Source organism: Gordonia sputi NBRC 100414 (genome assembly GCF_000248055.1).
Taxonomy (GTDB): domain Bacteria; phylum Actinomycetota; class Actinomycetes; order Mycobacteriales; family Mycobacteriaceae; genus Gordonia; species Gordonia sputi.
The window spans coordinates 57,672-115,106 of the sequence record NZ_BAFC01000052.1; the positions used below are offsets into that span (position 1 = coordinate 57,672).

The following is a 57,435-nucleotide window of genomic DNA, read 5'->3' on the forward strand; positions in this document are numbered from 1 at the left end:
ACAGCGTCGAGATCGCGGCGTCGAGGACCGGCCCGGCGTCGACGCCGAGGTTTTTCGCTGCCGACTTCTCGTCGATCGCGAACTCGTCATCGCTGACGTAGAGGAAGGAGATGAGCGGCCACGCCTCACCGAGAACCTGGATGCGGGTCTGCACCAGTTCGGCGATCGTGGTGAACTGCTCGTCGTCGATCGGGTCGGTGAGGAATCCCTGGGTGACCAGGTACGCCTTGAGCCTCGCCGCGAAGTCGTCGAGGTCGAGCATGCGGATGTGCTCCGCGTTGATCGCGTCGGCCTTCTTCTGATCGAAGCGTGCCGAGTTGGAGTTCACGTCGCGGACGTCGAACTTGTCGATCATCTGCTCGAGCGTGAACACGTCGGTCTCGTGGGAGTAGCCCCAACCGAGCAGCGCGAGGTAATTGAGCAGACCCTCCGGGAGGAATCCACGATCGCGATGGTGGAACAGATTCGACTGCGGGTCGCGCTTGGAGAGTTTCTTGTTGCCCTCCCCCATCACGAACGGCAGGTGCCCGAATTCCGGGACACGCTCGGCGACGCCGATCCGGATGAGCGCCTCGTACAGCGCGATCTGACGGGGCGTCGACGAGAAGAGGTCTTCACCGCGCAGCACGTGGGTGATTTTCATCATCGCGTCGTCGACGGGATTGACGAGTGTGTAGAGAGGGTCACCGTTGGCACGGGTGAGCGCGAAGTCGGGAACGGTGCCGGCCTTGATGGTCGTCGGCCCGCGTACGAGATCGTTCCAGGTGATGTCGTGGTCGGGCATCGGAAGGCGGACAACGGCTTTGCGGCCCTCGGCGCGATAGGCCTCGCGCTGTTCGTCGGTCAGGTCGCGGTCGAAGTTGTCGTAACCGAGTTTGGGGTCACGCCCTGCCGCGCGGTGGCGGGCCTCGACCTCCTCGGGCGTCGAGAACGCCTCGTAGGCCTCACCCGCGTCGAGGAGTTGCTTCACGACGTCCTGGTGGATGCCGCGACGTTCCGACTGCCGATAGGGCGCATACGGGCCGCCGACCTCGGGGCCCTCGTCCCAGTCGAGCCCGAGCCAGCGCAGCGACTCGAGGATCGCGTCGTAGGATTCCTGGCTGTCGCGCGCGGCGTCGGTGTCTTCGATCCGGAAGACGAAGGTGCCCTTGTCATGACGGGCCTGGGCGAAGTTGAACAATGCGGTCCGCACCATTCCCACATGCGGTGTGCCCGTGGGCGACGGACAGAAACGGACACGGACTCCCTGCGCGCTGCTCATGGAGGTCAGCGTATCGAATGGGCACCGACCTCCGAGCGCGTGCTCAGTCGCGGTGGCGACCGAGGAAGTCGATCAGCAGTCGATTCACCTCGGCAGGCTGCTCGAGATATCCGAAGTGCCCGGCCTTGTCGACCTGCGCATACTCCGCGGTGGGGATCGCATCGGCCACTTCACGGGCGAGCTCGACAGGAAGTCGTCGATCGTCGCTGAATCCGACGACGAGCGACGGAACGGCGATGCGGCGGTACGCATCGAGTCGGTTGGGCTCGTTCGTGTGGATTCCGAGTTGCGCACGCATACCCGGCGTCATCTTCTGCTGCGAGAACATCATGACGTCGAGCCAGTCGCGGGTCGCGCGGTCGTCGGCGAGTGTGTGCGCGGAGAGGTTCTGCTCGGCAGTGATCGCCGCCTCATACTCCGGCGGCAACTCGACTCCGTTGTCGTACAGCGCGCGCTCGCCCACCGAGAAGGTCTCCTGCAGAACGGTGGTACGCCCATAGGTCGCCATCATCACCGCGCCGCGGACGAGATCCGGTCGCGCGAGCGCCAACTCCTGCGTGATCCGTGCGCCGAGGGAGGTTCCGACGACGAATGCCGGTGCAATGCCGAGTGATTCGATCAGGCTCGCGGTGTCGGCGACCATGTCGTCGAGGGTGAACCCGTCGGCGCACTCCGACGACGGCGCGATCCCGCGGTTGTCGAATGTGACGACCTCGTACCCGGCTTTCACAAGCGCGGGAACCTGATTGGCCTTCCACACGCGCCCCGGGCTGCCGCTGCCCATCACCATCGCGACCGCGGGGCCCGCGCCCGTGCGCTCGTAGGCGAGCTCTATTCCGTTGACGCGTGCCACGCCCGATCCGCTCACGGTTTGTCGACCACCGGATTGCTCAAGGTGCCGATGCCCTCGACCGTAACCGAAACACGTTGCCCGGCAACCATCGGACCGATCCCCTCGGGCGTTCCGGTCAGGATCACGTCGCCCGGGAGCAGGGTCATCACGCGTGAAATCCATTCCACCAGCGCTCCGACGTCGTGGAGCATGAGCGACGTGCGACTGCGTTGACGCACCTCGCCGTCGAGTTCCGTCGTGATCGCGGCGTCGGACGGGTCGAATGTGGTCTCGATCCAGGGTCCGAGCGGGCAGAAGGTGTCGTAGCCCTTGGCGCGCGTCCACTGACCGTCGATCTTCTGCTGATCGCGAGCGGTCACGTCATTGGCGACCGTGTAGCCGAGGATCGCACCGGCGGCGTCGGCGGCCTTCACGTCCTTGCACGGACGTCCGATCACGATGGCGAGCTCGCCCTCGAAGTCGACACGTTCCGACGACGGCGGGCGCACGATGGGCACCTCGGGTCCGACGATGGAGGTGTTGGGTTTGAGGAAGATCACAGGACTCTCCGGCGCTTCCGAACCCATTTCGGCGGCGTGTGCCGCGTAGTTCTTCCCGACGCAGATCACCTTGGACGCGAGGATCGGCGCCAGCAATCGAACGTCGGCCAGCGGCCACGATCTACCCGTGAACGTCGGTGTACCAAAGGGATGTTCGGCGATTTCCTTGGCGATCGAAGAGCCGTCCGACTCTTCGATCGAGACGAAAGCCACACCATCAGGACTCGCAATTCGGCCAAGACGCATACCAAGAACACTAGCGCACCCACCGCGTCCACTCTGTGGGACGCGAAATTGAGCCCGCGTCGCGTCGGTCTTAGAATGTGAACATCCAATCTCATTATTTGAGAGTGGCCCGAGAGCGCGACGACGCCACCTGGTCCCCGCTGCCAGGACACACCCGAAGGAGGTCCGCGATGACGACAACGTCCACCATCAGCAACGCCAGGCGCTGGACCATGCTCGCGTGCTCGTTGGTCGCCGCGATGACGACTGCGGTTGTCGTCGGAGGGGTTGCGTACCTCATTCCCGCGCTACACACCCAGCAAGGCATGTCACTCGCCCAGGCCTCTGTACTGGCCACGATCCCGACGATCGGCCTCATGATCGCGATCGTCGGCTGGGGCACGCTTCTTGATCGCTACGGCGAGCGGACGATCCTGCTGATCTCGGTCTCCATCACCCTTGTCGGCACGTCCGCAGCCGCGATCACCGCTGCCGCCCATGCGTCGTACGTCGCGATCGCGGTCTGCCTATTTATCGCGGGAGTGGGTTCCGGCGCGGCCAACGGCGCCAGCGGCCGCATCGTCGTCGGATGGTTTCCGCCCGAATTGCGCGGCACCGCAATGGGAATCCGGCAGATGGCGCAGCCGCTGGGCATCGGCGTCTGCGCACTGACCATGCCCGTCATCGCCGCGCGCCACTCCGTCGCCGCCGCGCTGGCGGTGCCCGCCGTGGTGACCGCGATCGGCTTGGCTGCCGTGGTGTTCGGCGTGATCGATCCGCCCGCACCGTCGGCAACCGGCGCCACCGCCCCAGCGCAACGTCGAAACCCGTACCGCGAGAGCTGGTTTCTCGCACGAGTCCATGCAGTCAGCGTCTTGCTGGTGATCCCACAGCAGATGCTATGGACATTTGTACCGACCTGGCTGATCGTCGCGCGGCACTGGTCTCCGGCCGCAGCGGGCATTCTGGTGACGATCACCCAGGTGATCGGCGCGTTGGGCAGGATCGCGGCCGGTCGCTGGTCGGATGCCTGGTTGTCACGCATGCGTCCGATTCGGCTGATCGCCATCGGCGCCGCGGCGGCGATGGCGATGCTGGCCGTCACCGACTGGCTGCACACGCCGTTGGCGCCGGCGTTGATGATGATCGCCTCGATCATCACCGTTGCCGACAATGGTCTCGCATTCACCGCGATCGCCGAATACGCAGGGCCACAATGGAGTGGCCGCGGCCTCGCGATTCAGAACACCGCCCAGTACCTGGCAACGGCGGCAACCACGCCATTGTTCGGACTTCTGATCGGCGCTGCGGGATTTCCACTCGCCTTTCTCGTCAGCGCCGCCGCACCGGTCATAGCGACGCCACTCATTCCGAAAGACGCAGTCCCACAGGAGGAATTGGTCTCCTGAGGTGGCGCCCACCCGTCATCGCCGATTCGGCGGGTCCCGTCGAAGGCACCATGTCGACGCGGCTATCGCCGTCGCCACCGCGACGACAAGCCCGAGGATCATGCCGAAGACGAACCACAGTGCAGGCAATGCGGCCGACGGCGCTCCGTGATGGCCGAGCTGAGCGCCTGTGACCCCGAGCATGAAGGCGACGAGGAAGACGACCAACCCGTTGATGATGGCGAGTGTCGCGGCCAACATCGGGACCGCTCGCGCGGTGCAGCTTGTTACGGCACCGACAGCCAGGGCAACAGCGACAACGACTCCGACCGTGGCACAGACTCGCGAGAAACTGTTGGTGCCGTCGACACCGTGATGACCCCAATGCGTCGCAATGGCATCCGGCAGACCGGGTCGCCAAGCGGCCAGCAGGATTACCGCGACGACGCTCATCCCGACGGCGGGCCCGACGCCGAGCGCTGCCGTCCGCGACCGGATAACGGACACGGAGCCGTTGCCTGTCATCGGCACCTCCGTAGTCTTCTCAACCGCACAGTCTCGTAACCCGCACACCCGTAACGCCGACGTGCAGAACCAGATAGCTCGATTGTCACGCTGATCGGCCCGCGCGCCAATCCGTCGAACGCAATACGCGGGCCGTCGAGCAAGTCACCGACGCGAGTGTGCTTGCGCGACGCACGCATTGACCAAACCCGCGGCCTGCTGCGCGTCGGGGACGACGACGAGTTCACGGCCGCCGTCCAGTCGAGTGAGCATCAGTGCGGACCCGGATCGTAGGACGATGCCGCGCACTCCGCGCAACCGCCCGTGCACACAGAGCCGCTGACCGTACCCACCGAAGTCGCGCAATGCGTTGACCTGAGTGACTTCGGCGCGGACGACGTCACTCATGGGGACGGTGACCCGAGGCCATCCGAGTACGCCTCGCACGGCGATTCGCTCCCGATCAACAGTCACGCGGGCAGACCACAGGATCGCACTGGCCAACGCGGCGACGACACCCGGCAGCACCAACCATGGCTCCCGCAGCAGAACCGCGAGCACGACGATTACGAACAGCACAAGTCCTACGATGATCAGTGACGTCGCCGATGTCGATACTCGCCGCTGCCACAGAAAGCGTTCTCCCACAGCGAGTTCGGCGACAGGCACATCGCCGACCGGCTCCGGTGCCGGCTGCTCCCTGCGGCGCACCAGCGCCGCGGTGATCAGCCCCACGACCAGTCCGATCACACCCGCGACGACGAGTTCGATTGCCGGAATGCGATGTCGTAGACACTGGTGATACCGCGTTGGGCGCCAACGGTACTCACGATCCCGGCGACCACGAACACCGTCAGTCCGTTGACAAGGCCGAGCGTGACTCGCAGCGGCTCCGATTCACGGATGTACCACCCCGCCACACCTCCCAGGACTGCGCCGAGTACCGCGATCACCACCACGGTGACGACGACACCGAGCAAACTCATCGTGCCGTCGACTCCGTGCGAGTTCCAATGCGTAGCAATCTCTTTCGGCAGATCCGCACGCCAGATACGCAAGAGCACCAACGCGACGACGAGCACGGCGATGGACGGCACAGTGCCCAGCAGGACAGCTGCCACTCTCCCCGAACGGTGTTGAGACGACGGATGGTTCATGACATCCTCCTGGTGATTTCGACGGTCAGTTCGACTGGCCCGATTCCGAAGCGGCGGGCCGTGTCGACGAGTCGGTCGAGCGCATCAGCGAGCTCGGCGGCGCGCGACGCGTCGCCGGAGACCACGGCACCCCGACCCCGGCGCAGCTCGACCAGTCCCTCGTCGCGCAATTCTTGGTACGCGCGCAACACGGTATGGATATTCACGTCGAGCGACGCCGCCAGATCGCGAGCAGACGGAAGCCGCTCGCCCTCGGTCAACTCCCCGCGCGCGATGCCGCCACGTACCGACGCGGCGATCTGAGTGAAGATCGGCGCGCGATCTGCGGCGTCGATGCGGATGAGCATGCCCTGATCATATATTTCTAGTTCAAATAGAACAACTCGCGTCGCGCGGCCGGTCTGTCACGCGCCGCACTCGCAGAAAGTTGCGCCCCGTGGGTCGCTCGCATGTACCGGTACGTTCCGACGCCCCGAGGGACGCGGCTTTCTGCGGGCACGGCCCTGCGGCTCACGTGCAGTGCGTCAGTGCCCTCACAAACGACTCGGGCCGGAACCCGAAGGTTCCGGCCCGAGAAGAGGACAACTGATCAGAGACGATCCAGGATGCGCTTGCCGATCTCGCCGGTCGACAGCGTCGCGCCGTCGCGGTCGAGAAGATCGTCGGCGACGGCCTTTTCGACGCGGCGCGCTTCGTCGGCGTATCCGAGGTGATCGAGCAGGAGCGCCACCGACAGGATGGCCGCGGTCGGGTCGGCCTTCTGCTGCCCGGCGATGTCGGGGGCGCTGCCGTGCACCGGCTCGAACATCGAGGGGTTGGTGCCCGTGGCGTCGATGTTGCCCGAGGCCGCCAGGCCGATGCCGCCGCTGACCGCTGCCGCGATGTCGGTGATGATGTCGCCGAACAGGTTGTCGGTGACGATCACGTCGAACCGACCCGGATCGGTCACCAGGTAGATCGTCGCGGCGTCGACGTGGCAGTAGTCGACGCTCACGTCGGGATACTCCGCGGCAACGGCGTTGACGGTGCGGCTCCACAACGATCCAGCGAAGGTCAGCACGTTGGTCTTGTGGACCAACGTCAGATGCTTACGACGGTTGGTCGCACGCTCGAAGGCGTTGCGCACCACTCGCTCCACCCCGTAGCGGGTGTTGACGCTGACCTCGGTCGCGACCTCGTGCGGGGTGTCGACGCGGACCGCTCCCCCGTTGCCGGTGTACGGACCCTCCGTGCCCTCACGGACCACGACGAAGTCGATGTCGGGATCGCCCGCCAGCGGCGACGTCACGCCCGGGAAGCGATGCGACGGCCGCAGATTGACGTGATGGTCGAGCGCGAACCGCATCTTGAGCAGCAGTCCGCGTTCGAGCACACCCGAGGGCACCGACGGATCGCCGATGGCGCCGAGCAGGATTGCGTCGTGCTCACGAAGCGACGCCAGATCATCGTCGGTGAGCAGTTCTCCGTTGCGGTGGTAGCGACGAGCACCGAGGTCATACTCGGTGACGTCCACCTCGGGCACGAGCGTCGTCAAGACGCCAAGCGCCTCGGAGATGACCTCGGGGCCGATGCCGTCTCCGGCGATGACAGCGAGTTTCATGACAGATCCACCTGCTCGATCAGGGTCGCGTCAACAGCCTCGGAGATCTCGGTGACCACGGCGTCGTCGACGTTCTTGCTCACGCGCAGCATCATGGTCGCGCCGCCACCGTCGGTGTCCTGCGAGAGCGCCGCGGCGAGAATGTCGATGCCCGCGTTGCCGAGCAACGTACCGATCTTGCCCAGCGAACCCGGCTGGTCGACGTAGCTGACGAGCAGGTTGAGTCCCTCGGCCCGCAGGTCGAAGTTGCGGCCGTTGATGTTGACGATCTTCTCGACCTGACGAGGCTCGGTGATCGCACCCGACACGTTGTGCACCGAACCATCGGCGTAGACGGCCTTGACGTCGACGACGCTGCGATGGCTGGGGCTCTCGGTGTTGGTCACGACTTCGCTGGTCACACCGCGCTCGGCGGCGACCGTCGGCGCGTTGACGAACGTCACCGGTTCGTCGAGCGCGGCCGAGAAGAGTCCGCGGAGCGCAGACAGTGCGAGAACGTCGACGTTGCTCGACGCGAGCTCACCACGAACGTCGACGACGATCGACGACGGCAATTCGCTGCTCAGCGCACCGATCAGCACGCCGAGCTTGCGCGACATCTCCAGCCACGGCGCGACCTCTTCGTCGACGGCTCCACCGGTGATGTTGACGGCATCGGGAACGAAGTGGCCCGCAAGCGCGAGACGCACGCTCTTGGCGACGTCGGTGCCCGCGCGGTCCTGCGCCTCACTGGTCGACGCACCGAGGTGCGGCGTGACGACGACCTGCGGCAGCTCGAACAGCGGCGAGTCGGTGCACGGTTCGGTGGCGAAGACGTCGAGGCCTGCAGCGCGCACCTGGCCCGAGGTGATCGCGTCGGCGAGAGCCTGCTCGTCGACGAGTCCACCGCGAGCGGCGTTGACGATGATGACGCCCTTCTTGGTGCGTGCGAGCTGGTCGGCGCCGATCAACCCGAGGGTCTCCGGGGTCTTCGGCAGGTGCACGGTCACGAAGTCGGCACGCTCGAGCAGTTCGTCGAGGCTGACCAATTCGATACCCAGCTGCGCCGCGCGGGCGGGCGAGACGTAGGGGTCGTAGGCGATGACGTGTGTCTCGAACGCGGCGAGACGCGCGGCAACGAGCTGTCCGATACGACCGAGCCCGACGACGCCGACCGTCTTGTCGAAGATCTCGACACCATTGAAGGACGACCGCTTCCAGGTGTGCTCGCGCAGCGTGGCGTCGGCGGCGGGGATCTGACGTGCGGCCGAGAGCAGCAGCGAGACGGCGTGCTCGGCGGCGGTGTGGATGTTGGAGGTGGGAGCGTTGACCACCATCACGCCGCGTGCGGTCGCGGCAGGTACGTCGACGTTGTCGAGACCCACGCCTGCGCGGGCGATGATCTTGAGGTTCTTGCCCGCCTCGAGCACTTCCTCGTCGACGGTGGTGGCGGACCGCACGAGGATTGCGTCCGCATCGACCACTGCCTCGAGGAGCTTGGGACGGTCAGGGCCATCGACCCACCGCACCTCGACGCCATCGCCGAGCGCTTCCACGGTCGAGGGGGCCAGTTTGTCGGCGATCAGGACGACCGGACTGCCAGCTGAGGTCACAGTGAATTCTCCGTAGATCGGTTACACAGGAATCGGGACGCCGAAGACGTGTCGAAATATCGAAGGACGTAATCGAAGCGCCAGGGACGTACGGCACTCAGCTTAGAGGGACGTCCGACGCGCCTGAACAGCCGGTCTGCGTCGTCGGAGCTCTTACTCAGGAAACACCTGTACATTGTGATCGTCATTACGCGGCCGACGATTCCAATATCGGACACGTCATCACAGACAGGTTGCAAAGCAACCGCATCTGGATTCCAGGTGCAGCTCGTCTTGGCCGTCGACCGTTACGGTGTGCAAGACCCGCCGCTTGGGCGGGACCGGTGTTAACAAGAGTGGAGCATGTGAATGATGAGGAAGCTGACAGCAATGCTGGCTGTTCTCGCCGCAGTATTGCTGGCCGGCTGGGGGGCCGGTAGCGCCACTGCTGCCCCGGCAAAGATTTATCTCGGCGGAGGGTCGGGAATCCTGGTCCTCAAGGGCGGTAACAGCGCAGCCGCCTGCACCCTCACCACAATCGGGAAAGCCAGGACCGGTGAGCTGATCGGTATCACCGCCGGCCACTGCGGCAAGCCCGGCCAGAAGGTGCTCTCCGAGACATTCCAGAGTCGCGGCCAGGCAGGCACCATCACCTACTCGGACCCCAAAGAAGACGTCGCGATCATCGAGTTCGACAAGAGCCGCGTCGTTCCACTGCGGACCGTGAACGGTGTGACGATCAACCACATCGACACCAAGCCCCTCGGCTTCCCCACCGTCGCATGCAAGCAGGGTCGTACCACCGGCAACACCTGCGGCATCTCGTGGTTCTCCGACGGTGACGTGCACTTCTCCCAGATCTGCGTCATCGAAGGCGATTCGGGTAGCCCCGTGGTCGTCGGCGACCGGCTCGTCGGCATGGTCAACGCGTACTACTTCGTCGGCTGCATCGGACCGGAGACCGGAACCAACATCGGCCCCGTGCTCGACTACGTGAAATCGACCAGGTACAAGGGTTTCTCGCTGATCTGATCGACTGACAAGACAACCGACGCAACACCCCGAGGCAACCACTTCGCCTCGGGGTGTTGCGTTTTCGCGTGTCCGGGTTCAGTCGACGCCGAGTGCGACCGCCGAGCGCGACCCGCCGTGGCGCGCCGGTAAAACGACACCGGCCCGACTCCCTGACGGGAACCGGGCCGGTGCTGAGTCCTTTGAGTATCAGGCGGTTTCGGTGATCGGACGATCCACCCAGCTCATCAGGTCGCGCAGCTTCTTGCCGGTGACCTCGATCGGGTGCTCGGCGTTCTTCTTACGCAGATCCTCGAGCTCCTTGTTGCCGCCCTCGACGTTGGCGACGAGGCGCTTGACGAAGGTGCCGTCCTGGATGTCGGAGAGGATGGCGCGCATGCGGTCCTTGGTATCGGCGTCGATGACACGCGGGCCCGACAGGTAGCCACCGAACTCCGCGGTGTCGGACACCGAGTAGTTCATGCGGGCGATGCCACCCTCGTAGATCAGGTCGACGATGAGCTTGAGCTCGTGCAGCACCTCGAAGTAGGCCATCTCGGGTGCGTAGCCCGCCTCGACCATGACCTCGAAGCCGGTCTTGATCAGTTCCTCGGTGCCACCGCAGAGCACGGCCTGCTCACCGAAGAGGTCGGTCTCGGTCTCTTCCTTGAAGGTCGTCTTGATGACGCCGGCGCGGCCACCACCGATAGCCGATGCATACGACAGTGCAAGCGCCTGTCCCTCACCCTTGGGGTCCTGGTCGACGGCGATCAGGGCGGGAACGCCCTTGCCGTCGACGAACTGACGACGCACGAGGTGACCGGGACCCTTCGGGGCGACCATCGCGACGGTGACGTTCTCCGGAGCCTTGATCAGGCCGAAGTGGATGTTGAGGCCGTGGCCGAAGAACAGCGCGTCGCCGTCCTTGAGGTTCGGCTCGATGTCCTCGGTGAAGATCTTGGCCTGCGAGGTGTCGGGAGCGAGCAGCATGATGACGTCGGCCCACTTGGCGGCCTCGGCGTTCGACATGACCTTGAGGCCCTGCTCTTCCGCCTTCTCACGCGACTTGGAGCCCTCACGCAGGCCGATCGCGACGTCGACGCCGGAGTCGCGCAGCGACAGCGAGTGCGCGTGGCCCTGGCTGCCGTAGCCGATCACAGCAACCTTGCGGCCCTGGATGATCGACAGATCGGCATCGTCGTCATAGAACAATTCGATCGCCACAGTTGGATTCCCTTCGATATCTACTTGTGCCCCAGTCGAAGTGGTCTTGCGGCCGGGGCTCGTATGTTGTCTTACGACAGGTTGTTTTCTTCAGAACGTCAGCGGTTGGCCGACATGCTCTTGGGTCCTCGACCCAGTGTGACCGCACCGGACTGGGCGATCTCGCGGATGCCGTACGGATCGAGCATCCGCAGCAGGGCCTCCAGTTTTTCCGACGTTCCGGTCGCCTCGATGGTCAACGACTCGGGCGAGACGTCGATCACCTTGGCGCGGAACAGATTCACGACCTCGATGACCTCACTGCGCACCGAAGCGTCGGAGCGCACCTTGACCATCATCAGTTCGCGGGACACCGACGACGCCGGGTCCTGCTCGACGATCTTGATCACATTGATCAGCTTGTTGAGCTGCTTGGTGACCTGCTCGAGTGGGAAGTCCTCGACGGAGACCATGATGGTCATTCGCGAGACACCCTTCATCTCGGTCGGGCCGACAGCGAGCGACTCGATGTTAAATCCGCGGCGCGAGAAGAGCGACGACACGCGCGCGAGAACACCGGGCAGGTCCTCGACCAGAACGCTCAGGGTATGAGTACTCACTTCCGACCCTCCTGGCCGAGATTGGTCTGCTGGTTGACGATTTCGTGGATCTCGGCGACGTCTTCGGCGGCCGACTCGTTGTCGTCGAAGAGCGGCCGGATGTCGCGGGCGGCCATGATCTCGTCGTTGCCGGTACCCGCTGCGACCATCGGCCAGACCTGGGCGTCGGCGCCGACGATGAAGTCGATGACGACCGGGCGGTCGTTGATCTCACGCGCCTGGGCGATCACGTCGTCGACGTCGGCTTCGTTCTCGACACGGAATGCCGCGCAGCCCAACGCTTCCGCGAGCTTGACGAAGTCGGGGATGCGCCGCGAGTGGGTCGAGAGGTCGGTGTTGGAGTAGCGCTCCTCGTAGAAGAGCGTCTGCCACTGACGGACCATGCCGAGGTTGCCGTTGTTGATCAGCGCCACCTTGATCGGGATGCCCTCGATCGCGCAGGTGGCCAGCTCCTGGTTGGTCATCTGGAAACAACCGTCACCGTCGATGGCCCACACCTCGGCGTCGGGATCGGCCATCTTGGCGCCCATCGCCGCGGGAACGGCGTAGCCCATCGTGCCGAGACCACCCGAGTTCAGCCACGTACGCGGCTTCTCGTAGGAGATGAACTGTGCGGCCCACATCTGGTGCTGGCCGACGCCCGCGCAGTACACGGCGTCGGGGCCCGCGAGCTGCCCGACGCGCGAGATGACGAACTCCGGCGACATCGAACCGTCGGCGGGACGGTCGTAGCTCACCGGGTAGGTGCGGCGGATGCGGTCGAGGTAGGCCCACCACTCGGTGAGATCCTGCGACGTGTCGCTGGTGGCACGCTCGTTGCGCAGCGTCTCGATCAGATCGGAGATGACAGCCTTGCAGTCGCCGACGATCGGGACATCGGCGACGCGGTTCTTGCCGATCTCAGCGGGATCGATGTCGGCGTGGATCACCTTCGCGTCGGGCGCGAACGACGCCAACTGTCCGGTGACACGGTCGTCGAAGCGCGCGCCGAGAGTGATCAACAGATCCGAACGCTGCAGTGCCGCAACGGCTCCCACGGTGCCGTGCATGCCGGGCATGCCGAGGTGCTGCTGGTGCGAATCCGGGAACGCTCCGCGAGCCATCAGGGTGGTGACGACGGGGATGCCGGTCAGCTCGGCAAGTTCGAGCAACTCCGGCGATGCGTTGGCCTTGATGACACCGCCACCGACGTAGAGCACGGGGTGCTTCGCGGCGTTGATCAGTCGAGCTGCCTCACGAACCTGCTTGCCGTGCGGCTTGGTCACCGGACGGTAGCCGGGCAGATCGATCTGCGGCGGCCACGAGAAGGTGGTCTGCGCCTGCAGGATGTCCTTGGGGATGTCGACGAGAACCGCACCGGGACGGCCGCTTTCGGCGATGTGGAACGCCTCGGCGATGATCCGGGGGATGTCGATGGCGTTGCTCACCAGGAAGTTGTGCTTGGTGACCGGCATCGTGATGCCGGAGATATCGGCCTCCTGGAACGCATCGGTGCCGATAAGTGCCCGGCCGACCTGGCCGGTGATCGCCACGACGGGGACCGAGTCCATCTGCGCGTCGGCCAGCGGCGTGACGAGGTTGGTCGCACCGGGACCCGACGTCGCCATCATGACTCCGGCGCGACCGGTGACCTGTGCATAGCCGGTGGCAGCGTGACCAGCACCCTGCTCATGACGAACGAGAACGTGCCGCACCTTCTGCGAGTCGAGAAGCGGGTCGTAGACCGGCAGAACAGCGCCGCCGGGAATACCGAAAACCACCTCGACGCCGAGCTCCTCGAGCGATCGAACCACCGACTGCGCACCGCTGACCCGCTCGGGTGCGACGGTGTTCTGCGGCACGGCGCGGAGCGTGCCCGCCGCCGGTGATTGTTCGCGCAGCACGTTGGCTGCGGTGCCATTACTCTTGGCTGCGGGCTCGGTTGTGGCATCGGCCCCGCTGGCGGCGCGTGCTGTTGGTGCGCTCACTGCACGGTCCTCACATCTTCTGTTCGGCGTCCTGCGACGGACTGGGATTCGATTGACTTGTGATTGCGCATGGAGATCGGTTCACCATGTCGTTGACAACAAAAAACCCCCGACAGCAAGGCTGTTCGAGGGTGGCGCGTCGATGCTGGTTGGGTCTACGAAGTGACCGATCAGGCGACGACGCGCCGGCCGATTACTACGAGAAGATCCTTGTGCATCACGTTGTTCACGGTAGGGCTGTGCACATCACTGAGTCAAACTACGGACACCTGAGTCCCACATCGTGGGAAAGCACTGCGTGGACGGGCCGTCTGGCGAGGATGACACAATGGGGTCGTGCCTTCGTCTGACCAGCCGACTTCCAGCGACCTCCCCGACGACGTCCCCCCGAGCGAGGACCTGTCTCGCGAGGATCACCTGTCACACGAGGACTCCTCGGCAGAGGATGCGGTCGAGTTGCCACAGGCTTTCCGGGTACAGAAGCTGGCCTATTTCGCGGTGCCAGCGGCGTTCATCGTCGCGATCATCCTGGCGGGCACGTCACTGGTGTGGCTCGGCTGGACACTGATCATCCCGATCCTGCTCGCCCTGTGGATCGCTCGAATCCGGACTGTCGTCACCGAGGACGGGATCACCGCGGTCGGCACGTTCCGCACCAGGCGCATCGCGTGGTCGGACATTGCGGGTCTGCAGTTCTCCAAGTGGGGACCCGTCCGGGCAGTGCTGTCCGACGGCTCGAAGGTCCGATTGCCTGCGTTGATGTTCCGCGACCTGCCACTGCTGTCCGCCGCGAGTCGCGGCCGAATCCCCGATCCATACGCCGCCGCGGCCGCAGCAGAATCCTGACGCCCGAGATCCTGATGCGCAGAATCGTGCCCAGCAGTCATCGTCAACCCGCCCGAACCCGGCCGTCGCGTTAAGGTTCTTCAGGTGGCAAGCCCCACCGTTTCCGCCCACGACATCGACGACCTCATCGACGCGGGCGAGCTGGCCCAGACGTCGGCATACCTTTCGACCCTTCCCCACCACGACGTCGCCGCCATTCTGGACAGACTCCCCCGCAAGCACAGCGGTATCGCGTTTCGGCTGCTACCCAAGGACGTAGCCGTCGACGTCTTCGACGACCTCAGCCCGCGGTCGCAGCGCCACCTGATCGACGACCTCGGCACCACTGCGGTCGCCGAGGCGTTCGACAATCTCGATCCCGACGACCGCGCCGAACTGCTCGACGAATTGCCCGCGGCCGTCGCCAACACGTTGATCGCAGACCTGACACCCGAAGAACGTGATGCCACCGGCGTCGTCCTCGGCTATCCGCGCGGTTCGGTCGGCAGGCGGATGAGCCCCGAAATCGTCCATGCCTACGTCGACGAACCGGTCGCCGCGGCTCTCGCGCGTGTGAAAGAGCGCGGCGCCGAGGTCGAGACGATCTACACCATCCCGGTGATCAACCACCATCGCGTCCTCGAGGGTGTGGTGAGCTTGCGCGATCTCCTGCTCGCCGAGCCCGAGACCCCGGTCGGCGATCTCATGCGCAAACCCGTCGCTGCTGCCGCCGACGACGACGCGGAGTCGACTGCGCAACGCTGCGTCGACCGCGGCATCCTCGCCATGCCCGTCGTCGACAGCGAGAACAGGGTCGTCGGGGTGCTGACTCTCGACGACGCCGTCGAAGTCATCGAGCAGGCCCGAGACGTCGACGAGGCGCGTGCCGGCGCAAGCGAGCCGCTCGACGAGCCGTATCTGCTCGCCTCGGTCTTCTCCATCACCCGATCACGGATCGTGTGGCTCTTCGTCCTTGCCATCTCGGCGATCCTCACCGTCAACGTCCTCGAGATCTTCGAGGCGACGCTCGACGAGATGGTGGCGCTTGCGCTGTTCATCCCCCTTCTGACCGGCATCGGCGGCAATACCGGTTCGCAAGCCGCGGTGACGGTCACCCGAGCACTCGCCGTCAACGACGTCGCACCTCGGGATGTGGCCCGGGTGGTCGGCAAGGAGTTCCGAGTGGGACTGACACTCGGCGTCAGCCTCGGGCTCGTCGGATTCGTCGTCGCGGGCCTGGTCTACGACTTCCGCATCGGCACGGTCATCGGCGTGACCATCGTGTCGATCTGCACCATGGCCGCGACGGTCGGCGGGCTCATGCCGCTGATCGCCAAGTCGATCAAAGTCGACCCCGCAGTGTTCTCCACTCCGTTCATCTCGACCTTCTGCGACGCAACCGGCCTCCTGCTCTACTTCATGATCGCCAAATCGGTGTTGGGTATCTGAGTCGCGGTACATGCACCGCCGGGCGGCCGACGCGCGCGGGCCGTCGGCCGAGATCTGTTTTGTTCCCGCACGTCAGCGGGGAGTACCGTTGATGAGCGAACCCGCTTCGCCACGCCCATCGGAGTGACGACGCGAGTTGGCTCAGCCCAGTCGAACCCGGTGCGGACCCGCCGAGGTGTCAGGCCAGACGAACGTTTCCGACGCACACGAAAACGGTGAGCGAATATTCGCGTCTGGTGTGGCGTTGAGACATCCACAGCGCCGTAGTCGGCGCATCGCGAGTCCACACGGTCCGCCTCGCGCGGACACCGAACGATCGAGGAATCCCATGCCAGCCCTGAGGTCGCGAACCACCACCGTCGGACGAGAAGCAGCCGGAGCCCGCTCACTGTGGCGTGCCACCGGCATGACCGATGACGATTTCGGCAAGCCGATTGTCGCCATCGCGAACTCGTACACACAGTTCGTGCCGGGCCATGTGCACCTCAAGAACGTCGGCGAGATCGTGGCCGACGCTGTTCGCGCCGCGGGCGGCGTTCCCCGCGAGTTCCACACGATCGCCGTCGACGACGGCATCGCGATGGGTCACGGCGGCATGCTCTACTCGCTGCCGAGCCGCGAGATCATCTCCGACTCCGTCGAATACATGGTCAACGCCCACACCGCCGACGCGCTGGTGTGTATCTCGAACTGCGACAAGATCACTCCCGGCATGCTCAACGCCGCGATGCGCCTGAACATCCCGACCGTCTTCGTCTCGGGTGGCCCGATGGAGGCTGGCAAGGCCGTGATCGTCGACGGTGTCGCGCAGGCGCCCACCGACCTCATCACCGCGATCTCGGCGTCGGCGAACAACGACGTCGACGACGCGGGCCTCACCGAGGTCGAGCGGTCGGCCTGCCCGACATGCGGCTCGTGCTCCGGCATGTTCACCGCCAACTCCATGAACTGCCTGACCGAGGCACTGGGTCTGTCGCTGCCGGGCAACGGCTCGACGCTGGCCACACACGCCGCGCGCTACGACCTGTTCAGTCGCGCGGGCACCACCGTCGTCGAGGCTGCTCTTCGCTACTACCGCGACGACGACGACTCGGTGCTCCCGCGCAGCATCGCGACCACGACGGCCTTCCGCAACGCGATGGCACTCGACGTCGCGATGGGCGGCTCGACCAACACCGTGTTGCACATCCTCGCCGCCGCGCAGGAGGGCGAGGTCGCCGACTTCGATCTCGACGTCATCGACGAGATCAGCCGCAACGTGCCGTGTCTGTCGAAGGTCGCACCCAACTCCGACTACCACATGGAAGACGTCCACCGCGCCGGTGGCATCCCCGCCATCCTCGGTGAATTGCGTCGTGGCGGACTGATCGACGACACCGTCTCCACGGTGCACTCGAAGACCATGGCCGACGCCCTCGACGACTGGGACATCCGCGGCGGCAAGGCCACCGACGCCGCGATCGAACTGTTCCACGCCGCGCCAGGTGGCGTGCGGACCGTCGAACCGTTCTCGACGAAGAACCGGTGGAGTTCACTCGACACCGACGAAGAGGGCGGCTGCATCCGCGACGTCGAGCATGCGTACACCGCAGAGGGCGGATTGTGTGTGCTGCAGGGCAACCTGGCCGAAGACGGAGCCGTGCTCAAGACCGCGGGCATCAGCGAAGACCTCTGGCATTTCCAGGGTCCCGCGCGCGTCGTCGAAAGCCAGGAGGAGGCCGTGCAGGTCATCCTGTCCAAGACGATCCAGGCAGGCGAGGTGCTCGTCGTGCGCTATGAGGGCCCGTCCGGCGGCCCGGGCATGCAGGAGATGCTGCACCCGACCGCCTTCATGAAGGGCACCGGCATGGGCAAGAAGTGCGGGCTCATCACCGACGGCCGGTTCTCCGGTGGCTCGTCGGGTCTGTCGGTCGGCCACATCTCCCCCGAGGCCGCCGCGGGTGGTGTCATCGGTCTGATCGAAGACGGCGACCCGATCCTCATCGACGTCAAGACTCGCGCGTTGAAGGTGCTCGTCGACGACGACGTGCTCGCCGAGCGTCGCGCCAAGATGGAGGCCTCCGAGCGTCCGTGGCAGCCCAAGGACCGCCAGCGCACGGTGACGACTGCGCTGCGCGCCTACGCCAAGCTGGCCACCTCCGCTGACAAGGGCGCTGTTCGCCGAGTCGACTGAGAGTCTGGGCGTCTGAGCGTCCGGCGTACAACTCCAACAAGAAGGGCCCGACCAACTGGTCGGGCCCTTCTTCATTGCGTTGGTGTCTTTACAGCGGGGCTGTCAGCCCGGGTTGCCCGGAGAGGTGAACGGGTCGGTGCCGTTGCAGAAGATCCAGATCACGCACGCGACGGCGATCCCGACGACCAGCCACAACACCGAGCCGATGAACGGTCTGCGGGCCCAGCCACGCGGATAGTCCAGTGAGTAGAGCCCCGGCCCGGTGAGGATGATGGCGGCGGCCGCCGCGGCCATCATGAGCTCGAACTCGACGCCGCTTGCGCTCGCGAAGAACTCGAACCCACCGGCGAGCGTTGTCTTGAATGCGGCTGCCAGCAGCATCACCGCGAGAATCGCCGACGCCCCGATCGGCGTGAGCAGCCCGACGATCACCATCAGACCGCCGATCGTCTCGGCGAGCGCGATACCCGCTGCCAGCGGCTTGGCGGCGTCCGCTGCGAATCCGATCGCGGGGTTCGCGGGATTGAGGAGTTCATTCTGGAACCCGTCGAGACCTGTGCCGGTCCACCAACCGAACAGGTGTGACAAACCGTGCGCCATCACGACGACTCCGACGGCCACGCGTAACAGCAGCAGCCCGAGGTCGAGGGTGCCGCGTCGCACGCGCGGCTCGGCGACCGCGAGCGACTCGTCATGGTCGGCGTGTACCGGCGCAGGCACTGCGTCGACGTCGGCCCGCGCACTGCTGAATCTCGCTGTATCGACGGGCTCAGGAGTGGCGGGGTCGACGGGTTCGGCCGTCGCGGAGTCGGCGGCGTCGTGTTCGGGTTGAGGGGTGGCCGTATCGATGATCGCGGTGTCGTGACGCTCGGTCGAGGCGGCGGTGACCGGGTGGGCAACGTCCCCGTGCTCGCGCGCAGGTTCGGGCGTTGCGGGCTCGGAGCTCGCGAAACGTTCGGTCGCGGCGTCGTCGATACGTTGCGGCGCGGGCCTGCGGCGCCGTCGATGCCCCGTCGCCCCCGCGGCCGACTCTGAGGACACTGCTGCCGGCGGCGTCGGCTTCCCAGCGGGTGGGGTCGTGGCGGAGAACGGGCGCGTCTGCACCTCGTCCGGATCGAGATCGTCGAGTTCGTCGACGCGAGTCATCCGTCCACGAGAGTGCCTGTCGTAGAAGGCATCACGGTCGTCGGCAGGACGTTGTTGGATGGGGATCTGCCCGGTCGTCTCGTCGTACGGACTCGCGGAGTCGCCGTCGGAACCAACGTAGGGTTTGTTGCTGCCCGTCTCCGCGTTGCCTGCCGCCACGCGCCCGGTGCCGCTGCCTGAACTTCCCCTCAGACCGCGATCGTCGGAGTTCGACGCCGCTCCGGAGACGTCGTCGGTAGAGGCCCGGTCGTCTCGTTCAGTCACACAGTCGACTGTAGAGCGTCGCCGACGGGCCACCGCCCAACAGCGCGCGGTGAGTCGTCGACCATCGCCTACTGTGGTGTGCATGCGAGAGGGGCGGAACAAGCGGCATCGAACCGCCGGATCCCGGCGGGTGCGCCTGTGGGCACTGCTGACGGGGGCGATCATGCTGGCGGCGGTCGTACTCACCGGGTGCGCAGACTTCTCCGCTCAGGACCGCGACCGCGCGGCAGGCGACTTCTCGGCCAACAACGATGCGCCCCAGAATCAGCAGCAGACGCCGACCCCCGAGCCCAGCACCCCGGAGAATCAGGGTCCGCCGCCGACAGGCCCGTGCGTCGACCCCGACCCCCAGGTCATCGCCACATGTCTCGCGTCGACCGGAGGACTCATGCCCGGCGACGATCAGGCGACCACAACGGTCGTCGCCGAACGCACGACGGGCAAACTGATCACCGCCAAGCGCTATGGACCGCAACGAGCGATCGCCTCGTTCGACGTCGACGGCTCGGGCGACGGCGGACTCGTCGACTTCGCGTTGTCTCCGACGTACAGCCAGGACCGGCTCATCTACGCCCTCATCACCACCCCGTCGGACAATCGCGTGGTCCGGATCGCGCCGGGCGACGTCGCCAAGCCGATTCTCACCGGGATTCCGAAGGGTGCCACCGGAAACATGGGGGCTTTGTACTTCCGCTCCCCCACCGAGCTCCTCGTCGCGACGGGCGATGCGGGTGATCCGTCGGCGGCGGCAAACCCTGCGTCGCTCGCGGGCAAACTGCTGTCCGTCACCTCGTTCGGGTCGGGCGCCAATCCGCCACCGAAAGTCGTCGCCTCCGGATTCGGATCGAACGTGGCACTGTGCCACAACGACACCGGAGCGCTCTACGTCGCCGATCGCACCTCGACCGAGGATCGCTTGCAGATCGTCGAGTCGGCCGGGCCCAAGGTGCTGTGGACGTGGCCGGACAAACCCGATGTCGCGGGTTGCGCGGTCTCATCGGGCCAGATCTTCGTAACCACCACGCGCACCCAGCAGATCCTCGCGCTCACCGAACCGACACGAGAGAAGCCGACGATCACTCCGCCTGCCGTCGTTCTCGAGAAGCGTTACGGCGCTTTGGGTCGGATCGTCAGCTCCGCAAGTGGCGCAATGCTTTTCGCGACCGTGAACAAGGCGTCGGGCAAGCCTGTCGCCACCGACGACCGCGTCGTGCGCTTCATTCCGCCCGCGTCGTCGGAGAATCGGACCTGAGGTACGAGCCTCGTTTTCCGTCACCCGTTCGTCGTACGGATTTCGCGATACTGCCGATCGGTGACATGGGCGCGCTCTACGCTGCCTTCACCACTGATCATTCAGCGAAAGGCACGGCCCATGCGTCGTCGCGTTCTGGTTCTCGTACTCTCGTTCTTCCTCGCCCTCGCATTCGGGTCTGCCGGTGTGGCCACCGCGGCACCGGGTTTGGGCTCCTCCGATTTCGGCAGTCTCGGCGGCATCCCCGGCCTGCCGGGCACCTCGGCCGGCTGTTCGGCGGAACTCTACAGCCCGGGCGATTGGCGCCTCGGCCCGAAGGAATTCGCCACGGAGGCGCCGGTCGGACCTCAGTTGGCCGGCTATAAGCGCCTCGGCAACTTCACCGACGGCAAGGACTTCCTGACCAAGTGGTGGGACCCGGACGCGAAGCCCAAAGCAAACTGGCGCTATCCGGAACAACAGGGGTACGTTATCAGGAACGGCAAGCCCATCAAGCACCGCGCCGCGCTGGACGTCGGCAAGAGCATCGACCGGTACGGCGGTGAGGGTGGCAACTTCTTCGCACCCACCGGCACGAGTTACATCAAACGGTCACTGCCGCCGTCGAATCTCGTCAACAGCTCCAGCCCCCGGTATTGCAACTACCACGTGTACCGCGTGGTCAAGCAACTCCCGATCTACACCGGCCCGATCGCACCGGCCTTCGAACAACCCGGTCTCGGCACTCAGTACGAGGTGGTCCCACAGCTTCTGCCGAGCCGCCCGGAGTGTGGAACCGACGTCAACGTCGGCTGGCTGCTGTGCGCCGGATACCTGCTGCAGACGTTCCCGCCGGTGACCAGCGGATGACCGGTATCGACAGCGGGCTCGGCGAGTCGATGACGACGCGCATCGTCGAGCTCGGCCGTCGTATGGGGGCGACCACCGACGACCTCCCCGAGCTGTCACGTCTGCGCGACGACGGTGTTCCATCATGCTGGCAGCAGGACGGCGTGTGGCATCTGACGGTCAGAGAACGTGCACGCATTCTCTCCGACCGACAGACCACCTCTGCCGACGAGTTTCTCTTCTTCGTCGCCGAACAGATATCGGATGCGAAGTCGCGACGACTGCACCCGCCCGGCACCCCGGATTTCCGCAGGGTGTCGTGGCAGGCGCAGTACGACATCCTGCACGGCGTCGACCCGGAGTGGGCAGACACGTGGCTCGGTCAGACGCGGTCACGACTGGTCGACGCCGGCGTCGACGACGATGTGCTCGCGCTTCTTCCAAACGCGAGCTGATCGGCTCGGGCGTCGTCAGGAGCAGGCGGCGATGACCAGTTCTTTCACACGAGCCGGGTCGGCCTGACCGCGCGTCGCCTTCATGACGTCGCCCACGATCTTGCCTGCGGCCGCAACCTTGCCGCCCCGGATCTTGTCGGCGATGTCGGGGTTGGCGGCCAGTGCCTCGTCGACGGCCTTCTGCAGTGCGGAGTCGTCGCGCACCACCTCGAGGCCACGGTCGGCCACGATCTGCTCGGGTTCGCCCTCGCCGTCGAGCACCGCGACCGCGACCTGCTGCGCGAGCTTGGTGGTCAGCTTGCCCTCGTCGACGAGTCCGATGACCGAGGCGACCTGCGCCGGAGTGATGGCCAGATCGGCGAGTTCGACCTCGCGCGTATTGGCCTGTTGCGCGAGGAATGACACCCACCAGCCGCGCGCGGCTTCGGGAGCGGCACCCGCATCGACGGTCGCGATGATGAGGTCGACGGCGCCGACGTTGACCAGGTCACGCATGACCTCGTCGGACACGCCCCACTCGGTCTGGATCCGCGCGCGTCGCACCCACGGCAACTCAGGCAATGCGCCTTGGATCTCGGCCACCCATGCCGAATCCGGTTGCACGGGAGGCAGATCGGGCTCCGGGAAGTAGCGGTAGTCCTCCGCGGTCTCTTTACGACGCCCCGCCGAGGTGGTGCCGTCGGATTCGTGAAAGTGACGAGTCTCCTGCACGACCTCGCCGCCCGATTCGAGAACCGCTGCCTGCCTTCGCATTTCGTAAGTGACGGCGACCTCGACACTCTTGAGCGAGTTGACGTTCTTGGTCTCGGTGCGGGTGCCGAACTCGGAGGCATCCTTGCGCATCAACGACACATTGGCGTCGCAGCGCAGCGATCCCTGATCCATGCGGACGTCCGAGACGTCGAGTGACTTGAGGAGATCTCGCAACGCCGTGACGTAGGCGCGCGCGACCTCGGGTGCGCGCGCTCCGGCACCGGTGATCGGCTTGGTGACGATCTCGACGAGCGGCACACCCGCGCGGTTGTAGTCGAGGAGGGAGTGGTCGGCGCCGTGGATGCGGCCGTCGCCACCCACATGCAGCGACTTGCCCGTGTCCTCCTCCATGTGAGCGCGTTCGATCTCGACACGCCAGGTCGTTCCGTCGGAGAGCGCGACGTCGAGGTATCCCTCGTAGGCGATCGGGTCGTCGTACTGGGAGATCTGGTAGTTCTTCGGCTGGTCGGGATAAAAGTAGTTCTTCCGCGCAAAGGTGCTCGACGGCCGGATCGAACAGTTCAGCGCCAGTCCGATGCGTATCGCGTACTCGATGGCCTTGGCGTTGGCCACGGGGAGTGATCCGGGCAGGCCGATGCACACCGAGCACACCTGCGTGTTGGGATCGGCTCCGAAGGCGGTCGGGCACGCACAGAACATCTTGGTGTCGGTACCGAGCTCGACGTGCACCTCGAGTCCCATCACGGGATCGAACTTCTCGATGACCTCGTCGTAGTCCATCAGTTCGGCGGTCGCGGCAGTCATGGCGTCCAGTTTATGCGTGCGCGCATCGCCCGGTCGGTCGGGTCGTGTGCATCGACGGCGCGCATCACCGAGCCGCGCCGAGCGGGGCCCGTCAGCCGAAGATGACCCGCATTTCCTGATACTGGGCCGCGGGGACCTGCTTGTGGTTGGCCAGCGCCTCGTCGAAGGTGGTGCGCTCGATCTCGGTGCCACGCAGCACCACCATCTGCCCCCAGCCCTTGTCGGCGACGAGATCGGTCGTCGCCATGCCGAGTCTGGTGGCCAGGACGCGGTCGAACGCCGTCGGCACTCCACCGCGCTGTACGTGGCCGAGCACGGTTGCGCGGGTCTCGATTCCGGTGCGCTCCTCGATCATCGGGGCGAGGACCTCGGCGATGCCGCCCAGTCGGGGCCGGTTGAAGCCGTCGAGCCCCTTCGTCGAATGTGCGGTCTCCATCTCGGGCAGTTTGAAGCCCTCGGCGACGACGACCATCGGTGAGCGACCGCGGTTCTTCACGCTCGTCACCCAGGCGCAGATCTGATTGAGACTCTCGGGATGCTCCGGGATCAAGATGGCATGCGCGCCGCCCGCGATTCCGGAGTGCAATGCGATCCACCCCGCGTGACGGCCCATCACCTCGAGCACCATGCAGCGTTTGTGCGAGTTACCGGTGGTACGCAACCGGTCGATGGACTCAGTCGCGATCTCGACCGCGGTGTTGAAACCGAACGTGTAGTCGGTCGCGGCGATATCGTTGTCGATGGTCTTCGGCACGCCGACGATGTTGATGCCGTCTTCGAACAGGCGCTGCGACGCTGCGGCCGTGCCATCGCCGCCGATGGCGATCACACCGTCGATCTCGAGGTTCTTGAGGACCTTCTTGATGTTCTCCGCGCCACCGTCCGGCTCGGAGTACGGACCGAATCGACTGGTACCGAGGATGGTTCCGCCCTCGTGGCTCAGACCACGCACACGGGCGCGGTCGAGCTCGATGATGTCGCCGTAGACGAGTCCGTACCAGCCGTCACGAAAGCCGACGAACTCCTGCCCATAGACGGTTTCTCCCTTGAGAACCGCACCGCGGATGACCGCATTCAGACCCGGGCAGTCGCCTCCGGAGGTGAGAATGCCGTATCTCTTCGCCATGTCTCTTCGTGCCTTCCGCCGTCCGAGTTGCCGCTATCCGAGTTAGCCGCCGGGGTGAACGCTCACTGGTGAACGCTTACTTGGGTGAACGCTGTCCAATCTAGTTGGCCGTCGTGCCGTGCGCCGTGCGACAGCGAATGCCGTACAGCCGGTGTTCATCACTTCACACCGTGCTCGTAGGCGTAGACGACGGCTTGGGCGCGATCGCGCAGGCCGAGTTTTCCCAACAATCCACTCACATGTGTCTTGACGGTCTGCTCGGTGACGTACAGTTCGCCCGCGATCTCGGCGTTCGACTTGCCCTCGGCGACCAGTTCGAGCACCTCACGCTCGCGCGGGGTGAGGGATGCGAGTTCCGGCGATGAGGTGCGGCGCTCACGCCGCGAGGTCACCTCGGCGATGAGTCGGCGGGTGATCGACGGCGCCAGCAGCGCATCGCCCGCCGCGACCACCCGCACAGCCCGGACGAGCTCGTCGGCGGGCGCATCCTTGAGCAGAAATCCCGACGCCCCGATCCGCAGCGCTTCGTACACGTAGTCGTCGATGTCGAAGGTCGTCAACATCAGCACGCGCGTCTTGCCCGCGGCGCCGTTCGCCGGAACGCCTGCGCCCGTACCGGATTCGACGCCCGCCTGACTCGCCAGGATGCGCTGCGCCGCCCACAACCCATCGCGCCTGGGCATCCGCACATCCATGAGCACTACGTCGGGGCTCACCCTGGCGCACAGTTCGACGGCCTCGACGCCGTCGGCGGCATCACCGAGCACCGAGAAGTCGGGTTGGGCGGCGAGCAACGCCGAGAATCCCTGTCGGACCATCGCCTGGTCGTCGACGATGACAAGCGTGATCGGCACCGGATGCACGCTACCTTTCTGCATCCGAAGAATCTGTATTTGATGAATCTGTATTTGATGAAGCAGTGGGGTCCGATGATGCGGTTGGGTCCGATGAAGTGATCGCGCGCTGGTTTCCGGTGGGAACCCACGCGCGGACGGCGAATCCGCCGTCAGGGGTGAGCGCGGTGACGAGTGATCCGCCGACGCTGCGCGCCCGATCGGTCATACCGGGGATACCGGCTCCGTTGCCCGCAAGATCCAGCGGCGGTTCGGTGCCCGGCCCGTTGACGACTGCGAGTTCGAGCTGACCTTGTGCACCGTCGCGCAGCCAGATGTCTGTCCGCGCTCCCGGCGCATGGCGGGTGGCGTTGGCCAGGGACTCCTGCACGATCCGATACACGGCCAGACCCGACGCCTCGCCGACGTCCGTTCCGGGCGTCGCCAGATGCAACTGCACGTCGGCTCCTGCCCGACGTGTCGCCTCAACCAACGACTCGATGTGTTCGAGCCCGGGGTTGGGCGCTGTCCGCGCACTCGACGCATTTGAGGTGTCGTCGGGTTCACGCAGCACGCCGAGGAGCTGGCGCACCTCGTCGAGCGAGGTGCGCGCCGCCACGGCGATCGCGTCGAATTCGGCCGCAGCGGCGTCGCTGACGTCGGGCAGTCGATACCGAGCGGTCTGCGCCATCACCACCACCATCGACATCCGGTGGGCAACGACGTCGTGGAGGTCACGCGCGATGCGTGCACGCTCCTGCAGGACGGCCGCCTCGGATTCCGCCGCCTTGGTCTCCTGGGTGCGCTCGGCCAGCTGCCTACGAGATGCCAGCAGCCCGCGCACAAGGGCGATGACGATGGCACCGAACGTCAGACCGAAGATCCATCCCGGCCGCTGGTCGTCGGGGGCCGAATTCGTCATCACCAACGTCGACGCCAACCAGATCACCGGCAGCCACCGGAGCGGGCATCGGAGTGCGGCCATGAACGACAGCACAAGGATTGCGATGATGTGCGTCACCTGGATCGACCACGGCCACCCGCCCACCGTGGGAACCACCGACCCGATGATCATCGCCGCGAGCAACGAGATCGCCCATCCCACAACGGGAGCCGACCACCCCAGCGCAACCGGCCATGCGATCGCCGCGGCCACGGCGGGCATCGCGTACGCCGGAACGTCGTGCGTCAGGCTCGATGTCGGCCATGCCACAGCGAACAGCACTGCGGCACACAGGAAGAAGAACACATTCGCGCGCGACGAAAAATAGCGTCGCACATCGGGATCCGACAGCGCGGGAATAGCGCGCACCTCGTCGACGAGGGCGGAGCCGGCCTTACGGAGCCCGGTCCGCACGTGCTTCATCATCAGATCACCTCGTCGTCCACCGTAGGCGAGTCGGCTCACGATGTCCTCATACCCAAGAGGGAGATCGGGGTCGCTCTGCGGTAGTGGGTCGACGACAGCGGTCACCGCGAATGGACTGTGCGACAACCCCACTCGCGGCCGATGTGGGTTGGTGCTCCGCATTTCTAGCGTCGATGACATGACTTCGAGCCACCGACTCCCCCATCGCACCCACCGACGTCGACGCTGGTCAGCCGCACTTCTGCTCGTCAGCGTCGCCGCGTTCGCCACCCTCCCCATGACGCCTGCCGGCCACGCGGCCGCGCAGTCGGCGGTCGCTTCGACGTCGAACACCGACACCTCCGACCACACCGCAACCACCGAAGACCCCGCGGCGGCCGCGGTCGTCAGGCGCCTTCTCGACGGCAACGGCGCCGGGGCACTAGCTGCCCTCCCACCCGACTTCGCTCCGACGATGGGGTACCGACCGGTGCTCGACGACGGCAAGGCGAGCAATCCTCATGGCGGCTGCTCGTCACCGGTCCCCATGCCCGCGTCGTTCGAACCACTCTGTCGCACTCATGATTTCGGCTATGACCTGCTGCGCTACTCGGCGCGGGTCGGCCATCCGTTGGGCGCCTGGGCGCGACTTGGCCTCGACACGTCGCTCGTGACGCGGATGCGTGAGACCTGTCACGACCCGCTGTGCGGGGGTGCGGCCGAGCTGGCACGCGTAGGACTCGGACTCAACACCTGGCACGAAGGCGAGGGCCCGCCACAAGACCGCAACAACCTCCTCACCGCGACGTTCTCGGCGATCGGACACCTCGTCCACGGCGATATCCACGGCGATCCCGACCGGAACAGCGACGCCGAGCGCGATGGCGCACAGGCACCGTCGGGGGCGACACGATGACGATCCCGGGGACCGATCGAGCACTCACCGCGCCTTCACCACCCCATCCGGCGATCGCCTGGGCGATCGTGCTCGCCGCCGGGGTAGGTCTCTGGCCGTCTCCTCTTCCGCGGACGCCGTGGCTCGCGGGCGTCGTGGTCGCCGTATGCGCCGCCGTTGCCGTGAGCGCCACGATGGTCGGGCTCAGACTGTGCCATCGTTCGCGGCGTGCGACTCGATGGTCACCAACCATCGCGGCGGGTGCGTTCCTGACGGTCGCGGCCGCGGCAAACATGTGGTGGCAGAACGGGATTCGCAGCGAGCTGGGCTACGCCCCGGTCGGCATCGAGTGGTTGGCGTTCCTGATCGGGCCGACACTAGCGGTGGTCGCCGCGATCGTCTGGCTGCCACGGCTGAGCGCGCTGGCCGTGGCAGGCGCCGTTTCAGTTGTCGCCGGACTGCTCACGCCCGCCTCGGGCACAGCGTCGGCGTCGACGTTGAGCGCCCAGGTGACCAGCGCGCGCGACGCGAATGCCCTTGTGCAGCAATGGGTCGACGCGGGCGGCCGCGGCGACGACGCCGTGCTGATCGCGGTCCCGACGGGCTCGGGTTGGATCGACGCCGGTGCGGTCACCGCGATCGGTGAACGCGTCGGCCGGATGCACACCATCACGCCCCGCTACGCGTCGACGCAGTCGTGGCGGGCGTTCGTCACCGACCGGGACGCCGCCGGACGCGCGTCTGTCGCTGTCGTTGCGGCAGTGACCTCCGCACTCGATTCCGTTCCCGCACAGCAACGTCCGCGCATCATCCTGTACGGCCAGAGCCTCGGCGCGATCGGAGCGGAGACGGCGCGGGTCTGGGCCGACGACCATCGACCCGGCACTGTCAGTGCCACCGTTCTCTCCGGGGTTCCCGCGGACACCGTCGCGACGCACACGCACGGATCGCCGCGCATCGTGATGGCGAACGCGACCGATCCGGTGACCACCTGGTCGGCGGCGGAGATCTGGCGCACTCCGTCACGCCCCTCCGAGACGGTCACTGTCGGCAAACCCACCCGCCGCGTCCCGTGGCTGCCCGTGGTGACGTTCGTGCAGAACTCCGCCGACCTCGCGGGATCGCTCGACGGTCCCGCAGGCGTCGGCCACCGGTACTCGGGGCTGGATCAGGCCCGAGGCCTGCCCGGAACCGATCAGACGATCGGACCGCGGGCGGCCTCGTATGCAGCGCCCACCCGGTAGAGCCGGTCGTCGGCGAGTGCGGGAGCCATGATCTGCAGTCCGACGGGCAGCCCGTCGTCTGCCGACAGACCCGACGGCACCGACATCGCCCCGACACCCGCAAGATTCACCGGGAGTGTGCACAGGTCGAAGAGGTACATGCTCAGCGGATCGTCGACCTTGTCGCCGATGGGGAACGCGGTGGTCGGCGTCGTCGGCGAAACGAGGACGTCGACGCTCTCGAACGCCGTCGAGAAGTCGCGCGCGATCAGTGTGCGGACCTTCTGTGCCTGGCCGTAGTACGCGTCGTAGTAGCCCGACGACAAGGCATAGGTACCGATCATGATGCGGCGCTTGACTTCCGGACCGAATCCGGCCTCGCGTGTCAGTGCCATGACCTCTTCGGCGCTGTGCTTACCGTCGTCGCCGACGCGCAGCCCGTACCGCATGCCGTCGAAGCGAGCGAGGTTCGACGACACCTCACTGGGGAGGATGAGGTAGTAGGCGCCGAGAGCGTAGGTGAAGTGCGGGCAGGAGACCTCGACGACCTCGGCGCCACGCTCGGTGAGCGTGGCGACCGCCTGCTCGAACGAGGCGAGCACGCCGGGCTGGTAGCCCTCGCCCTGCAGCTCGGTCACGACGCCGACCCGTACACCCGTCAGATCACCGGACGCTCCGGCACGTGCGGCGCCGACGACGTCGGGTACGGCAACGTCGATCGAGGTGGAATCGCGCGGGTCGTGTCCCGCGATGACCTCGTGCAGCAGCGCGGTGTCGAGGACGGTGCGGCCACACGGGCCACCCTGATCCAACGACGACGCGCAGGCGACGAGTCCGTAGCGGGACACCGTGCCGTAGGTCGGTTTGACGCCGACCGTCGCGGTGACGGCGGCGGGCTGACGGATCGAGCCACCGGTGTCGGTGCCGATCGCCAGCGGCGCCTGGTACGACGCGAGCGCCGCGGCGCTGCCACCGCCGGAACCGCCCGGAATGCGCGAGGTGTCCCAGGGATTGCGCGTCACCTGATAGGCGGAGTTCTCGGTGGAACTGCCCATCGCGAACTCGTCCATGTTGGTCTTGCCGAGGATCGGGATGCCCGCCGCACGCAGCCGCGCGGTCACGGTCGCGTCATACGGAGGAACCCAGCCCTCGAGGATCTTCGAGCCGCACGTGGTGGGCGCGTCGGTCGTGGTGAACACGTCCTTGAGCGCGAGCGGCACGCCGGTGAGCGGCGACGACGCCTCACCGGCCGCGACAGCGTCGTCGGCGGCCTTGGCGGCGACGAGCGCCTCGGAGCCACTCACATGCAGAAACGCACCGAGCTGGTCGTCGATCTCGGCGATGCGGTCGAGGTGCGCCTGGGTGACCTCGACCGACGAGAGCTCTCGGGACGCGATCTTCTCGCCGAGTTCTGCGGCCGAGAGTCCGGTGATGTCTGTGGCGGCGCGGGTGGCCGGTGTCCGAGAACTCACTGTTCCTCCCCCAGGATCTGCGGAACGGCGAACCGGTCCTGCTCGACGGCGGGCGCACCGGAGAGCGCCTGTTCGGTGGTCAGGCCGGGCTTGACGACGTCTTCACGCAACACGTTGGCCAGCGCCGCCGGGTGGGCGGTCGGGGGAACGTCGTCGGCAGCGACCTCGGAGACCTGCGCGACATGCGTCAAGATCGAATCGAGCTGTTGCGCATAGAGATCGAGCTCGTCGTCGCTCAGCGCGAGCCGCGACAGCCGCGCCAGGTGCGCGACCTGCTCACGCGAGATCGTCGAGCCTGCGTCCTTTGACCCAGATCCGTCAGACATTTGAAGAGATCACGTCCTTCCTCACCAGCAAACCCACCGGCATCGGTGACAGCGCACCGACAACCCCATCAAGCCTAGGCGACGACGCTCTCGGCCGATTCGACGCGGTCCTCGACGATGAACTTCCCGACAAGGCTGCACCCCGACAGCGAATACACGTGTTTCTGACACACGCGCGCGAAGCTTCGCTCGCACCTGTCAGAAACACGTGTTTTCTCCGGGCCGGAACTCTCTGAGTTCCCGAGCCAATTCGACGCTCCTCAATGGAGCCACGGCTTGAGTCGGCGGGTGATCCACGGCAGCACCAGGTAGACCATGATCGGCGTGTTGATCAGCGTCGCGATCAACGTCTTGAGCACCAGGGGCATCCCACCGAGATGGGGAATCACCAGAAAGTTGATCAGCAGCGACATCGGGAAGAAGCCCAGCCAGATGGTGACCGCCTGCTTCCACCGCGGCGGCGGTGCGCCCATCACCCGGACCGCGTTGGTCAGCGTCGACTGTGGTTCGAACCACCCCTCGATACCCGAGAGGCGATGCGTCGCATACTCGACGGCCACACCCTCACCGCGCGACAACCACGCCCTGCGCACCGGCGAGGAGTTCCAATCCTCGAGCGCGTCGTCGTCGGCGAAGCGGTAGACGACGTAGTACTCGTCGGGCTTGCTGCTCGACCGCAACCATCCACCGCCGAGGAAGCCGGGGAACGTGCGGGCGAGCGCGATCCCGGCGTCTGTCCAGGTGACGAAGTCGTGTTCACGCCCTGACTCGATGCGTCGCGCGACGGACGTCGTGACGTGCTGCGTGGCGGGCGCGTCGTCGTGATCGGGAATCGAAACCATGTCCTCCATCGTGGCAACAGCGCGCGGCCTATGCCATCCGAGCACGCCCGCGGCCACGGTGCGACAATGTCGCACGTGTCATATCTGCTGCGCGTGTACCTCGAGGACCGCCCCGGCAGCCTCGGACTGCTCGCCGTGCAGCTCGGGTCCGTCGGCGCCGACATCCTGTCTCTCGAGGTCGTCGAACGGGGCGACGGTTACGCCGTCGACGACCTCGTCGTCGATGTCACACCCGGCTCGCTTCCCGATGCGTTGATCACGGCGGCCGAACGGGTCAGCGGCGTGCGCGTCGACTCCATTCGTCCCTACAGCGGGCTACTCGACACTCACCGTGAACTCGAACTGGTCGACCAGGTGGCCACCGCAGACCATGACCGCCTGCAGGTCCTTGTCGACAACGCACCCCGCGTCCTGCGCGTCTCGTGGGCGATGGTCGTCACCAGGGCCGCAGGTGGCGTGCTCTCGCTCTACGGCAGCTCCGGCGCGCCCGAAACTCCGCTGACCAGCGCCGACTGGCTTCCGCTCAGTGAGGCCGCGCAGCTCGATCCCGACGCCGACTGGGTGCCCGGCGCCTGGCAGGAGATGGACACCCGCATGGCCGCAGCCCCACTTGGGGATGGCAGGAAGGCCCTGCTGCTCGGAAGGATCGGCGGGCCCGACTTCCGGCCGTCGGAGATCGCGCGTCTCGGTTACCTCTCGGGCATCGTCAGCACTGTGCTGCGCACCGAGTCGTAGCCGGATGGCGCGCGGCGGGGATGCCGCCGACGAAGCAACGACGGGTTATTCGCGAATTGTCATGCGCGACAGCTTGTCTCCGCTCACGGTGTAGGTGAAGGTCGACGGACCGTTGAATCCGTCTCCGCCGACAGTCGCGATGACGACCGTGTCGGCACCGATCGTCGTCACCTTCGTGACGTCGAGAGTGACGTTCTTACCGATGAATTCGTTGTCGCTCCAACCGGTGATCGCGTCGGGTCCGGTGAAGACCCGACCCCAATCGTCGACGGAGCCGTCCGGCGTAAAGGCGTCGAGGAACGCCTGCAGATCGCCCGCGTTCGTCGCGACGATCGACGCGGCAACGGGAGCGGGTAGCGAGGTGGTCATGTGATCTCCCTTGATGAATCGCGTCGGGCAGGCACTCGGATCCGCAAGCAATCCATCGGTGCCAGGTGAGCAACTACGGCCAGATCCAGTCTGACCGGGTCAGCGCGTGGTGTACCCCCCGTTCGCGAAGATTGTTTGTCCGGTGATCCAATGCCCTTCTGTCGCAAGGAAGGTCACGATCGGCGCGATGTCTTCGATTCGGGTGAGCCGGTTTCCCATCGCCTGTGACTTGTGGAATTCCACACGCTCCGGCGTCTCTTGCGGATAGAAGAACGGCGTGTCCATCGGTCCGGGTCCGATGTTGTTGACCGAGATGCCGCGATCGGCGAACTCCTTGGAAGCCGCGCGGGTGAAGTGCTCGACAGGCGCCTTACCACCGGCGTACGTCGAGTAGCCGTCGGTGTAGGCCGCGAGCAGAGAGGTGACAATGGTGATGATCGCACCGTCGTCGTTGAGTCGCTTTCCTGCTTCCTGAAGAAAGAAGTACGCGGCCTTCGCATTGATGTCGAACATCGAATCGTATTCGGCCTCAGTCGTTTCGACGATGGGCTTGCGCAGCACTTTGCCAACGGTGTTGACCGCGATGTCGACGCCACCGAATGCGCCGACAGCCTCGTCGAAGAGCGCGGCGACCGCGGCAGGAGCGGTGAGGTCTCCCTGAACAATGATCGCCTTGCCGCCCAGCTCTTCGACCGCGGCCGCGGTCTTCTCCGCCTCCGGCCTGCTGGCATCGCTGTTGTAGTGGACGGCGACGTTGGCGCCGTGTCCCGCGAGATCGCGCGACACGAGTCCACCGAGATTCTTCGCACCTGCCGCCACGACGGCACTCTTGCCGTCGAGAGGGCGAGTGAGAACGGATGAGCTCTGATTTTGCGTCATGCCTTCGACGGTAGGAATCCCGATACTCCAATTCAATCGGATCTTGCTGGACCTTACTCAAGTAACATTTGCGCTATGTCCGAATTGGGAGACGCTGCCGCACTGGACACCCGACGGCGCGAACAGTTCGTCGCCGTCGCGCAGGCCGGAACTCTGGCTGCGGCGGCAGAACAGATGTTCCTGACCCAGCAGGCGCTGTCGACGGCGCTGCGCCAACTCGAGCGCGAGGTCGGTGTGACGTTGTTCGACCGGTCGGGTCGACGTCTCGTGCTGACCGCCGCAGGCGAGGATCTCCTCGAGGGGGCGCTGCCACTGCTCGCCGGCGCGCGCGAACTCGCGCGATCGGTCCGACGTCGGGCGGCCGGGGTTCCCGACGCATTCACCATCGGACACTCACCTGCCCTGTCGGGCGATGAGGTCTTCGCGCTCGTCGAACCCGCCCTGGAGCTGCATCCCGACGTATCGGTGACGCTGATCAAGACTTTTCCCGACCGATTCACCGACCAATTGCTGTCGGGCGAGATCGATCTGGTGATGCGCCGCGGTGTCGAGACACCACCGCAACTGACCTCATCGATCGTCACCTATCACCCGTTGCGGCTGGCGATGGCGGCCGACCATCGCCTGGCCGACGCAGACACCATCTCGGTGCGAGATCTCCTGGACGTGCCCATCGTCGTGTGGGCTCCGGAACGGCAGTCCTTCTACACCGACTTCTTGGTCGCGCATCTGCGCCGCGGCGGCGTGGAGCCGACGTTGTGCGTCTGCCGTGTCCAGGGTGCACCACCCGCGACAGCAGTACTCGTCGATAACAGCGCTGTCGCGTTCGTGACCGATCCCGCGGGCACCAGTCACGAAAGTCGAGTCATCGTCAAGGATTTCGACTATCCGCCGCTGACCCCGGTGCAGGCGCTGTGGCTGCCGCACACGGTTTCGGCGTTCAGATCATCACTGCTCAACTCGGCTCCGGGTCAGACTCCGGAATAGCACGCGCAGGCCCCTCCCCTGTCTCCAGCAGACGCTTGAAATCGTCTTCGTCGAGCACGGGCACGCCGAGTTGTTCGGCCTTGGCCGCTTTGCTGCCGGGCGCGTCGCCGACGACCACGTAGTCGGTCTTCTTCGATACCGACCCCGACGCCTTACCGCCGCGCGCCAAGATTGCCTCCTTGGCACCGTCGCGGGAGAAGTCCTGTAGCGAGCCGGTGACGACGATGGTCTTGCCCTCGAGCGTGCGCACGATGGACTCGTCGCGCTCGTCCTCCATGGAAACCCCTGCGGCACGCCACTTCTCGACGATCTCGCGGTGCCAGTCGACGGCAAACCAGTCGTGAATGCTCTGCGCGAGGGTTCCGCCGAGTCCCTCGACGTCGGCGAGTTGTTCGGGCGTCGCGTCTTCGATCGCCTGTAGCGAGCCGAATTCGGTTGCGAGCGAACGCGCCGCAGTGGGGCCGACGTGACGGATCGACAGCGCGACGAGCACCCTCCAGAGCGGAACATCCTTGGCGCGTTGCAGATTGACGAGCAGCCGCTTGCCGTTAGCCGAGAGCTTGCCGTCCTTGGTGGTGAACAGGTCGACCTTGGCGAGATCGTCGGCGGTCAGTGAGAAGAGGTCGCCCTCGTTGACGATGACCCCCGAGCTCAGCAGTGCGGTCGCTGCCTCGTACCCGAGCGCCTCGATGTCGAAGGCGCCGCGGCCCGCGAGGTGGAACAGTCGCTCGCGCAGCTGCGCGGGACAGGATTTCGCGTTGGGACAACGGATGTCGGCGTCACTGTCTTTCTCGGGCCGCAGCGTGGAACCGCACTCCGGACAGCGCTCCGGCATCACGAATGCGCGCTCACTACCGTCGCGCAACTCCACGACCGGACCGAGCACCTCGGGAATCACGTCGCCCGCCTTGCGGATGGTGACCGTGTCGCCGATCAGCACACCCTTCCGGCGGACCTCCGACTCGTTGTGCAGCGTGGCGCGCGAGACCGTCGAGCCTGCGACGAGCACCGGTTCCATGAAGGCGAACGGCGTGACGCGGCCCGTTCGGCCGACACCGACCTTGATGTCGAGCAGCTTGGTGGTGGCCTCCTCGGGCGGGTACTTGTACGCGATCGCCCAGCGGGGTGCGCGCGAGGTGGAGCCGAGCCGACGCTGCTTCGCGAAGTCGTCGACCTTGACGACGATGCCGTCGATCTCGTGCTCGACGTCGTGTCGGTGCTCGCCCCAGTAGGCGATACGGTCGAGGATCGCGTCGGCTCCCGACACCTTGGTCGTGTGCGTCGACACCGGTAGCCCCCACGCCCCGATGGCAAGGTAGGCGTCGTGCAGAGACTTGGGTTTCCAGCCCTCGGTGTGGCCGAGCCCATGGCAGATCATCCTGAGCCGACGTCTGGCTGTGATCTGCGGGTTCTTCTGCCGCAACGAACCCGCCGCGGAGTTGCGGGGGTTGGCGAAGGGCGCCTTGCCGTCGTCGACGAGCGATGCGTTGAGCGCCTCGAAATCCTCGACGCGGAAGAACACCTCACCGCGGACTTCGAGAACATGCGGGATCGGGTACTCGTCGGTTGCGGTCAGCCGCGCCGGGACGTCTTCGATGGTGCGGGCGTTGAGCGTGACGTCCTCGCCGGTGCGTCCATCGCCGCGGGTGACGGCATGGTCGAGTACGCCGTCGATGTAGACCAGCGCGAGCGCGACTCCGTCGATCTTGAGTTCGCACAGGTACTCGGTGCCGACACCGACCTCCTCCTCGACCCGCGAGACCCACGTGCGCATCTCGTCGCCGTCGAAGACGTTGTCGAGTGACAGCATCCGTTCGAGATGGTCGACGGGGGTGAACGCCGTGGAGAATCCCCCACCGACCAGCTTGGTCGGTGAATCGGGCGTTGCGAGCTCGGGATGCGTGTCCTCGAGTTCCTGCAGTCGACGCAGGAGATGGTCGAACTCGCCGTCGGAGATGATCGGCGCGTCCTTGACGTAATAGCGGAACTGGTGGTCGCGAATCTCTTCAGCGAGCTTCGACCACTGCTCACGCAGATCCGCGCTGGGATCCCTCGTCGTGGGATCCGTGGTTCCGACGTCTTGTGCCACCCTCAAAGACTATCGAAGGGCACCGACACGCCCTCCCGCTCGGCTACCGTCCCCTATCGTCGACCTATGCCGCATCCCATCGCGTTCGACGATGACGATCCGCTGCTCGGCCGAGTGCGCACGATCGCACTCGCGCTACCCGACGCCACCGAGGTCGTCGCACACGGCCGACCGACGTTCCGCTGCGGGAAGATGTTCGGCACCTACGGCGGAAGCGTCAAGGGCGGCGAGCGCCACGACCAGTCGGTGCTGTTCATTCCCGACGACGCCGAACGCGACGCCCTCGTCGACGATCCGCGCTTCTTCCTCCCTGCTTACGTCGGCGTGTACGGCTGGCTCGGACTGCTTCTCGACAAGAAGACCGACTGGGACGAGGTCGCCGAGCTTCTCGACGCGAGCTACCGCCATGTGGCGCCCAAGAAGTCATTGGCCAAGCTTCCGCCGCTCTGAGGCGTCGACGGGGCCGGACTGAGCGACCGACCACCGGGACGCATGAATGTGTGTCGAATCCGAGGATGTGGGTGCTGCAGCACCCACATCTTTCGAAACGACACACATTGAAGAGTTCCTGGCCCCCGCCAGCCCTTTACGCAGCAGTCACAGCGCCTGCGGGTCCTCCGAAAGCAGCTCGCCTGCGCGTGCGCAGATGCCCAGGGCGGTGCGGGTCCACGCAGGCGGAGCCCCGGCCAGACCGCACGTCGGAGTCACGATCACGTTGTTGGACAGCACTTTTCGATTCAAACCGATGCGGTCGGTGATCGCGGCCAGCCCGCTGGCGACCGTTTCGGCTCGGGCGCGCCGATCGGCCCGCTGCGCCGAGACCACGCCCGCGACGAGGACATCCCCACGTTCGATCAAGGCACCGATTCCGTCGAGGGTCTCGGTGTCGAGCACGTCTGGCCCCGAGGAGATCGCGGCGTCGAGCACCACCGAATGTCCGACGCCGTGCAACCGCCCGATCACATCCCAGCGTGGCGCTCCGCAGTTGTGCACGATCGCCGGTCTCCCCACCTGTTCGACGATGCCCGAGAGCGCGTCCACCACCTCGGGGAGCGGGATCGCGCGGATCGGATCGAGGCGGGTCAGCGGAGTCACCGTGCCATCGAGGACGGCGCCGATCAGAGGTTCGTCGAGCTGCACGGTCACCTGCGCGCCCAGGCGTCGGGCAACCTCCGCGGCGTGCTCACGCAGCCCCTCGGCCGTCGACTCGACGACGTCATGCCACGCGCCGACGTCACGGAGCACCTTGTGGCCGTTGGGCAGCTCGACCGAGGCGGAGAAGGTGAACGGCCCGCACACCGCCACCTTGACCTGACGTCCGGTACCGATGAATCCCGCTGTGTCCCACAGTTCTTCGAGTGCGTCGAGGTCGAATCGCAGATAGTCCGACGCCGCGCGGGTGACGGCGGAGGGTCGTGCCGCGAGCCGGTAGCCCCACGGTCCGGCGTCGATCGGCATGTCGACGAGCAGGGTGCCCATTCGGCCGACCATGTCGGCTCCGATCCCGCGCGCGGGCAACTCGGCGAGGTAGGTGAAGTCGAGTTCGCCGCCCACAATCGCCGCGGCCTCTGTCGGATCGGTGCCCGGCATGGAGCCGACACCCGTACCGACACCGGTCGGCAGCGAGGTCATCACATCACCGGTCAGTGCGCACTCGACGACGCACCCGCGACGGCCGCGTCGCTGCGACGCACGTGCGAGGTGCCCGCGATACGACCCGAGCCGACGACGAGATCGCCTCGCTCGGCGTCGGGCAGGTACAGCACGGCCGCCTGGCCACGTGCGACGCCGGTCAGCGGCTCGCGCAACTCGATGTCGATTCCGGGGCGTCCGTCGTCGCCGGTGATCGGCGTCGCGACCGCCTGCGCGAGCCCACCGTGCGCGCGAACCTGCACGATGCACTCGATCGGGCCGCTCGGAACCTGTCCGGACGTCCACACGGCCTTGGTGGCGCTGATCGACCAGACCTGCAGGTTCTCTGCGGCTCCGACGGTCACGGTGCCCGATTCGGGGTCGATGTCGGTGACGTAGCGCGGACGCCCGTCGGCGGCGGGTGCGTCGATCCCGAGTCCCTTGCGCTGGCCGATGGTGAAGCCGTGTACGCCCTCGTGGTCGGCGAGACGTTCGCCCGAGTCGGCGTCGACAACGGCGCCGGGACGCACACCGATACGTGCGCCGAGGAACGCTCGGGTGTCGCCGGTCGGGATGAAGCAGATGTCGTGTGAGTCCGGCTTCGACGCAACGGACAGGCCGCGTCGGGCCGCCTCGTCGCGGATCTGCGGCTTGGAGGTGTCGCCGACCGGGAACATCGCCCGCGACAACTGCTGCTGGGTCAGGACGGCCAGCACGTACGACTGGTCTTTGTCATCGTCGACGGCGCGACGCAGCTCACCGTCGGCGAGTCGTGCGTAGTGGCCGGTCGCGAGGGCGTCGAAACCGAGCGCGACCGCCTTCTCGGCGAGGGCGGAGAACTTGATCTTCTCGTTGCAGGTCAGGCACGGATTGGGCGTCTGCCCTGCCGCGTAGGCCTCGACGAACTCGTCGATCACGTCGTCTTTGAACTTCTCCGCGAAGTCCCAGACGTAGAACGGGATGCCGAGGACGTCCGCGGCGCGGCGCGCATCGTCGGCGTCCTCACGTGAACAACATCCGCGAGAGCCGGTCCGCAGGGCCCCCGGCGCCGTCGACAGCGCGAGGTGCACGCCGACGACCTCGTGACCGGCGTCGACGGCACGTGCCGCGGCGACGGCCGAATCGACTCCTCCGCTCATGGCTGCCAGTACGCGCATCAGTTCCCCTTCCCCGCGGGAGTGGACACCAGACCGGCGACGCGGGCGCGGTCGACGACCTCGCCGATGATCTCGGCGACCGACTCGATGTCGGCGTCGGTGGTGGAATGAGAGAGCGAGAAGCGCAGCGACCCGCGCGCGTCGGCCATGCTGACCCCCATCGCCAGCAACACGTGGCTGGCCTGTGCGACGCCTGCGGTACACGCCGAACCCGTCGAGCACTCGACACCGTTGGCGTCGAGCAGCATCAGCAACGAATCCCCTTCGCAACCCGCGAACGACACGTGCACGTTGCCGGGCAGTCGGCGATCGTCGCGAGGCCCGTTGGCGGTCGCTCCGTCGATCGAGAGCAGCACGTCGAACAGGCGATCACGCATCGCTGCCACCTGCGGCAGCGTCTCGTCGAGTGTGTCGACCGACCGTCGCAGCGCGGCAGCCAATCCGACGATCCCCGGTACGTCCTGGGTGCCGGATCGCAGATCCCGCTCGTGACCGCCACCGTGGAGCAACGGAACACACTCGACGTCGCGGCCGAGAAGCAGCGCGCCACATCCGTACGGTCCACCGAACTTGTGCCCGGCAATACTCATCGCCGAGAGCCTGCTGCCCGCGAAGTCGACGGGGATGTGACCGGCGGCCTGTACGGCGTCGGAATGGACGGGAACGCCGAACTCGATACCGAGCGCCGCGATCTCGCTCACCGGCTGGATCGTCCCGACTTCGTTGTTGGCCCACATCACCGAGATCAGTGCCGTCTGCGCTGCGTGCTGCTCGAGTTCGGCACGCACGTGCGCGACCGACACCGCACCCTCGGCGTCGACCGGGATCACGACGAGTTCGGCGTCGTCGTTGTCGGCCAACCACTGCGCGGCGTCGAGCACGGCGTGATGTTCGACCGCGGACACCATGATTCGACGACGCTGCGCGTCTCCACGCCTGCGTGCCCAGTAGATGCCCTTGACCGCCAGGTTGTCGGCCTCGGTGCCGCCGCTGGTGAAGATCACTTCCGATGGCCGCGCACCGAGCGCCGACGCGACGGTCTCGCGGGCTTCCTCGAGGTGGCGCCGGGCACGACGACCCGAACCGTGCAACGACGACGCGTTACCCGGCTGGAGGTAGCAGGCGGTCATCGCCTCGAGTGCCTCCGGCAGCAGAGCTGTCGTCGCGGCATTGTCGAGGTAGACCGGGGCGCGGGATGACATGGACATACGCACCCCAGGATAAACGCGCGAACACCCGGGACCAATTCCGTCGTGCGGAGTCGGGTTACACCGGACCGGGTATCAGCGGACGACTTGGCCCACAGCGAGCACGCCGCCGGGATCGTGCTGCAGCGCCAGCGCTGCCAGCCAGGCCGCCGTCTCCTCGTCGTAGCAGGACCGGACACGCTCGGGGTCGGCGCTCGCGGTGAAGTTGGGAAGTCGTCCGCCGGTTGCCCACGCCGACATGTCGCCGATCAGCCGGTCGGCGTGCCCGGGCACGATGTCGGCGATCGGTGGCACCAGGACGCCGACGACGTGCATATTGAGCGCGGCGTCGCGGTGGCAGACCGCACTGTCGGGTCCGCGTTGCTCGGCGAACGCCCCTCCGAGCAGCCTCAGTTCCACCAGCAGTAGCGGCGAAGCGACCTCGGGTCCCACGTGGTCGAGCAGCGTGCGCACCGCGTCGTCGGGCAGCCCCGACAGCAACATGCCGTTCTCGTACGCAGGCTTCGGGTCGGTGGGGTCGGCATGGATCATGCCGACGGCGGCGTAGGGCATCGTGCCCACCGCGTCGAGAATCGGGGTCGCCACCGCGCGCATCGGCGCGAAGGTCGACGCGGCGGTGTCGGGGTCGGCGACGCTGGCGTAGCGCACGGCGACAGTGAGCTTGCCCGCGAGCATCGGCGGAACCCCCGGCATGTCGGGCAGCCGCAGGAGCGCGATCGACGTCGACGCCTCGCGGGGAAGATCCTGTGTCCACCGTTGCCATGCCGCGAGTACTGACGGCACGTCAGCTCCGTCGAAATAGACTGCGCCGCCATAGAATTCCGCGATCGGCAGTAATTCGATCTCCAGCTCGGTGACGATGCCGAGCGTCGCCTTCCCGCCGCGGCAACCCCAGAACAGATCGGGATCTGCATCGGCGCTGACCCGCCGGACGAGCCCGTCACCGGTGACCATCTCGATGGCGCGCACATAATCCGACGACACCCCGACCGACCGGACGAGCGGCCCGATACCGCCGCCGGACAGAAATCCCGCTACGCCAACGCCCGGCGCCGATCCGCACAGTGGCGCGAGTCCGAATTGCGCTGCCGCCTCGATGACCTGCTGCCAGCGGACGCCTGCACCGACCCGCGCTGTCCGCGTTGAAGGATCGATCTCGCACGTGTCGAGCGCACCGGTCCGGACCAACAACGACCGTCCGTCGGTCGGCGTCGCGCCGTGTCCGGTTGCATGGACGGCAACCGTCATGTCGTTTGCTGCGGCGAAAGCGACTGCCGCGGCAACATCGTCGCTGCCTGCCGCGTCGACGACCGCCCACGGGCGCCGCGACACCGAGGCGTTGAAGCTCACGGTCGCATAGCCCTCCTCGGAGGGACGGAAGACATTTCCGCGAATACTGGCGCGCAAACCCGCGATGTCGGCTTGGTCGATCCCGGTCGGTGTCTGGGTCATGGCGATGCTCCTCGAATGTGCACGTGGCGACCGGCTGGTCCGGCCGCACTCACACGATGTCGGCACACCCTTGGGATGATCTTGCGGTCTTCTTGGAGTGCACGCCAGCCGATGTCCGTCGTTCAGAGCACATCAATTCGTGCAGGTCAGACAATGCGCGCAGCGGTCGCCGTCGAAGCGAGTGCGCTCATGCCGGCAGCAGCAGCGAGCGCGGAGATATCGGCAAGCTCACGGTCACGCCGCGCTCCTGCAGGCGCGCGGGATGCCGCGGCCATCCGACACCGCAGAACCCCTGGCGTACTGGCCTGGGTCTCGGACAATTCTCGTGCGCGGTCGAGCGCCTCGATGGCGGCGTCGTCGTCACCGATCAAGAAGTACAACTCCGCGAGCGCGAGATCGACCGGGCCGATGCATCCGACCTGCCCGACGGTGGCGATGCACTGCGTGAATCGACTGAGATAGTCGATGAAAAGCTCGGCACGATCGGTCAATTCGAGTTCGACGACGACGCCGGCAAGGATGACCGCCTGGGCGAGCGACGTCCACATCATCGGCTCCCGCTCGCCCAACCAGGCGTCGATCATGTCGATCGCGAGGTCGGCGTCACCGTGCACACCCGCAACGGTGGCGACGCCCGAGGCCAGAAGTGTCGCAACGGAACTGCCCGAGGCACCGGACATCACCGAGCGCACCCACTGCAGCCGGTCGTTTCCATCGATTCCCAGGACGTCGTCGACGATCTGCTCGAACATCCCCTCCTGCGTTGCCATCGCCATCATCGCAAGCGCTCCACTCCCGGCGACGTAGAGTTGCGTCTGCTGGTGGACCGCATAGGCGGTCTCGAAATGCATACGCGCACGGTCGAATTGACCATGCCAGACCGCGACGGCGGCCTCCATCCACCGCAGTTGTGCGCGCAGTATCGGTAGACGCATCCGTTCGCTGCCGACGATCCCGCGCCGTAGGTGCCGTTCGGTGGCGTCGAGGTCGCCGAGTGTCATCGTCGCCATCGACAGCACAGAATCGACGATCACCTCGTCGAGCGCCGAGAACGTATGCGGCAGCTCACGAATGGCGATACCGAGCGCGACCGACTCCTGCGCCCGTTCTGCGACGCCGGAATACGTCAGCAAGCGCGCGACCATGACGTCGGCGAGCACGTCGGGATCACCGAGCTGGTGCGCGAGCGCCTCCGCGCGGGCGAGAAGTGTCGCCGGGATCGCGGCGTCACGGTTGTAGCAGGTGCCGATGGCCAACGCGCCCAACACCCGTGCGCTGCTCGCCGCGTCGCCGTCGGTGAACTCGCCTGCGGTCGCCAATAGGTCCTGTAGTGGGCCGGTCTCGGTTCCCGGCGCAACCCACGGCCATCCCCCGCCGGACCTGATCAGCGTGGCGGCCAGTCGTCCAGCCGTCTGCGGACTCCCCGAACGCATCGCATCGCTCAGTCGTTCGGCCACCATCTCGAGCACCGTCGCGACGTTTCCGGCACGCAGATGCGCGTCGAGGAGGTCGACGAGCAGAGCATCGCGCATGGCGACGTCGGCGGCGGCGCTCTCGGAGGCCTCATAGGTGCGCAGTGCGGCATCGAGCCAGTAGGCGGCGCTCACCGAATCCCATCGTGATGTCGCGTCGGCGGCGACCCGACGACACGCCTCGACCACGTCGACCACCTCGGCCAAGGGCAGGGCTTGCAGGAGGTGGCCTGCCCGCCGCGCCGACGACGCCGAATCTGTTGCCGACGCAAGCACTTCGGCCGTGCGCAGGTGAATTCTGCAGCGTCGCAACGTTTTGATGCCCGCCATCGCCTCTCCACGCAGTAGGGCGTGCGCGAACACGGTGCGCCCGTGGCCCACGCCGGTCACCACGATCCGCTCGTCGACCGCGTCGTCGATGCAGTCGGCGACCTCGTCGACATCACGGTCCATCACGTGCGCGAGGAGCGGGACGTCTATGTCGTCACCGATGACCGCGGCATAGCCGACCACCTCACGCGTCGCGGGGTCGAGCGAGGCGAGCCGTCGATCGAGTACCGAACGGACAGCCGCCGGAACGATTTCTCCGCGTTGCGAATCCGGGAGCCGCGCATACTCCGCGACGAAGAGCGGGTTACCGCCGGTGCGGGCGACGAGTTCGTCGAGCTCGCCCGACGAGAGCTCGACGTCGGATATCTCCCGCACCAATGCGGTGACCTCATGGCGCGTCAATGCGGGAACGTCGACGATACGACCCCCTGCCCGCACCATCGCCGAGCGCAGGCGAGCGATCGCAGGCCCGCCCTCCTCGTCGCGCACCGTGGCGATCACCCGCACCGGCACCCGCTGCAGAGCCGTGGTCAGGTAGACCAGCAGGTCGATCGACATGGGATCGGCCCACTGCGCGTCGTCGACGATGACGGTGACCGGTCGGGCCGCGGCGTGTGACTCGAGGAGACCCTGCACGCGTTCGTACACCGCGAACCGCGCGGCGTCGGCGTCGACTCCCGGTGGAACCGATAACACGGAGTCGGCGTCGGTATTCAGTTCGCGGCAGAGTTGACGCATCGGCCACCATGCCGGAATGCCCTGTGAGTCAGGACATCTCACCCACACTACGATGTCTCCGTTGGCCGACGCCATCCGAGCTGCCTCCTCGGCGAGCCTGGTCTTGCCGATCCCTGCCGCACCCGACAGGGCCAGCCACCGCGTGACCGGACCCCGATCGTCGACGAAAAGCGTTGCCAGCGTGCGCCGCTGCGTGTCACGCCCGACAAGCGCGCCGTCCGGCCCGGCTGCCGGACCTCCTCCGGCAGTGACGACCTCCGGCGTATCGACGTATGCGCCTTGTACGCCGGCATGTGCAGTGTCGGCACTTTCCGCACGAGGACTTTCCGCATGGGGATTGTCGGCGTCCACCCCGCCGGCCGGTGACGGCGCCGGGCCGGCCCCCGACCAGCGGGGTGCTCGCGGCCAGGCCGCGATTTCGGGGTCGTGGCGCAGAATCGCGCCCTGCAACTGGCGCAGTTCGTTGCTCGGGTCGAGGCCGAGTTCGTCGTCGAGTCGTCGAACATGCTCTGTGTACACGGCGAGCGCATCGGCGCCGCGGCCCGCACGGTAGAGCGCCATCATGTGCAGCCAGGCAGCACGATCGCGGAGCGGATCGAGCGTGCGCAACGTCGACGTCTCGGTGAGCGCCTGACCGGTGTCGCCGTGCGCGAGCAGCGTCGTGATGTACGCCTCCGTGACGGACAGTCGCATCTCGGACGCCGCAACGGAATCGGGGCCGACCCACTTCTCGTCGGCCATGTCTGCCAACAAGGGTCCACGCCACAACCTGCGTGCTTGTTCGCAGAGTTGCAGTGCATCATGCCAACGGGCGGCGTCGACCTCGTCGCGAATCCTGCGTGCTAGGGCAACGTACTCGACGAGGTCGACGGAGTCGTCGGCGATGGTCAGTCGATATCCGGGACTGATCCGCTCGATGGGCGACGGCCCACCGGACTCACCGCGTAGCGCGCGCCGCAGATTGGAGATGTAGGCCTGCAGGCTCGTCGTCGCGGCGGGCGGCGGATGCGTACCCCACACCGAGTCGATCAGCCGATCGACCGACACCACCGCGCCGCGCGCAAGGATCAACGCGCCCAGGACGATTCGCTGCTTGGGCGATCCCAGATCGACTGTCTCGCCTGCACGACGAACCTCGAGGGGACCGAGGATCAGATACTCCCGCATCTCTCCCCTCACACCTGTGGACCGGAATGTCGGAAAAACGGCGATTCCGAGTCTACGACCGGCATCGCAACGATGTGGGCTGTCCGAGCCGGAGCGACCGGCCCGACAGCATCGACGCTCGCGCGCGCCGACCGCATTGCCACGATCACCACGAGCGCACCGAGCACTGCGATCGCGGCGCTGATCCACAACGCACGGCCAAGCGCGTCGACGTAGGCGGCGGGCTGTCCGCCGTTCAAGACGGAAACGGCAGGAAACACCGCACCCAGTGCTGCCACGCCGAGCGCGATTCCCGACTGACGGAAGACATCGTTGACGCCGGCGGCAAGACCCGCGTCGTCGTGCGCGGCCTCGGCCAACACGACCCCGCTCATCACGGGGTTGAACACACCCGCACCGACGCAGGCGACGAGGAAGCCGGGCACCATGATCCAGCCACTGCTGTGCTGGCCCGCACACGTCATCCAGACCAGTCCCGCCGCCACCGCGAACAGGGCCGTCGACAGGAGCACCCAGGGCGCGACGCGTCCGACGACGCGATCGGTGAGACCCGCGACGACGAGCATGACCATCGTCCCCGGCAGATAGACGAGGCCCGCGGCGATCGCCGACATCCCGAGCACCCCCTGCAGATAGATGGTCACGTACACGAACACGGCGAACATCGACGCACTGATCGCGAACGTTGCGACCTGAGCTCCCGCAAATGCAGGGTTGGTGAACATGCGCAGCGGCAGCATAGGTTGCGCGACAACGGATTCGACAACGAGGAACGCGACGAACGCGATCCCGGCGACGCCGAATGCGCTCAGCGTTACCGCATCCGCCCAACCGCGCGAGTTGGCTTCGACGAGTCCATAGGTCAATGCACCCAGCGCGAGAACAACATTCAGCTGACCCCACACGTCACCCCGTCGCGGACGACTGCTCGCCGACTCATCGATCCACCGTGTCGCGTAGATCATCGCAATACCCAGCGGAACGTTGACGACGAAGATTGCGCGCCAGTCGATCCAGTCGGTGAGTACACCGCCGAGCAGCGGTCCGACAGCGAACGACGCCCCGATGGTCGCCCCATAGGCCGCCAATGCCTTGGTGCGTTCCTCTTTCCCGGGAAATGCGTTCGCCAGCAACGCGAGTGAGGAGGCGAACAGCAGCGCGGCGCCCAACCCCTGGCCGACACGTGCGGCGTTCAAGGTGAGGATGTCACCCGCAGCCGCACAGACCGCGGACCCGATGGTGAACACCACGGCGCCGACGACGAAGACGCGACGTCGGCCGATGCGGTCAGCCCATGCGCCTGCGCTGAGAACGATCGTCGCCAACGCGAGTGTGTATCCGTCGATCACCCATTTGAGCGAGGTCATCCCCGCGTCGAATTCGCGTGCCATCGCGGGTAGCGCTGTGTTGACCACTGCGATGTCGAGCATGAGCATCGCGGTTGCCACACACACCACGGCGAGTGTCACGCGCTGAACCGGGGTCCACCTCTGCTTTCCGACGTCGACCGGCCGGTGCGGCGCTGGCGTTGGGCGCCTCGCGCGAGTGTGTGATGTGCGAATGTGTGGCGTGCGGGTGCGTCTGGTCTGCGCCATGGCTTCTGCCTTCGTGTCGATCCTTCAGGGACGACGACAGACTGCGATGACACGCTTGGCGATCACTTGCCGACTTCTTGACGCGGGCGGTTGCGACGCAGATGTGGTAAGAGCGTCGACGCTCAGAACTCAGTCACGTTCGAGGTAGAAGTAGAAATGGCGGCCGCCGATGAGGCCGCCGGTGCCGTTCATGATGCCCATCACCGTGGTGTCGTCGACGCGCTTGAAGTGGTCGATCACGGGCTGGCCGTCGTAGACCATCGACGCCGTGACCTCGCCGCGGAATTCGATGGCCCACAACGACGCCTCACCCTTGCCGACGCTGGTGTTGGAGTACAGCTCTCCCGATTCGTCGCGGCACACCAGCGGCTGCACCTCGCTGAGCGAGATGAAGTTCTTGCCGTACCAACCGATCTTGGTTAGCAGTCCGTTCATCGCGTGGCCGGTGACGAACTCGCCACCGCGCCAACTCCCGAGCATGTCGGCAGGTCTGATGGTGTCGAGATCGGCCCAGACCGCGTCGAGGTCGGCGTCGGCGACAGCGCCCCGAGCGGCACGCAGCTCACTGAACCGCGCCCGTGCGGCTTCGCGACGTGCGTCGTTCTCGGTGTCTGTCTGCGAACTCGCGGTCACGAAATCTCCCGACGGCCAGGCGCACCGTAGGGATCGGCGCGGTTTTCTCACCGTATCGGATCGAGCGATCGGGTGTGTCTTCCGCGGTCACCGATGTGAGTCAGCTGCTCCGGTGGCCTACGGATGAGCGTGTGCGGGCGCCCCACCGACAAGTTCGGCGCAGCGCTCGGCGAGTTCACGACGGTCCGACCCGGGAAGTTGCGACTCATGCACTCGGATACGCACCGCGAGGCCGCGGGTGCGCAGCACACGTCGAAGCGTGTCGGCAGGCGAATCATCGCCGATGAAACCTGCTGCGGCCGTGACCATTCCGGAGACCTCGAACTCGACGTGCAGCGGAATGACAGGCACTCCTGCGTCGATCGCCGCCTGAAAGAACGCGGGCCGGAATTCACCGCGGGCACGTCCGCACCAGGTGGTGCCCTCCGGGAACACCGCCACCGAGTTGTCGGCCTGCAGTTCTGCCACCGCCCGATCGACGGTTGCGGGCAGGGTACGCAGCGAGCCGCGGTCGATCGAGATGATTCCGAGTCGCCGAGCAAGCGTTGACACGACGGGCATCGACATCACGTCGCATTTGGCGACGAACCGGGCCGGGTTGACGACCGCGACGGCCAGGATGTCGAGATACGAGATGTGATTGGACACCACGAGCCCACGGGTGCTCGCGGCGAACGGCCGACGATCGTCGATCACCACTCGCACGCCCAAGGACCACAACAGAGTTCGCGCACTCGTGCGGATGTATGCACGACGCAGGAGTCGCGGCAGCACTGCGACGAGCGAACCCATCAGCAGGAAGACGATGGTCGACGCCGCCAGCAGGACCACGCGAGTCGCGACGACGAGCACGTTGGCCCGGGCGAATGGGTTGTCGGCGTGGCAGAGGTCGCCGCATGGGCTGGCCGGGTACCACGCGTGACGGTGACCCTCGGGCCTGACCGTCGCGGACGACGAAGGCTTGGTGGCGGAGGCAGAGTGCGCGGTCGGCACCACTGTCTGCGTCGGCAGTGATGCGGGGGACGTCGGAGGGCTGATGATCGCTGCGGCCGTCATACGGACCTCACTCTCGTGGAGATACTGCGAGTCGCGCGCCTGTCGCACGAAGTCTGTCGAGGTAGCGGGTGTTGGCGTGTTCGCGGTCGATGATGGTGACGAAGTCGCCGACGTCGAAGATCTCGTCGATCGCCGGTTCACCGCAGACCGTCGCGCCGAGACGCAGGTAGGCGCGCAGGAGCGGCGGGAGGGTGAGCGTCGACGGCGGCTCGATCTCGTCGAGAATGCGACCGTCGATCAGTGGGCTGTGCAACGGGGTGGTTCGCCACGGCGCCCGGTGGCGGGTGAGGACGTGGTCGCGGACGCCGCGCAGCGTCGAACCTCGCTGTTCGTCACCGGGACCACCGAGCGGAACCGAGACGCAGCCCATCAGGTAGCGGTAGTCCGCGTCGTCGAGGTATCGCAACACTGCGGCCCATAGCAGCGCGGTGATTGCGCCGTGGCGATGGCCTGGCGCCACGCATGCGCGGCCCATCTCGACGACCGACCCGCCTATCTGGTTGATCTCGGTGAGGTCGAATTCGCTTGCCGAGTACCAACCGCCCGCGGCGATGGCTCGCGGCGGTGCGAGCAGTCGTGCACAGCCCAGAACGCCGTACTCGTCGTCGATGGCGACGAGGTGCTCGGCGAACTCGTCGACGTGGTCGGCGTCGCGGCGGGTTGTCGGGTCGCCGATCTGATCGGAGAAGCCCGGCTCGGCGGCGAAGACGTCGTAGCGGAGTCGTTGGACAGCGTCGATCAGCTCCGGGGACTCGGTGAGAACGATCCGCAGCCGTCCGGCGTCGACGAGGGTGCGTCCGTGTGCAACACCCGGGCTGTCCAGTACGTCTGTCATGCCCCAGATGAAAGCCAGTCGCAACGACCGGCCTGCTACGTGCGCGTGACGTGTCGGGGCGCGCTCGGTGAACAAAAAGCAGCGATCCCCGACCCAGGTGGGCCGGGGATCGCTGATAGTGGTTTCGACAGGCTCAACCAGCGGGCTGTGACCCGATGATCGAGCTTGTCGAGATCACCGAGTGGTTTCGACAGGCTCAACCAGCAAGCCCGCTGATCGAGCGATAAGCCCGCTGATCGAGCCATTAACCGCTGATCGAGCTTGTCGAGATCACTTCCGCTTCTTGACCTCTTCGGTCAGCTGCGGTGCGACGTTGAAGAGGTCGCCGACGATGCCGAAGTCGGAGATCTCGAAGATCGGCGCTTCCTCGTCCTTGTTGACGGCGACGATCGTCTTCGAGGTCTGCATACCTGCGCGGTGCTGGATCGCACCCGAGATGCCGAGTGCGACGTAGAGCTGCGGCGACACGGTCTTGCCGGTCTGACCGACCTGGAACTGGCCCGGGTAGTAGCCCGAGTCGACGGCGGCACGCGAGGCGCCGACAGCGGCACCGAGCGAGTCGGCGAGCTCCTCGACGACGGAGAACTTCTCGGCGCTTCCGACGCCACGACCACCGGAGACGACGATCGATGCCTCGGTGAGCTCCGGACGGTCGCCACCGACGTTCGGCTCGACCTTGGTGATCTTCACGCCACCCTCCTGCGCCGGAACCTCGACGTCGACGCGCTCGCCCGCAGCAGCCTGCGGTGCGGCCTCGACGCCACCGGGGCGCACGGAGAAGATGGGGGTGTCGCCCTTGGCCTGCGCGTCAACGGTGAACGCACCACCGAAGATCGAGTGGACGCCGACAGCGCCTTCCTTGACGTCGACGACGTCGGCGAGCACGCCCGAGCCGAGACGCACGGCGAGACGGCCTGCGATCTCCTTGCCGTCGGCGTTCGCCGCGACGAGGATGCCCGCGGGCGATGCCTGCTCAGCGACCGACGACAGGACGTCGACCTTGGGGCTGATCAGGTAGTTGGCTGCGTCGTCGGACTCGGCGACGTAGATCTTCTCGGCACCGGCGGCCTTGAGGTCGTCGATGATGCCGTCGGCGCCACCGGGTGCGCCGACCACTACGGCCGACGGCGCACCGAGTGCACGAGCGGCGGTGATCAGTTCGTTGGTCACCTTCTTGAGGGCGCCCTCGGCGTCCTGCTCGACCAGAACGAGTACTTCTGCCATTGTTTTGCTCCTGGATGTCTGGTGGCCTGCGGCGAGTCTGCTGACCGCGCGGGCCGGTGAGGTGGTCTCGGTGCGTTCGGCGCCTAGATGATCTTCTGGCTGACCAGGTACTCGGCAACCTTCACGCCACCGTCGCCCTCGTCGGTGACACGCTCACCCGCGGTCTTCGGAGGCTTCGGGGTCGAGCTGGTGACCGTCGTGCCCGCATTCTCGAGGCCCACATCGGAAGGCTCGACGTCGATCTCGGCGAGGCCGACGACCTGAACTTCCTTCTTCTTGGCGGCCATGATGCCCTTGAAGGACGGGAAGCGCGGCTCGTTGATCTTCTCGTTGACACTGACGATCGCGGGAAGCTCGGCCTCGACGTGGTAGATGCCGTCGTCGGTCTCGCGCTCGCCCTTGAGGGACTCGCCCTCGACGGTCAGCTTGCGCAGATGCGTGAGGTGCGGCAGTTCGAGGTACTCGGCGATCATCGCGGGGATCGCGCCGACGCGACCGTCGGTGGCCTCGTTACCTGCGATGACCAGCTCGACGCCCTCGACGGTGCCGAGTGCGCGGGCGAGCACGTATGCGGTCTGAACCGCGTCCGAACCGTGCAGCGCATCGTCCTTGATGTGGATGGCCTTGTCGGCACCCATCGAAAGTGCCTTGCGGATGGCTTCGGTGGCGCGCTCGGGACCTGCGGTGAGGATGGTGACCTCGCCCCCGTTGGCCTCCTTGATCTGCAGCGCTTCCTCGACCGCACGCTCGTTGATCTCGTCGAGCACGGCGTCAGCGGCTTCGCGATCAAGCGTGTAGTCGGTCTCGGAGAGCTTTCGCTCGGACCAGGTGTCCGGAACCTGCTTGATCAGAACGACAATGTTTGTCATGGGTCTACGTCGACCTCCTGCGTCGGGTTCGGCAACTTACCGGCGGGTAAGGCCATCGGTCTCCACCCACTTTAGCGTCTCCTATTTTGCCTTAGAACATCACCTACCTCACACTATGGCGGCGTTCTCACGGGCAGGATGTGACGACTGCGGGCAGGCGAAGCGACTGTGGCACGTTCTTGGGACGGCCCCGGGTACTAGTCTCATGGGGATGATCGACGCACAGGGCTCGACTACGGACCGTCTGCCGACGGTGAGCACGGGTTCGCAGGCCACCCCTCAGGCAACTTCAGGGACGACTTCCGAGGCCACACGACCCGCGGCCGGCATGGACGCATTGGACACCGAAGCCCAACTGGCGCTGACCGGCGAGCGGACGGTTCCCGGCATCCCGGCAGAGAACTACTGGTTCCGTCGCCACGAGATCGCCTACCGGTTCATCGCGGAGTCGTGCAGTGGGAAAGAGGTTCTCGAGGCAGGCTCCGGTGAGGGCTACGGCGGCGCGATGCTCGCCGCCGCGGGCGCGACGGTCACCTGCGTCGACTACGACGCGTCGGCCGTCGAACACACCCGCAGGCGCTACCCGGAACTGACGATGATCGCGGGCAACCTCGTTGATCTCCCGCTCCCCGACGAATCGGTCGACGTCGTGGTGAACTTCCAGGTCATCGAGCATCTGTGGGATCAAGCCGCGTTCATCGCCGAGTGCCGTCGAGTGCTGCGCCCCGGCGGGCGTCTCTTTATCTCGACGCCCAATCGCATCACCTTCTCGCCCGGCCGCGACACCCCGCTCAATCCGTTCCACACGCGCGAACTCGACGCCGTCGAGCTCACCGATCTCCTGACCGACGGCGGGCTGGAATCCGTTGTGATGCATGGCGTTTACCACGGCCCGGGCCTGGCGGAGTTGGACGCGAAGTGGGGCGGGTCCCTGATCGACGCACAGATCGAGCGCGCCTTGGCGGGAGAGGACTGGCCCGCCGACCTCGTCGCCGACGTCGCCGCGATCTCCGCTGACGACTTCGTGATTCTCGAAACCTCCCCAAACAGCGCAACCGCAGACATCGACGCCTCGCTCGACCTCTTCGCCATCGCGGTCCGACCCTGAGCACCCGGCACACCCGATGACAATTTCCTCATCCCGCACTGCGACGCACCCACAGGGCAGCGGCGACGCCGTGCCCGGCCAGTTCACCCTGGTGCTGCACTCTCACCTGCCGTGGCTGGCCAATCACGGTCGCTGGCCGGTCGGCGAGGAGTGGCTCTACCAGTCGTGGGCGGCGTCGTATCTTCTTGTCTTCGCCATGCTCCGACGGCTGGCGGCCGACGGATTCACCGATCAGCTCTCGCTGGGCATCACGCCTGTGCTGGCCGCCCAACTCGACGACCCGCACTGCCTTCGCTCCATGCACGAGTGGCTCGCCGACTGGCAACTGAGGGCGGTGGCGGCCGCGGACAATCCGGATATCGTCCGCCGCGAACTCGCCGCGCACGAATTCCGATGTGCGGCAAGCGCACTGGGCGATTTCGAACGCCACTGGCAACACGGTGCGAGCCCGCTGATCCGAGCACTGGCCGACAGCGGCGTCGTCGACATCCTCGGCGGCCCGCTCGCCCATCCGTTCGCTCCGCTGCTCGACCCGCGCTTGCGTCGATTCTCTCTGGCCGAGGGGCTTGCCGACGCTCGATCACGGTGGGGTGCTGCGCCGCAAGGGATCTGGGCGCCCGAATGCGCGTTCACGCCGGGGATGGAGTCCGAGTATTCGGCTGCGGGCGTGCGACATTTCATGGTCGACGGCCCCGCGCTGCACGGCGACACCTCGCTCGCGCGACCCGTCGGAGACTCCGAGGTCCTCGCCTTCGGTCGCGACCTGACCGTGAGTTATCAAGTGTGGTCACCGAAATCGGGATATCCGGGCCACTCCGTCTACCGCGACTTCCACACCTACGACCACACGACCGGCTTCAAGATGTCGCGTGTGACCGGCAAAACCGTTGCGGCGCAGAATAAGAAACCCTACGACCCCGACCGCGTCGCACCAGTGATCGATCGCCATGTCGACGACTTCGTCGAACATGTACGCGCGCGCCTGATCTCGGAATCGGAGCGTATCGGCCGACCGGCGCTGGTCGTCGCGGCGTTCGACACCGAGCTGTTCGGGCACTGGTGGCATGAGGGACCCGTGTGGCTCGAACAGGTGCTTCGACGCCTCCCCGAAGCCGGGGTGCGGGTCGGGACGATGGCATCGGCAGCAGCCGATGGCCTTGTCGGAGAACCGGTGTCGCTCACTGACAGCTCGTGGGGTTCCGGCAAGGACTGGCGTGTATGGAATGGTCCGCAGGTCGAGCACCTCGTCGAACTCAACGCAGAGGTGGTCGAGACAGCACTCGACACCGTCGACAAACTTCTCGATGCGGAGTCGGGTCGTGATCGCGTTGCCGATCAGATCGTCCGGGAGACCCTGCTGACCGTCTCGTCGGATTGGCCCTTCATGGTCTCCAAGGACACCGCTGCCGAGTACGCGGTGCGTCGAGCCCACACCCACGCACACGCCACACGTGAGATCGCCGACGCCGCGCTACGCGGACGCACCGAGCAGGCGGCACGTCTTGCCGCGAGCTGGAATCTCGCCGACGGACTGTTCGCCGACCTCGACGCCCGTCGACTCCGCGGAGACGAGCGCGCATGAGAGTGCTGCTCGTTTCGTGGGAGTACCCGCCGGTCGTGGTGGGCGGCCTCGGCAGGCACGTACACCACCTCGCCACCGAGCTCGCCGCCATCGGGCACGACGTCGCGGTACTGACCCGCAGGCCGTCGGGTACCGACGCGCTGACACACCCGACCACCGACACCGTCGTCGAGGGTGTGCGGGTGATCGCCGTCGCGGAAGATCCACCGGAATTCGAGTTCGGGCAGGACATGATGGCGTGGACACTCGCCATGGGTCACTCATTCGTCCGCGCCGGACTCGGCATCCTCACTGCCGATTCCGACGCACGCTGGACACCCGAGGTGGTGCACGCCCACGACTGGCTCGTTGCGCACCCGGCGATCACGCTCGCCGAGCTGTTCGACGTCCCGCTCGTCTCGACGATCCACGCCACCGAGGCGGGCAGGCATAGCGGCTGGGTCAGCGGGCGGACCAACCGTCAGGTGCACTCGGTCGAGTGGTGGCTCGCCAACGAGTCCGACGCGCTGATCGCCTGTTCGGCGTCGATGCGTGACGAGGTGACCAGGCTCTTCGGGCCAGGGCTGCCCGACGTCCAGGTCATCCACAACGGCATCGACGTCGACATCTGGCCCTACGCCGAACGAACACGCACGCAGGGTCCCGCGGAACTGCTGTTCGCCGGGCGCCTCGAATACGAGAAGGGCGTGCAGGATCTTCTCGCCGCGCTCCCCCGCATCCGACGCACCCATCCGGGCACCACGCTGACCATTGCGGGCGACGGCACTCAGTACGACTGGCTCGTCGACACCGCTCGCCGCCATCGGGTCTCGCGCGCGGTGCGTTTCCTTGGCGGCGTCGGCCATGACGAACTCGTCGACCTGATGCATCGGTGCGACGCGATCGTGCTGCCGTCGCGGTACGAACCGTTCGGCATCGTCGCCCTCGAGGCCGCTGCCACCGGCGCGCCTCTGGTGGTTTCCACGGCGGGCGGACTCGGCGAGGCTGTCGTGGCGCCGGTGACCGGGCTGACGTTCACGCCCGGCGACGTCGCGGGGCTGACCGCCGCGGTGCGGTCATGCCTGTCGGATCCGGTACAGACCGCTGCGCGCGCACGACGCGCCCGTGCGCGATTGACTGCGGAGTTCTCCTGGCGGGAGGTGGCCGAACGCACCAGCGGCGTCTACCTCTCCGCCAAGCGTCGAGTCCGCCATCCCGTGGGACGCCCGTTCATCGCCGAAAGGCCACTCCCGGAACGCGATCCGGAGCAGCCCTGAGCCGCACATCGGCCCAGGGCACGCGGACGGGTCAGGCGGACGGGTCAGGCGCCAGGAACCTGGCGGGCTTGGGCCTTCTTACGTTCGATGTCGGCAAGTGCGCGTTCGAGTTCGGCGCGCTCCTCGGCGTTGGAGGCCCAGTCGTCCTTACGGTTCTTCACGACCCGCGCGGGAGCGCCGACGGCGATCGAATAGTCGGGGATCACGCCCTTGACCACGGCATGCGACCCGAGCACGCACCCTCGCCCGACGATCGTGTTGCGCAGGACCGAGACCTTCGCGGCCACCCAGGTGTCGGCGCCGATACGGACCGGCCCCTTCACGATGCCCTGGTCCTTGATCGGCAGCGTGATGTCGTCGGTCTTGTGGTCGAAGTCGCAGATGTAGCACCAGTCGGCGACGAGGACCGATCCGCCGATCTCGAGGTCGAGGTAGGAGTTGACCACGTTGTTGCAGCCGAAGACCGTCTTGTCGCCGATGCGCATCGTGCCCTCGTGGCACCGGATCGAGTTGCCGTCACCGATGTGGACCCAGCGTCCGATCTCCATCCTGCTCAGCTCCGGCGTCGCGTGAATCTCGACGTTGCGGCCGAGGAAGAGCATTCCTCGGAGCACGATGTGCGGGTTGGTCATCCGGAACCGCGCGAGCCGGTAGTACCGCACCAGGTACCAGGGTGTGTACGCCTTGTTGCGCAACACCCAGCGCAGCGAATCGAGGGTGAGGAAGCGCGCCTGTCGCGGGTCGCGGCGTCGACCTGCTCGCCACCGCGACCGATACGAGGCGTTCCACATCGTCGTCATGACGACTCACCATAATCGACGCCGCTGTCGGCTTCGGCGGCGGAGCCGCGGCTTCAGTGGGCAGCGGAGCCGCCGTGCGAACCAGCGGCGAAGCGTCGCACGATAGGCTCAACTGCTGGCGTCCCGGTGCAGTGCCGGAGACCGAACATGACGGGAGCAGGATGGCTGTGGTTGGCCCCCGGATTCGGGTACCGCGACGGGTTCTGGCGCCGCTGGCGCTCCTGCTCGGTGCCGTGGTGGCACTCAGCGCCTGCTCGGACGGGCACATCGACGTACGTTCGGTCGCCAGTCCCGGCTGGGCGAGCTACGGCGGCAACGGCGCGAACTCGAACTACACCTACCCGTCGATCCCCGACGACCTCGCCCTGAGCTGGACACGGCCGACCGG

52 protein-coding genes (2 of these 52 running past the window's edge) are annotated in these 57,435 nt (G+C 66.4%); 17 read left to right on the forward strand and 35 right to left on the reverse strand.

All coding sequences use genetic code 11. The annotated features are described in order from the left end of the window. The 3 genes in view from gltX to GOSPT_RS08615 are tightly spaced (at most 43 nt apart) and all read right to left on the reverse strand, a layout consistent with a single transcriptional unit that may run on beyond the window. Positions 1–1,261, reverse strand: the 5' portion of a protein-coding gene (gene gltX, locus GOSPT_RS08605) for a glutamate--tRNA ligase (protein WP_005205203.1). It extends 218 nt beyond the left edge of the window; 1,261 of the gene's 1,479 nt are visible here — the first part of the coding sequence; it begins with the start codon at positions 1,259–1,261; its stop codon lies off the left edge, out of view. A 43-nt stretch (positions 1,262–1,304) separates the two neighbouring features. Next, on the reverse strand, positions 1,305–2,129 hold the full coding sequence (locus GOSPT_RS08610; RefSeq protein ID WP_005205204.1) for an alpha/beta fold hydrolase: 825 nt from the start codon (positions 2,127–2,129) through the stop codon (positions 1,305–1,307). Next, the gene (locus tag GOSPT_RS08615; protein ID WP_039855258.1) at positions 2,126–2,899 is read right to left on the reverse strand and encodes a fumarylacetoacetate hydrolase family protein; all 774 of its coding nucleotides are present in this window, start codon (positions 2,897–2,899) and stop codon (positions 2,126–2,128) included. Before GOSPT_RS08615 ends, GOSPT_RS08610 begins: the two co-directional genes overlap by 4 nt. Before the next feature lie 170 nt (positions 2,900–3,069). Here GOSPT_RS08615 and GOSPT_RS08620 point away from each other — a divergent pair, with 170 nt between their 5' ends. Then, the gene (locus GOSPT_RS08620; protein ID WP_005205212.1) at positions 3,070–4,287 is read left to right on the forward strand and encodes an MFS transporter; all 1,218 of its coding nucleotides are present in this window, start codon (positions 3,070–3,072) and stop codon (positions 4,285–4,287) included. A gap of 15 nt (positions 4,288–4,302) precedes the next feature. Here GOSPT_RS08620 and GOSPT_RS08625 read toward each other — a convergent pair whose 3' ends face one another. The 6 genes from GOSPT_RS08625 to serA form a co-directional block, all read right to left on the reverse strand. After that, positions 4,303–4,791: a hypothetical protein gene (locus GOSPT_RS08625; RefSeq protein WP_005205214.1), complete on the reverse strand. Its 489-nt coding sequence runs from the start codon at positions 4,789–4,791 to the stop codon at positions 4,303–4,305. Positions 4,792–4,935: 144 nt separating this feature from the next. Beyond that, the gene (locus tag GOSPT_RS24285; protein ID WP_005205216.1) at positions 4,936–5,520 is read right to left on the reverse strand and encodes a hypothetical protein; all 585 of its coding nucleotides are present in this window, start codon (positions 5,518–5,520) and stop codon (positions 4,936–4,938) included. Further along, positions 5,517–5,927, reverse strand: a complete 411-nt coding sequence (locus GOSPT_RS24290) for a DUF1648 domain-containing protein (protein ID WP_005205217.1) — start codon at positions 5,925–5,927, stop codon at positions 5,517–5,519. Before GOSPT_RS24290 ends, GOSPT_RS24285 begins: the two co-directional genes overlap by 4 nt. Next, a complete protein-coding gene (locus tag GOSPT_RS08635; protein WP_005205219.1) occupies positions 5,924–6,274 on the reverse strand; it encodes a GntR family transcriptional regulator in 351 nt (116 codons plus the stop codon). The genes GOSPT_RS24290 and GOSPT_RS08635 overlap by 4 nt, the downstream gene beginning before the upstream one ends. A 242-nt stretch (positions 6,275–6,516) precedes the next feature. Further along, positions 6,517–7,527, reverse strand: coding sequence for a 3-isopropylmalate dehydrogenase (locus GOSPT_RS08640; RefSeq protein ID WP_005205221.1), 1,011 nt, complete (start codon positions 7,525–7,527; stop codon positions 6,517–6,519). Next, positions 7,524–9,119: a phosphoglycerate dehydrogenase gene (serA, locus tag GOSPT_RS08645; RefSeq protein ID WP_005205222.1), complete on the reverse strand. Its 1,596-nt coding sequence runs from the start codon at positions 9,117–9,119 to the stop codon at positions 7,524–7,526. The genes GOSPT_RS08640 and serA overlap by 4 nt, the downstream gene beginning before the upstream one ends. Before the next feature lie 348 nt (positions 9,120–9,467). Between serA and GOSPT_RS08650 the strand changes: the two genes are divergently transcribed. Continuing rightward, positions 9,468–10,130, forward strand: a complete 663-nt coding sequence (locus tag GOSPT_RS08650) for a chymotrypsin family serine protease (RefSeq protein ID WP_039855262.1) — start codon at positions 9,468–9,470, stop codon at positions 10,128–10,130. Positions 10,131–10,319: 189 nt separating this feature from the next. Here GOSPT_RS08650 and ilvC read toward each other — a convergent pair whose 3' ends face one another. The 3 genes from ilvC to GOSPT_RS08665 form a co-directional block, all read right to left on the reverse strand. Further along, the gene (ilvC, locus tag GOSPT_RS08655) at positions 10,320–11,333 is read right to left on the reverse strand and encodes a ketol-acid reductoisomerase (RefSeq protein WP_005205225.1); all 1,014 of its coding nucleotides are present in this window, start codon (positions 11,331–11,333) and stop codon (positions 10,320–10,322) included. Between the two features lie 98 nt (positions 11,334–11,431). Then, complete coding sequence (gene ilvN / locus GOSPT_RS08660; RefSeq protein ID WP_005205228.1) at positions 11,432–11,932, reverse strand: acetolactate synthase small subunit; 501 nt, start codon at positions 11,930–11,932, stop codon at positions 11,432–11,434. Continuing rightward, entirely contained in the window at positions 11,929–13,899 is a 1,971-nt protein-coding gene (locus GOSPT_RS08665; protein ID WP_005205229.1) for an acetolactate synthase large subunit, read from the reverse strand. Before GOSPT_RS08665 ends, ilvN begins: the two co-directional genes overlap by 4 nt. Before the next feature lie 336 nt (positions 13,900–14,235). On the opposite strand from GOSPT_RS08665, the gene GOSPT_RS08670 reads away from it, so the two are divergent. From GOSPT_RS08670 to ilvD, 3 genes are all read left to right on the forward strand, one after another. Beyond that, positions 14,236–14,745, forward strand: a complete 510-nt coding sequence (locus GOSPT_RS08670) for a PH domain-containing protein (RefSeq protein WP_005205231.1) — start codon at positions 14,236–14,238, stop codon at positions 14,743–14,745. Positions 14,746–14,829: 84 nt separating this feature from the next. Then, positions 14,830–16,173, forward strand: a complete 1,344-nt coding sequence (mgtE, locus tag GOSPT_RS08675) for a magnesium transporter (RefSeq protein WP_005205232.1) — start codon at positions 14,830–14,832, stop codon at positions 16,171–16,173. 328 nt (positions 16,174–16,501) lie between these two features. After that, positions 16,502–18,346, forward strand: a complete 1,845-nt coding sequence (gene ilvD / locus GOSPT_RS08680) for a dihydroxy-acid dehydratase (RefSeq protein ID WP_039855265.1) — start codon at positions 16,502–16,504, stop codon at positions 18,344–18,346. Between the two features lie 102 nt (positions 18,347–18,448). Here the strand turns inward: ilvD and GOSPT_RS08685 are convergent, their stop codons facing one another. Next, positions 18,449–19,651 (reverse strand): DoxX family protein, encoded by a 1,203-nt coding sequence (locus GOSPT_RS08685; RefSeq protein ID WP_005205236.1) that lies wholly within the window; start codon positions 19,649–19,651, stop codon positions 18,449–18,451. A gap of 187 nt (positions 19,652–19,838) precedes the next feature. On the opposite strand from GOSPT_RS08685, the gene GOSPT_RS08690 reads away from it, so the two are divergent. The 3 genes from GOSPT_RS08690 (at position 19,839) to GOSPT_RS08700 (ending at position 22,291) form a co-directional block, all read left to right on the forward strand. After that, positions 19,839–21,008: a PQQ-dependent sugar dehydrogenase gene (locus GOSPT_RS08690; RefSeq protein WP_082946522.1), complete on the forward strand. Its 1,170-nt coding sequence runs from the start codon at positions 19,839–19,841 to the stop codon at positions 21,006–21,008. A 120-nt stretch (positions 21,009–21,128) separates the two neighbouring features. Continuing rightward, positions 21,129–21,857, forward strand: a complete 729-nt coding sequence (locus GOSPT_RS08695; protein WP_005205240.1) for a TNT domain-containing protein — start codon at positions 21,129–21,131, stop codon at positions 21,855–21,857. After that, positions 21,854–22,291: an Imm63 family immunity protein gene (locus tag GOSPT_RS08700; RefSeq protein WP_005205243.1), complete on the forward strand. Its 438-nt coding sequence runs from the start codon at positions 21,854–21,856 to the stop codon at positions 22,289–22,291. The genes GOSPT_RS08695 and GOSPT_RS08700 overlap by 4 nt, the downstream gene beginning before the upstream one ends. A 15-nt stretch (positions 22,292–22,306) precedes the next feature. Here the strand turns inward: GOSPT_RS08700 and gatB are convergent, their stop codons facing one another. The 4 genes from gatB to GOSPT_RS08720 all read right to left on the reverse strand — a co-directional run bounded on the left by gatB (position 22,307) and on the right by GOSPT_RS08720 (position 27,134). Continuing rightward, positions 22,307–23,809: an Asp-tRNA(Asn)/Glu-tRNA(Gln) amidotransferase subunit GatB gene (gatB, locus tag GOSPT_RS08705; RefSeq protein WP_005205244.1), complete on the reverse strand. Its 1,503-nt coding sequence runs from the start codon at positions 23,807–23,809 to the stop codon at positions 22,307–22,309. A gap of 91 nt (positions 23,810–23,900) precedes the next feature. Next, positions 23,901–24,935 carry an ATP-dependent 6-phosphofructokinase gene (locus GOSPT_RS08710; protein WP_005205247.1) on the reverse strand — a complete coding sequence of 345 codons (1,035 nt, stop codon included), beginning with the start codon at positions 24,933–24,935 and terminating at the stop codon, positions 23,901–23,903. 158 nt (positions 24,936–25,093) lie between these two features. Beyond that, complete coding sequence (locus GOSPT_RS08715) at positions 25,094–25,789, reverse strand: response regulator (RefSeq protein WP_039855305.1); 696 nt, start codon at positions 25,787–25,789, stop codon at positions 25,094–25,096. Between the two features lie 10 nt (positions 25,790–25,799). Next, complete coding sequence (locus GOSPT_RS08720; protein WP_082946528.1) at positions 25,800–27,134, reverse strand: sensor histidine kinase; 1,335 nt, start codon at positions 27,132–27,134, stop codon at positions 25,800–25,802. Positions 27,135–27,315: 181 nt separating this feature from the next. Between GOSPT_RS08720 and GOSPT_RS24045 the strand changes: the two genes are divergently transcribed. After that, complete coding sequence (locus tag GOSPT_RS24045) at positions 27,316–28,032, forward strand: hypothetical protein (protein ID WP_174273039.1); 717 nt, start codon at positions 27,316–27,318, stop codon at positions 28,030–28,032. After that, positions 28,029–29,255, forward strand: a complete 1,227-nt coding sequence (locus GOSPT_RS08730) for an alpha/beta-hydrolase family protein (protein WP_005205257.1) — start codon at positions 28,029–28,031, stop codon at positions 29,253–29,255. The genes GOSPT_RS24045 and GOSPT_RS08730 overlap by 4 nt, the downstream gene beginning before the upstream one ends. Here the strand turns inward: GOSPT_RS08730 and gatA are convergent. The 3 genes from gatA to GOSPT_RS08745 form a co-directional block, all read right to left on the reverse strand. Continuing rightward, complete coding sequence (gatA, locus tag GOSPT_RS08735) at positions 29,207–30,706, reverse strand: Asp-tRNA(Asn)/Glu-tRNA(Gln) amidotransferase subunit GatA (protein ID WP_005205259.1); 1,500 nt, start codon at positions 30,704–30,706, stop codon at positions 29,207–29,209. The two genes, GOSPT_RS08730 and gatA, sit on opposite strands and share 49 nt — an antisense overlap. Next, complete coding sequence (gene gatC / locus GOSPT_RS08740) at positions 30,703–31,032, reverse strand: Asp-tRNA(Asn)/Glu-tRNA(Gln) amidotransferase subunit GatC (protein WP_005205262.1); 330 nt, start codon at positions 31,030–31,032, stop codon at positions 30,703–30,705. The genes gatA and gatC overlap by 4 nt, the downstream gene beginning before the upstream one ends. A gap of 260 nt (positions 31,033–31,292) precedes the next feature. After that, complete coding sequence (locus GOSPT_RS08745; protein WP_005205264.1) at positions 31,293–31,883, reverse strand: antibiotic biosynthesis monooxygenase; 591 nt, start codon at positions 31,881–31,883, stop codon at positions 31,293–31,295. A 57-nt stretch (positions 31,884–31,940) separates the two neighbouring features. Here GOSPT_RS08745 and GOSPT_RS08750 point away from each other — a divergent pair, with 57 nt between their 5' ends. Then, positions 31,941–32,609 (forward strand): ACT domain-containing protein, encoded by a 669-nt coding sequence (locus GOSPT_RS08750; protein ID WP_005205265.1) that lies wholly within the window; start codon positions 31,941–31,943, stop codon positions 32,607–32,609. Between the two features lie 45 nt (positions 32,610–32,654). Here the strand turns inward: GOSPT_RS08750 and GOSPT_RS08755 are convergent, their stop codons facing one another. Together GOSPT_RS08755 and GOSPT_RS08760 are read right to left on the reverse strand one after the other, a co-directional pair. Continuing rightward, positions 32,655–32,978: a nuclear transport factor 2 family protein gene (locus GOSPT_RS08755; protein ID WP_005205267.1), complete on the reverse strand. Its 324-nt coding sequence runs from the start codon at positions 32,976–32,978 to the stop codon at positions 32,655–32,657. 99 nt (positions 32,979–33,077) lie between these two features. After that, a complete protein-coding gene (locus GOSPT_RS08760; RefSeq protein WP_039855270.1) occupies positions 33,078–33,857 on the reverse strand; it encodes an SDR family oxidoreductase in 780 nt (259 codons plus the stop codon). 75 nt (positions 33,858–33,932) lie between these two features. Between GOSPT_RS08760 and GOSPT_RS08765 the strand changes: the two genes are divergently transcribed. Continuing rightward, a complete protein-coding gene (locus tag GOSPT_RS08765; protein WP_005205272.1) occupies positions 33,933–34,844 on the forward strand; it encodes a LysR family transcriptional regulator in 912 nt (303 codons plus the stop codon). Here GOSPT_RS08765 and ligA read toward each other — a convergent pair. Further along, positions 34,813–36,933 carry an NAD-dependent DNA ligase LigA gene (ligA, locus tag GOSPT_RS08770; protein WP_005205274.1) on the reverse strand — a complete coding sequence of 707 codons (2,121 nt, stop codon included), beginning with the start codon at positions 36,931–36,933 and terminating at the stop codon, positions 34,813–34,815. The two genes, GOSPT_RS08765 and ligA, sit on opposite strands and share 32 nt — an antisense overlap. Before the next feature lie 66 nt (positions 36,934–36,999). Here ligA and GOSPT_RS08775 point away from each other — a divergent pair, with 66 nt between their 5' ends. Beyond that, positions 37,000–37,383, forward strand: a complete 384-nt coding sequence (locus GOSPT_RS08775) for an MmcQ/YjbR family DNA-binding protein (protein WP_005205276.1) — start codon at positions 37,000–37,002, stop codon at positions 37,381–37,383. A gap of 147 nt (positions 37,384–37,530) precedes the next feature. Here GOSPT_RS08775 and GOSPT_RS08780 read toward each other — a convergent pair whose 3' ends face one another. The 11 genes from GOSPT_RS08780 to GOSPT_RS08830 all read right to left on the reverse strand — a co-directional run bounded on the left by GOSPT_RS08780 (position 37,531) and on the right by GOSPT_RS08830 (position 52,301). Then, complete coding sequence (locus tag GOSPT_RS08780; RefSeq protein WP_005205278.1) at positions 37,531–38,565, reverse strand: uroporphyrinogen decarboxylase/cobalamine-independent methonine synthase family protein; 1,035 nt, start codon at positions 38,563–38,565, stop codon at positions 37,531–37,533. A gap of 11 nt (positions 38,566–38,576) precedes the next feature. After that, positions 38,577–39,722 carry a tRNA 2-thiouridine(34) synthase MnmA gene (mnmA, locus tag GOSPT_RS08785; RefSeq protein ID WP_005205280.1) on the reverse strand — a complete coding sequence of 382 codons (1,146 nt, stop codon included), beginning with the start codon at positions 39,720–39,722 and terminating at the stop codon, positions 38,577–38,579. Continuing rightward, positions 39,722–40,924, reverse strand: a complete 1,203-nt coding sequence (locus GOSPT_RS08790; RefSeq protein WP_005205284.1) for a cysteine desulfurase family protein — start codon at positions 40,922–40,924, stop codon at positions 39,722–39,724. Before GOSPT_RS08790 ends, mnmA begins: the two co-directional genes overlap by 1 nt. A gap of 81 nt (positions 40,925–41,005) precedes the next feature. After that, complete coding sequence (locus GOSPT_RS08795; protein ID WP_005205287.1) at positions 41,006–42,382, reverse strand: FAD-binding oxidoreductase; 1,377 nt, start codon at positions 42,380–42,382, stop codon at positions 41,006–41,008. A gap of 146 nt (positions 42,383–42,528) precedes the next feature. Then, entirely contained in the window at positions 42,529–46,089 is a 3,561-nt protein-coding gene (locus GOSPT_RS08800; RefSeq protein WP_005205289.1) for an ATP-binding protein, read from the reverse strand. Positions 46,090–46,097: 8 nt separating this feature from the next. After that, complete coding sequence (locus GOSPT_RS08805; protein WP_082965448.1) at positions 46,098–47,684, reverse strand: MFS transporter; 1,587 nt, start codon at positions 47,682–47,684, stop codon at positions 46,098–46,100. A 129-nt stretch (positions 47,685–47,813) separates the two neighbouring features. After that, a complete protein-coding gene (locus GOSPT_RS08810) occupies positions 47,814–48,317 on the reverse strand; it encodes a DUF4334 domain-containing protein (protein WP_005205293.1) in 504 nt (167 codons plus the stop codon). Between the two features lie 117 nt (positions 48,318–48,434). Beyond that, positions 48,435–49,373 carry a lysophospholipid acyltransferase family protein gene (locus GOSPT_RS08815; RefSeq protein ID WP_005205295.1) on the reverse strand — a complete coding sequence of 313 codons (939 nt, stop codon included), beginning with the start codon at positions 49,371–49,373 and terminating at the stop codon, positions 48,435–48,437. Between the two features lie 7 nt (positions 49,374–49,380). Beyond that, positions 49,381–50,283 carry a GNAT family N-acetyltransferase gene (locus GOSPT_RS08820; RefSeq protein ID WP_005205297.1) on the reverse strand — a complete coding sequence of 301 codons (903 nt, stop codon included), beginning with the start codon at positions 50,281–50,283 and terminating at the stop codon, positions 49,381–49,383. 195 nt (positions 50,284–50,478) lie between these two features. Further along, positions 50,479–51,432, reverse strand: a complete 954-nt coding sequence (locus GOSPT_RS08825; RefSeq protein ID WP_005205300.1) for an electron transfer flavoprotein subunit alpha/FixB family protein — start codon at positions 51,430–51,432, stop codon at positions 50,479–50,481. A gap of 83 nt (positions 51,433–51,515) precedes the next feature. After that, on the reverse strand, positions 51,516–52,301 hold the full coding sequence (locus GOSPT_RS08830) for an electron transfer flavoprotein subunit beta/FixA family protein (RefSeq protein ID WP_005205303.1): 786 nt from the start codon (positions 52,299–52,301) through the stop codon (positions 51,516–51,518). Between the two features lie 328 nt (positions 52,302–52,629). Here GOSPT_RS08830 and GOSPT_RS08835 point away from each other — a divergent pair, with 328 nt between their 5' ends. From GOSPT_RS08835 to GOSPT_RS08845, 3 genes are read left to right on the forward strand one after another with little or no spacing between them, the layout of a single operon-like run. Beyond that, on the forward strand, positions 52,630–53,409 hold the full coding sequence (locus tag GOSPT_RS08835) for a class I SAM-dependent methyltransferase (protein ID WP_039855278.1): 780 nt from the start codon (positions 52,630–52,632) through the stop codon (positions 53,407–53,409). A gap of 16 nt (positions 53,410–53,425) precedes the next feature. Further along, the gene (locus GOSPT_RS08840; RefSeq protein WP_005205306.1) at positions 53,426–54,991 is read left to right on the forward strand and encodes a 1,4-alpha-glucan branching protein domain-containing protein; all 1,566 of its coding nucleotides are present in this window, start codon (positions 53,426–53,428) and stop codon (positions 54,989–54,991) included. Further along, entirely contained in the window at positions 54,988–56,247 is a 1,260-nt protein-coding gene (locus GOSPT_RS08845) for a glycosyltransferase family 4 protein (RefSeq protein ID WP_039855282.1), read from the forward strand. The genes GOSPT_RS08840 and GOSPT_RS08845 overlap by 4 nt, the downstream gene beginning before the upstream one ends. A 44-nt stretch (positions 56,248–56,291) precedes the next feature. Here the strand turns inward: GOSPT_RS08845 and GOSPT_RS08850 are convergent, their stop codons facing one another. Beyond that, positions 56,292–57,047 carry an acyltransferase gene (locus tag GOSPT_RS08850; RefSeq protein ID WP_039855284.1) on the reverse strand — a complete coding sequence of 252 codons (756 nt, stop codon included), beginning with the start codon at positions 57,045–57,047 and terminating at the stop codon, positions 56,292–56,294. Positions 57,048–57,208: 161 nt separating this feature from the next. Between GOSPT_RS08850 and GOSPT_RS08855 the strand changes: the two genes are divergently transcribed. Further along, positions 57,209–57,435 carry the start of an outer membrane protein assembly factor BamB family protein gene (locus GOSPT_RS08855; protein WP_039855286.1) on the forward strand. Its footprint extends 1,102 nt past the window's final position, so 227 of the gene's 1,329 nt are visible here — the first part of the coding sequence; its start codon is at positions 57,209–57,211; its stop codon lies beyond the right edge, outside the window.

What these genes read in the sequence shown, in the direction of transcription:
- GOSPT_RS08780 (WP_005205278.1), bottom strand. Translation starts at nt 38,565, where the DNA reads ATGACCTCGCTGCCGACCGGTGTCGGTACGGGTGTCGGCTCCATGCCG.
- GOSPT_RS24045 (WP_174273039.1), top strand. Translation starts at nt 27,316, where the DNA reads ATGACTTCGAGCCACCGACTCCCCCATCGCACCCACCGACGTCGACGC.
- GOSPT_RS08800 (WP_005205289.1), bottom strand. Translation starts at nt 46,089, where the DNA reads ATGCGGGAGTATCTGATCCTCGGTCCCCTCGAGGTTCGTCGTGCAGGC.
- GOSPT_RS08760 (WP_039855270.1), bottom strand. Translation starts at nt 33,857, where the DNA reads ATGACGCAAAATCAGAGCTCATCCGTTCTCACTCGCCCTCTCGACGGC.
- GOSPT_RS08775 (WP_005205276.1), top strand. Translation starts at nt 37,000, where the DNA reads ATGCCGCATCCCATCGCGTTCGACGATGACGATCCGCTGCTCGGCCGA.
- GOSPT_RS08720 (WP_082946528.1), bottom strand. Translation starts at nt 27,134, where the DNA reads ATGAAGCACGTGCGGACCGGGCTCCGTAAGGCCGGCTCCGCCCTCGTC.
- GOSPT_RS08650 (WP_039855262.1), top strand. Translation starts at nt 9,468, where the DNA reads ATGATGAGGAAGCTGACAGCAATGCTGGCTGTTCTCGCCGCAGTATTG.
- GOSPT_RS08840 (WP_005205306.1), top strand. Translation starts at nt 53,426, where the DNA reads ATGACAATTTCCTCATCCCGCACTGCGACGCACCCACAGGGCAGCGGC.
- GOSPT_RS08730 (WP_005205257.1), top strand. Translation starts at nt 28,029, where the DNA reads ATGACGATCCCGGGGACCGATCGAGCACTCACCGCGCCTTCACCACCC.
- GOSPT_RS08805 (WP_082965448.1), bottom strand. Translation starts at nt 47,684, where the DNA reads ATGGCGCAGACCAGACGCACCCGCACGCCACACATTCGCACATCACAC.
- GOSPT_RS08755 (WP_005205267.1), bottom strand. Translation starts at nt 32,978, where the DNA reads ATGACCACCTCGCTACCCGCTCCCGTTGCCGCGTCGATCGTCGCGACG.
- GOSPT_RS08620 (WP_005205212.1), top strand. Translation starts at nt 3,070, where the DNA reads ATGACGACAACGTCCACCATCAGCAACGCCAGGCGCTGGACCATGCTC.
- gatB (WP_005205244.1), bottom strand. Translation starts at nt 23,809, where the DNA reads ATGACTGCCGCGACCGCCGAACTGATGGACTACGACGAGGTCATCGAG.
- GOSPT_RS08765 (WP_005205272.1), top strand. Translation starts at nt 33,933, where the DNA reads ATGTCCGAATTGGGAGACGCTGCCGCACTGGACACCCGACGGCGCGAA.
- mnmA (WP_005205280.1), bottom strand. Translation starts at nt 39,722, where the DNA reads ATGCGCGTACTGGCAGCCATGAGCGGAGGAGTCGATTCGGCCGTCGCC.
- GOSPT_RS08745 (WP_005205264.1), bottom strand. Translation starts at nt 31,883, where the DNA reads ATGGAGGACATGGTTTCGATTCCCGATCACGACGACGCGCCCGCCACG.
- gatC (WP_005205262.1), bottom strand. Translation starts at nt 31,032, where the DNA reads ATGTCTGACGGATCTGGGTCAAAGGACGCAGGCTCGACGATCTCGCGT.
- GOSPT_RS08845 (WP_039855282.1), top strand. Translation starts at nt 54,988, where the DNA reads ATGAGAGTGCTGCTCGTTTCGTGGGAGTACCCGCCGGTCGTGGTGGGC.
- GOSPT_RS08795 (WP_005205287.1), bottom strand. Translation starts at nt 42,382, where the DNA reads ATGACCCAGACACCGACCGGGATCGACCAAGCCGACATCGCGGGTTTG.
- GOSPT_RS08625 (WP_005205214.1), bottom strand. Translation starts at nt 4,791, where the DNA reads ATGACAGGCAACGGCTCCGTGTCCGTTATCCGGTCGCGGACGGCAGCG.
- GOSPT_RS08790 (WP_005205284.1), bottom strand. Translation starts at nt 40,924, where the DNA reads ATGTCATCCCGCGCCCCGGTCTACCTCGACAATGCCGCGACGACAGCT.
- GOSPT_RS08830 (WP_005205303.1), bottom strand. Translation starts at nt 52,301, where the DNA reads ATGACAAACATTGTCGTTCTGATCAAGCAGGTTCCGGACACCTGGTCC.
- GOSPT_RS08815 (WP_005205295.1), bottom strand. Translation starts at nt 49,373, where the DNA reads ATGACGGCCGCAGCGATCATCAGCCCTCCGACGTCCCCCGCATCACTG.
- GOSPT_RS08690 (WP_082946522.1), top strand. Translation starts at nt 19,839, where the DNA reads ATGCGAGAGGGGCGGAACAAGCGGCATCGAACCGCCGGATCCCGGCGG.
- GOSPT_RS08825 (WP_005205300.1), bottom strand. Translation starts at nt 51,432, where the DNA reads ATGGCAGAAGTACTCGTTCTGGTCGAGCAGGACGCCGAGGGCGCCCTC.
- GOSPT_RS08615 (WP_039855258.1), bottom strand. Translation starts at nt 2,899, where the DNA reads ATGCGTCTTGGCCGAATTGCGAGTCCTGATGGTGTGGCTTTCGTCTCG.
- GOSPT_RS08700 (WP_005205243.1), top strand. Translation starts at nt 21,854, where the DNA reads ATGACCGGTATCGACAGCGGGCTCGGCGAGTCGATGACGACGCGCATC.
- GOSPT_RS08695 (WP_005205240.1), top strand. Translation starts at nt 21,129, where the DNA reads ATGCGTCGTCGCGTTCTGGTTCTCGTACTCTCGTTCTTCCTCGCCCTC.
- GOSPT_RS08750 (WP_005205265.1), top strand. Translation starts at nt 31,941, where the DNA reads ATGTCGCACGTGTCATATCTGCTGCGCGTGTACCTCGAGGACCGCCCC.
- GOSPT_RS08640 (WP_005205221.1), bottom strand. Translation starts at nt 7,527, where the DNA reads ATGAAACTCGCTGTCATCGCCGGAGACGGCATCGGCCCCGAGGTCATC.
- GOSPT_RS08635 (WP_005205219.1), bottom strand. Translation starts at nt 6,274, where the DNA reads ATGCTCATCCGCATCGACGCCGCAGATCGCGCGCCGATCTTCACTCAG.
- GOSPT_RS08850 (WP_039855284.1), bottom strand. Translation starts at nt 57,047, where the DNA reads ATGACGACGATGTGGAACGCCTCGTATCGGTCGCGGTGGCGAGCAGGT.
- ilvD (WP_039855265.1), top strand. Translation starts at nt 16,502, where the DNA reads ATGCCAGCCCTGAGGTCGCGAACCACCACCGTCGGACGAGAAGCAGCC.
- GOSPT_RS08835 (WP_039855278.1), top strand. Translation starts at nt 52,630, where the DNA reads ATGGACGCATTGGACACCGAAGCCCAACTGGCGCTGACCGGCGAGCGG.
- GOSPT_RS24290 (WP_005205217.1), bottom strand. Translation starts at nt 5,927, where the DNA reads ATGAACCATCCGTCGTCTCAACACCGTTCGGGGAGAGTGGCAGCTGTC.
- GOSPT_RS08710 (WP_005205247.1), bottom strand. Translation starts at nt 24,935, where the DNA reads ATGGCGAAGAGATACGGCATTCTCACCTCCGGAGGCGACTGCCCGGGT.